This is a genomic window from Allobosea spartocytisi, assembly GCF_014764685.1.
GTDB classification, from domain to species: Bacteria; Pseudomonadota; Alphaproteobacteria; order Rhizobiales; family Beijerinckiaceae; genus Allobosea; species Allobosea spartocytisi.
Genome location: NZ_JACXWY010000027.1, coordinates 1 through 46,886 on the forward strand (window position 1 = coordinate 1; position 46,886 = coordinate 46,886).

45 protein-coding genes and 1 riboswitch are annotated in these 46,886 nt (G+C 67.4%); of the genes, 18 read left to right on the forward strand and 27 right to left on the reverse strand.

The genetic code is table 11. The annotated features are described in order from the left end of the window. Positions 1-85 precede the first annotated feature (85 nt). The 6 genes from IED13_RS25180 to coxB form a co-directional block, all read right to left on the reverse strand. Entirely contained in the window at positions 86-949 is an 864-nt protein-coding gene (locus IED13_RS25180; RefSeq protein ID WP_112762905.1) for a cytochrome c oxidase subunit 3, read from the reverse strand. 53 nt (positions 950-1,002) lie between these two features. Then, the gene (locus IED13_RS25185; RefSeq protein ID WP_112762904.1) at positions 1,003-1,623 is read right to left on the reverse strand and encodes a cytochrome c oxidase assembly protein; all 621 of its coding nucleotides are present in this window, start codon (positions 1,621-1,623) and stop codon (positions 1,003-1,005) included. Next, a complete protein-coding gene (locus IED13_RS25190) occupies positions 1,623-1,796 on the reverse strand; it encodes a hypothetical protein (protein WP_166652956.1) in 174 nt (57 codons plus the stop codon). The genes IED13_RS25185 and IED13_RS25190 overlap by 1 nt, the downstream gene beginning before the upstream one ends. Then, the gene (locus tag IED13_RS25195) at positions 1,793-2,737 is read right to left on the reverse strand and encodes a heme o synthase (RefSeq protein WP_142020148.1); all 945 of its coding nucleotides are present in this window, start codon (positions 2,735-2,737) and stop codon (positions 1,793-1,795) included. Before IED13_RS25195 ends, IED13_RS25190 begins: the two co-directional genes overlap by 4 nt. 150 nt (positions 2,738-2,887) lie before the next feature. After that, positions 2,888-4,516 carry a cytochrome c oxidase subunit I gene (ctaD, locus tag IED13_RS25200; protein WP_191125818.1) on the reverse strand — a complete coding sequence of 543 codons (1,629 nt, stop codon included), beginning with the start codon at positions 4,514-4,516 and terminating at the stop codon, positions 2,888-2,890. Positions 4,517-4,536: 20 nt separating this feature from the next. Continuing rightward, positions 4,537-5,418, reverse strand: a complete 882-nt coding sequence (coxB, locus tag IED13_RS25205; protein ID WP_038360930.1) for a cytochrome c oxidase subunit II — start codon at positions 5,416-5,418, stop codon at positions 4,537-4,539. Between the two features lie 352 nt (positions 5,419-5,770). On the opposite strand from coxB, the gene IED13_RS25210 reads away from it, so the two are divergent. The 7 genes from IED13_RS25210 (at position 5,771) to IED13_RS25240 (ending at position 13,221) form a co-directional block, all read left to right on the forward strand. Then, positions 5,771-6,280: an invasion associated locus B family protein gene (locus IED13_RS25210; protein ID WP_038360932.1), complete on the forward strand. Its 510-nt coding sequence runs from the start codon at positions 5,771-5,773 to the stop codon at positions 6,278-6,280. Beyond that, positions 6,277-6,879, forward strand: a complete 603-nt coding sequence (locus IED13_RS25215; RefSeq protein ID WP_051987687.1) for a hypothetical protein — start codon at positions 6,277-6,279, stop codon at positions 6,877-6,879. Before IED13_RS25210 ends, IED13_RS25215 begins: the two co-directional genes overlap by 4 nt. Before the next feature lie 76 nt (positions 6,880-6,955). Continuing rightward, a riboswitch (glycine riboswitch) is annotated at positions 6,956-7,053 on the forward strand. Between the two features lie 160 nt (positions 7,054-7,213). Next, positions 7,214-8,362: a glycine cleavage system aminomethyltransferase GcvT gene (gene gcvT / locus IED13_RS25220; protein WP_038360935.1), complete on the forward strand. Its 1,149-nt coding sequence runs from the start codon at positions 7,214-7,216 to the stop codon at positions 8,360-8,362. A 32-nt stretch (positions 8,363-8,394) separates the two neighbouring features. Continuing rightward, positions 8,395-8,769 (forward strand): glycine cleavage system protein GcvH, encoded by a 375-nt coding sequence (gene gcvH, locus IED13_RS25225; RefSeq protein ID WP_038360938.1) that lies wholly within the window; start codon positions 8,395-8,397, stop codon positions 8,767-8,769. 152 nt (positions 8,770-8,921) lie between these two features. Continuing rightward, on the forward strand, positions 8,922-10,262 hold the full coding sequence (gene gcvPA, locus IED13_RS25230; protein WP_191125819.1) for an aminomethyl-transferring glycine dehydrogenase subunit GcvPA: 1,341 nt from the start codon (positions 8,922-8,924) through the stop codon (positions 10,260-10,262). After that, positions 10,262-11,836: an aminomethyl-transferring glycine dehydrogenase subunit GcvPB gene (gene gcvPB, locus IED13_RS25235; RefSeq protein WP_191125820.1), complete on the forward strand. Its 1,575-nt coding sequence runs from the start codon at positions 10,262-10,264 to the stop codon at positions 11,834-11,836. The genes gcvPA and gcvPB overlap by 1 nt, the downstream gene beginning before the upstream one ends. Positions 11,837-11,961: 125 nt before the next feature. Then, on the forward strand, positions 11,962-13,221 hold the full coding sequence (locus tag IED13_RS25240) for a L,D-transpeptidase family protein (protein WP_191125821.1): 1,260 nt from the start codon (positions 11,962-11,964) through the stop codon (positions 13,219-13,221). A 149-nt stretch (positions 13,222-13,370) separates the two neighbouring features. On the opposite strand, the gene IED13_RS25245 is transcribed toward IED13_RS25240, so the two are convergent. From IED13_RS25245 to IED13_RS25285, 9 genes are all read right to left on the reverse strand, one after another. Continuing rightward, positions 13,371-14,177, reverse strand: coding sequence for a dienelactone hydrolase family protein (locus tag IED13_RS25245; protein ID WP_191125822.1), 807 nt, complete (start codon positions 14,175-14,177; stop codon positions 13,371-13,373). A 134-nt stretch (positions 14,178-14,311) separates the two neighbouring features. Then, complete coding sequence (locus IED13_RS25250) at positions 14,312-14,788, reverse strand: F0F1 ATP synthase subunit B family protein (RefSeq protein WP_038360948.1); 477 nt, start codon at positions 14,786-14,788, stop codon at positions 14,312-14,314. Positions 14,789-14,799: 11 nt separating this feature from the next. Next, positions 14,800-15,393, reverse strand: coding sequence for a F0F1 ATP synthase subunit B family protein (locus IED13_RS25255; RefSeq protein WP_260368177.1), 594 nt, complete (start codon positions 15,391-15,393; stop codon positions 14,800-14,802). A gap of 119 nt (positions 15,394-15,512) precedes the next feature. After that, a complete protein-coding gene (locus tag IED13_RS25260; protein WP_038360954.1) occupies positions 15,513-15,740 on the reverse strand; it encodes a F0F1 ATP synthase subunit C in 228 nt (75 codons plus the stop codon). Positions 15,741-15,801: 61 nt separating this feature from the next. Next, the gene (locus IED13_RS25265) at positions 15,802-16,572 is read right to left on the reverse strand and encodes a F0F1 ATP synthase subunit A (RefSeq protein WP_191125824.1); all 771 of its coding nucleotides are present in this window, start codon (positions 16,570-16,572) and stop codon (positions 15,802-15,804) included. 43 nt (positions 16,573-16,615) lie between these two features. Beyond that, the gene (locus tag IED13_RS25270; protein ID WP_191125825.1) at positions 16,616-16,966 is read right to left on the reverse strand and encodes an AtpZ/AtpI family protein; all 351 of its coding nucleotides are present in this window, start codon (positions 16,964-16,966) and stop codon (positions 16,616-16,618) included. A 245-nt stretch (positions 16,967-17,211) separates the two neighbouring features. After that, positions 17,212-20,667: a chromosome segregation SMC family protein gene (locus IED13_RS25275; RefSeq protein ID WP_191125826.1), complete on the reverse strand. Its 3,456-nt coding sequence runs from the start codon at positions 20,665-20,667 to the stop codon at positions 17,212-17,214. 207 nt (positions 20,668-20,874) lie between these two features. Further along, positions 20,875-21,510: a DsbA family protein gene (locus IED13_RS25280; protein WP_038360963.1), complete on the reverse strand. Its 636-nt coding sequence runs from the start codon at positions 21,508-21,510 to the stop codon at positions 20,875-20,877. A 107-nt stretch (positions 21,511-21,617) separates the two neighbouring features. Further along, entirely contained in the window at positions 21,618-22,115 is a 498-nt protein-coding gene (locus IED13_RS25285; protein ID WP_038360966.1) for a DUF721 domain-containing protein, read from the reverse strand. 332 nt (positions 22,116-22,447) lie between these two features. On the opposite strand from IED13_RS25285, the gene mutY reads away from it, so the two are divergent. Continuing rightward, positions 22,448-23,524 carry an A/G-specific adenine glycosylase gene (gene mutY, locus IED13_RS25290; protein WP_191125827.1) on the forward strand — a complete coding sequence of 359 codons (1,077 nt, stop codon included), beginning with the start codon at positions 22,448-22,450 and terminating at the stop codon, positions 23,522-23,524. Here mutY and IED13_RS25295 read toward each other — a convergent pair. The 4 genes from IED13_RS25295 to IED13_RS25310 form a co-directional block, all read right to left on the reverse strand. Further along, on the reverse strand, positions 23,514-24,143 hold the full coding sequence (locus tag IED13_RS25295) for a LysE family translocator (RefSeq protein WP_191125828.1): 630 nt from the start codon (positions 24,141-24,143) through the stop codon (positions 23,514-23,516). The genes mutY and IED13_RS25295 overlap by 11 nt on opposite strands. A gap of 55 nt (positions 24,144-24,198) precedes the next feature. Further along, positions 24,199-25,416 (reverse strand): site-specific DNA-methyltransferase, encoded by a 1,218-nt coding sequence (locus tag IED13_RS25300; RefSeq protein ID WP_191125829.1) that lies wholly within the window; start codon positions 25,414-25,416, stop codon positions 24,199-24,201. Positions 25,417-25,742: 326 nt separating this feature from the next. Beyond that, positions 25,743-26,354: a ribonuclease HII gene (locus IED13_RS25305; RefSeq protein ID WP_191125830.1), complete on the reverse strand. Its 612-nt coding sequence runs from the start codon at positions 26,352-26,354 to the stop codon at positions 25,743-25,745. 192 nt (positions 26,355-26,546) lie between these two features. Then, positions 26,547-27,710: a PA0069 family radical SAM protein gene (locus IED13_RS25310; RefSeq protein WP_081925276.1), complete on the reverse strand. Its 1,164-nt coding sequence runs from the start codon at positions 27,708-27,710 to the stop codon at positions 26,547-26,549. A 154-nt stretch (positions 27,711-27,864) separates the two neighbouring features. Here IED13_RS25310 and IED13_RS25315 point away from each other — a divergent pair, with 154 nt between their 5' ends. Then, positions 27,865-28,353, forward strand: a complete 489-nt coding sequence (locus IED13_RS25315; RefSeq protein WP_113253990.1) for a glycosyltransferase family A protein — start codon at positions 27,865-27,867, stop codon at positions 28,351-28,353. Between the two features lie 52 nt (positions 28,354-28,405). On the opposite strand, the gene IED13_RS25320 is transcribed toward IED13_RS25315, so the two are convergent. Then, positions 28,406-29,089, reverse strand: a complete 684-nt coding sequence (locus IED13_RS25320) for a FadR/GntR family transcriptional regulator (protein WP_038360976.1) — start codon at positions 29,087-29,089, stop codon at positions 28,406-28,408. Between the two features lie 172 nt (positions 29,090-29,261). Between IED13_RS25320 and IED13_RS25325 the strand changes: the two genes are divergently transcribed. Together IED13_RS25325 and IED13_RS25330 are read left to right on the forward strand one after the other, a co-directional pair. Then, a complete protein-coding gene (locus IED13_RS25325) occupies positions 29,262-30,602 on the forward strand; it encodes an MFS transporter (protein WP_133562219.1) in 1,341 nt (446 codons plus the stop codon). Next, positions 30,599-31,534, forward strand: a complete 936-nt coding sequence (locus tag IED13_RS25330) for a dihydrodipicolinate synthase family protein (protein ID WP_191125831.1) — start codon at positions 30,599-30,601, stop codon at positions 31,532-31,534. Before IED13_RS25325 ends, IED13_RS25330 begins: the two co-directional genes overlap by 4 nt. A gap of 82 nt (positions 31,535-31,616) precedes the next feature. Here the strand turns inward: IED13_RS25330 and ypfJ are convergent, their stop codons facing one another. Together ypfJ and IED13_RS25340 are read right to left on the reverse strand one after the other, a co-directional pair. Then, entirely contained in the window at positions 31,617-32,501 is an 885-nt protein-coding gene (ypfJ, locus tag IED13_RS25335) for a KPN_02809 family neutral zinc metallopeptidase (RefSeq protein WP_038360978.1), read from the reverse strand. 111 nt (positions 32,502-32,612) lie between these two features. After that, positions 32,613-33,446 (reverse strand): uracil-DNA glycosylase, encoded by an 834-nt coding sequence (locus IED13_RS25340; protein ID WP_191125832.1) that lies wholly within the window; start codon positions 33,444-33,446, stop codon positions 32,613-32,615. A gap of 171 nt (positions 33,447-33,617) precedes the next feature. Between IED13_RS25340 and IED13_RS25345 the strand changes: the two genes are divergently transcribed. From IED13_RS25345 to IED13_RS25355, 3 genes are all read left to right on the forward strand, one after another. Beyond that, positions 33,618-35,297: an electron transfer flavoprotein-ubiquinone oxidoreductase gene (locus IED13_RS25345; protein ID WP_248312765.1), complete on the forward strand. Its 1,680-nt coding sequence runs from the start codon at positions 33,618-33,620 to the stop codon at positions 35,295-35,297. 464 nt (positions 35,298-35,761) lie between these two features. Continuing rightward, positions 35,762-37,552 carry a tetratricopeptide repeat protein gene (locus tag IED13_RS25350; RefSeq protein ID WP_191125833.1) on the forward strand — a complete coding sequence of 597 codons (1,791 nt, stop codon included), beginning with the start codon at positions 35,762-35,764 and terminating at the stop codon, positions 37,550-37,552. 48 nt (positions 37,553-37,600) lie between these two features. Continuing rightward, positions 37,601-38,494, forward strand: a complete 894-nt coding sequence (locus IED13_RS25355; RefSeq protein ID WP_191125834.1) for a 4-(cytidine 5'-diphospho)-2-C-methyl-D-erythritol kinase — start codon at positions 37,601-37,603, stop codon at positions 38,492-38,494. Here the strand turns inward: IED13_RS25355 and tcuC are convergent. From tcuC to IED13_RS25370, 3 genes are all read right to left on the reverse strand, one after another. Next, positions 38,472-39,788, reverse strand: a complete 1,317-nt coding sequence (gene tcuC / locus IED13_RS25360; protein ID WP_166652955.1) for an MFS transporter — start codon at positions 39,786-39,788, stop codon at positions 38,472-38,474. The genes IED13_RS25355 and tcuC overlap by 23 nt on opposite strands. Before the next feature lie 99 nt (positions 39,789-39,887). After that, complete coding sequence (locus IED13_RS25365; RefSeq protein WP_081925277.1) at positions 39,888-40,478, reverse strand: NUDIX domain-containing protein; 591 nt, start codon at positions 40,476-40,478, stop codon at positions 39,888-39,890. Positions 40,479-40,498: 20 nt separating this feature from the next. After that, positions 40,499-41,515, reverse strand: coding sequence for a polyprenyl synthetase family protein (locus IED13_RS25370; protein ID WP_038360990.1), 1,017 nt, complete (start codon positions 41,513-41,515; stop codon positions 40,499-40,501). A 157-nt stretch (positions 41,516-41,672) separates the two neighbouring features. Here IED13_RS25370 and IED13_RS25375 point away from each other — a divergent pair, with 157 nt between their 5' ends. Both IED13_RS25375 and IED13_RS25380 read left to right on the forward strand, forming a co-directional pair. Beyond that, positions 41,673-41,897 carry a putative signal transducing protein gene (locus IED13_RS25375; protein WP_038362326.1) on the forward strand — a complete coding sequence of 75 codons (225 nt, stop codon included), beginning with the start codon at positions 41,673-41,675 and terminating at the stop codon, positions 41,895-41,897. Next, positions 41,890-42,663, forward strand: a complete 774-nt coding sequence (locus IED13_RS25380) for a tRNA1(Val) (adenine(37)-N6)-methyltransferase (protein ID WP_191125835.1) — start codon at positions 41,890-41,892, stop codon at positions 42,661-42,663. The genes IED13_RS25375 and IED13_RS25380 overlap by 8 nt, the downstream gene beginning before the upstream one ends. A gap of 2 nt (positions 42,664-42,665) precedes the next feature. Here IED13_RS25380 and IED13_RS25385 read toward each other — a convergent pair whose 3' ends face one another. Further along, positions 42,666-42,965: a hypothetical protein gene (locus IED13_RS25385; protein ID WP_038360993.1), complete on the reverse strand. Its 300-nt coding sequence runs from the start codon at positions 42,963-42,965 to the stop codon at positions 42,666-42,668. A 154-nt stretch (positions 42,966-43,119) separates the two neighbouring features. After that, on the reverse strand, positions 43,120-43,398 hold the full coding sequence (locus IED13_RS25390) for a hypothetical protein (RefSeq protein ID WP_038360996.1): 279 nt from the start codon (positions 43,396-43,398) through the stop codon (positions 43,120-43,122). A 217-nt stretch (positions 43,399-43,615) separates the two neighbouring features. Between IED13_RS25390 and IED13_RS25395 the strand changes: the two genes are divergently transcribed. Then, on the forward strand, positions 43,616-44,578 hold the full coding sequence (locus IED13_RS25395; RefSeq protein ID WP_404801910.1) for a glycine--tRNA ligase subunit alpha: 963 nt from the start codon (positions 43,616-43,618) through the stop codon (positions 44,576-44,578). Then, positions 44,578-46,716, forward strand: coding sequence for a glycine--tRNA ligase subunit beta (glyS, locus tag IED13_RS25400; RefSeq protein WP_191125836.1), 2,139 nt, complete (start codon positions 44,578-44,580; stop codon positions 46,714-46,716). The genes IED13_RS25395 and glyS overlap by 1 nt, the downstream gene beginning before the upstream one ends. Positions 46,717-46,886: the final 170 nt, after the last annotated feature.

The following is a 46,886-nucleotide window of genomic DNA, read 5'->3' on the forward strand; positions in this document are numbered from 1 at the left end:
GTTCGGCCATTGATGCCTCCTGAACGAAAAAGGCGGCCTCGCGGCCGCCTTCTGTCAGCGCGACCGCCGGGCGCGCGGCAGCCGGTCAGTGCCCGGCAGCGGTCTGTGCGCCAGCGCCCCAGACATAGATCGAGACGAACAGGAACAGCCAGACCACGTCGACGAAGTGCCAGTACCAGGCGGCGAACTCGAAGCCGAGATGCTGCTCCGGCTTGAAGTGGCCAAGATAGGCCCGGTAGAGGCACACCGCCAGGAAGATCGTGCCGATGATGACATGCGCGCCGTGGAAGCCGGTCGCCATGAAGAAGGTGGCGCCGTAGATGTTGCCGCTGAAGGCGAAGGCCGCATGCGAATATTCGTAGGCCTGGCACAGCGTGAACAGCAGGCCGAGGATCACGGTCAGCCACAGGCCCTGCTTCAGGCCGGCCCGGTCATTGTTGATCAGGGCGTAGTGCGCCCAGGTCACGGTGGTGCCGGAGGTCAGCAGGATCAGCGTGTTGAGCAGCGGCAGATGCCAGGGATCGAAGGTCTCGATGCCCTTCGGCGGCCAGACGCCGCCGGTGAAGTCGTGGCGCAGGAAATTGATCTGCTCGTAGGAGAACAGGCTCGCGTCGAAATAGGCCCAGAACCAGGCGACGAAGAACATCACCTCGGAGGCGATGAACATGATCATGCCGTAGCGGTGATGGAGCTGCACCACGCGGGTGTGATGGCCTTCCTTCTCCGCCTCGCGGATCACGTCCATCCACCAGGACAGCATGGTGTAGAGCACGCCGAGCATGCCGACGCCGAAGACCAGCGGGCCGATATGCAGGCCGCCGACCGGCAGGGCCTTCATCCACATCACGGCGCCGATCGCCATGATGGTCGCGCTGGTCGCGCCGATGAGCGGCCACGGGCTCGGATCGACGAGGTGGTAATCGTGGTGCTTCGTATGGGCCCCGGCCATCGTATTCGGTCTCCGCGTGCGACTTCTTGTCCGCGCTCTCTGTGAGCGCGCTTTTACAGTTTCGGATTCTTCGCGTCACCCTTGGCGGTGCCGGCCTGGTCCTCGGCGACCGGCTGCCCTGCCTTGGAGGCGAAGTAGGTGTAGGAAAGGGTGATGGCCTTGATGCCGTCGAGATCGCGATTCTGCGCGATTTCCGGGTCGATGTAGAACACCACCGGCGCCTCGAAGCTCTCGCCCGGCTTCAGCGTATGCTCGGTGAAGCAGAAGCACTGGATCTTCACGAAATAGGCCGCGCTCTGCTCGGGCGTGACATTGTAGGTCGCTATGCCCGTCACCGTGCGGTCGGAGCGATTCGTGACCTTGTAGAACACCGTCTGGGTGATGCCGACCTGCGCGCTGATCTCGGGGCTCTCGGCCTCGAACTTCCAGCCGAGGCCGGGCGCGACATTCGCGTCGAAACGCACGGAGATGAAGCGGTCCAGCACCTTGCCGGTCGCGGCGGTGCCGATCTGCGGCGTGCCGCCGAAGCCGGTGACCTTGCAGAACAGGTCGTAGAGCGGCACGGCCGCGAAGGACATGCCGAGCATGCCGAAGGCGACGCCGACGCAGATCAGCGCCGTGCGGGTCGATTTCGCGGAATGCGTCGCCACGCGGCTGTCGGAGGGCTTCGTCATCACAGCGGCCGGTTCATGATGGCCGGGCCGGTCTTCACCAGCGTCACCACGAAGAAGAAGACCACCAGCCCGGCCAGAACCAGCGCGAGCGCCAGGTTCCGACGCCGACGGCGCGCCATGTCCTCCGGAGAGAAGGGCGCCGGCGCGACCTTTCGGTTGTGATTCTCGCTCATCCGATCACCTTCGGCAGCGTCCACATCAGGCCGAAGACGTTCTCGACGAGCAGCACCGCGAAGAGCAGGAACAGATAGAGGATCGAGAAGCCGAACAGCGACCAGCAGGCCTTGATCGCGGCTTGTCCCTCGGTGCGGCGCCAGACCTGGATCGAAAGCCAGATCATCGCGAGCCCGGTCGTGACCGAAACCACGAGATAGATCAGCCCGCCGAAGCCCATCAGCGCGGGCAGCACCGCGACCGGCGCCATGACCAGCGAATAGAGCACGATCTGCCGGCGCGTCGCGGCCGGGCCGGCGACATTCGGCATCATCGGGATGCCGGCGCGCGCGTAATCGGCGGATTTGACCAGCGCCAGCGCCCAGAAATGCGGCGGCGTCCACAGGAAGATGATCGCGAACAGCACCAGCGAGTGCCAGCCGAACTGGCCGGTCACGACCGCCTCGCCGATCATCGGCGGGAAGGCGCCGGCGGCACCGCCGATGACGATGTTCTGCGGCGTCCAGCGCTTCAGCCACATCGAATAGACGACGGCATAGAAGAAGATGGTGAAGGCCAGCATCGCCGCCGCGAGCAGGTTGGCGACGAGCCCGAGCACCAGCACGGAGCCGACCGAGAGGGTCAGCCCGAAGGCGAGCGCCTCGGAGGGCAGGATCCGGCCTGACGGGATCGGGCGCTTGGCCGTGCGGCTCATCAGCGTGTCGATATCGGCGTCGTACCACATGTTGAGGCAGCCCGAGGCGCCGGCCCCGACCGCGATCGCCAGCAGCGCCGCCAGCGCCAGCACCGGGTGCACCGTGCCGGGCGCCGTCGCCATGCCGGTCAGCGCCGTCACCACGACGAGCGACATCACCCGCGGCTTCAGCAGCGCGAAGAAATCGCGCGCCTCGCCGGTGGAGGCGATGGTGCCTTCGGTGTGGGTTTCAAACGCGGCGGACATCGATCTGATCGTCTTCGTACTCTTTGGATCGGCACCGTTCAGGGGGCCGGGGCATTGCGAGCGGTTTGCGGTCGCCCGTCTCCGGAACGCCTCTCGGGAGGCGCTCGGGGGAAGGGCGGCGGCGGACCCTGGGGTCCGCCGCCGGTCGTCTCAATGGTCCGAGCCGGTGATGCGCGGCAGCGTCTCGAACTGGTGGAAGGGCGGCGGCGAGGACAGCGTCCACTCCAGCGTCGTCGCGCCTTCGCCCCACGGATTGTTGCCGGCGAGTTCCTTGCGGCTGAACGCGACCACGATGCCGTAGAGCCAGACAAGGAGGCCAGCCGCGAAGATGTAGGAGCCGATCGACGACCAGAAATGCCAGCCGGCGAAGGCGTCCGGATAGTCCACATAATGACGCGGCATGCCGGCGAGCCCGAGGAAGTGCTGCGGGAAGAACAGCAGGTTCGCGCCGATGAAGGCGATCCAGAAGTGCAGGCGGCCGATCCAGTCCGGCATGATGTAGCCGCTCATCTTCGGGAACCAGTAGTAGAAGCCCGCGAAGATGCCGAACACGGCGCCGAGCGACAGCACGTAGTGGAAGTGGGCCACGACGTAATAGGTCGCATGCAGCGAGCGATCGACGCCGGCATTGGCCAGCACCACGCCGGTGACGCCGCCGACGGTGAACAGGAAGATGAAGCCGATCGCCCAGACCATCGGCGCGGTGAAGCGGATCGAACCGCCCCACATCGTCGCGATCCAGGAGAAGATCTTGATGCCGGTCGGCACCGCGATGACCATCGTCGCGAACACGAAATAGCGCTGCGTGTTGAGCGAAAGGCCGGCGGTGTACATGTGGTGCGCCCACACGATGAAGCCGACGACGCCGATCGCGACCATCGCGTAGGCCATGCCGAGATAGCCGAAGATCGGCTTCTTCGAGAAGGTCGAGATGATGTGGCTGACGATGCCGAAGGCCGGCAGGATCATGATGTAGACTTCGGGGTGACCGAAGAACCAGAACAGGTGCTGGTACAGGATCGGGTCGCCGCCGCCGGCCGGGTCATAGAAGGTGGTGCCGAAGTTGCGGTCGGTCAGCAGCATGGTGATCGCGCCGGCGAGCACCGGCAGCGCCAGCAGCAGCAGGAAGGCGGTGACCAGCACGCCCCAGGCGAACAGCGGCATCTTGTGCATGGTCATGCCGGGCGCGCGCATGTTCAGGATCGTGGTGATGAAGTTGATCGCGCCCAGGATCGAGGCCGCGCCCGCCAGGTGCAGCGACAGGATGCCGAAATCGACCGACGGCCCGGGATGGCCCGCCGTCGAGAACGGCGGATAGATCGTCCAGCCCGTGCCGACGCCGTTGGCGCCGGGCGCGCCGGGCACGAAGAGCGAGATGACGAGCAGCACGAAGCCGGCCACCGTCAGCCAGAACGAGATGTTGTTCATGCGCGGGAAGGCCATGTCCGGCGCGCCGATCATCAGCGGCACGAACCAGTTGCCGAAGCCGCCGATGACGGCGGGCATGACCATGAAGAAGATCATGATCAGGCCGTGGCCGGTGACGAAGACGTTGTAGGTCTGGCCGCTCGAGAAGATCTGCAGGCCCGGATACATGAGCTCGATGCGCATCATGATCGACAGGAAGCCGCCGACCAGGCCCGCAATGATCGAGAAGATCAGGTAGAGGGTCCCGATGTCCTTGTGGTTGGTGGACAGAAGCCAGCGCCGCCACCCGGTCGGGTGGTCATGGGCTGCGTCGTGTTCGTGGTCGTGAGCGTGCGGTGCCGCGGTTGCCATGGTCTAGTCTCCTCGGCGAATTACTTCGAGGCCGCGGCGAGCTTGCGGCCCGCATCTTCGGCATTGGCGAATTTCTGCTTCGCCTCCGTCAGCCAGGCGGCATAGCGCTCCTGGCTGACGACGCGGAAGGCGATCGGCATGTAGGAGTGGTTCTGGCCGCAGATGAACGAGCACTGGCCGTAATAGATGCCCTCGCGCTCGGCCATGAACCAGGTCTCGTTCAGGCGGCCGGGGATGGCGTCGATCTTGATGCCGAAGGACGGCACCGTGAATTTGTGGATGACGTCGGCACCGGTGACCTGGACCCGGACGATCTTGCCGACCGGGACGACCGCCTCGTTGTCGACGGCGAGCAGGCGGGGCGCCTCGTCGGCGGCGATCTTCTTGGAGGCGATCGCCTCGGCGCGCTGCTTCTCGTCGAGCATCAGCGAATCGAAGCCGAAGGCGGCGGCGTTGTCCTGCGCGTATTCATAGGACCAGTACCACTGCTTGCCGGTGACCTTGATGGTCATGTCGGCCTTCGGCACCTCGAGCTGCAGCTTGAGCAGGCGGAAGGAGGGGATGGCGATCACGACCAGGATCAGGACCGGGATCACCGTCCAGGCCACTTCGAGCAAGGCGTTATGCGTGGTCTTGGAGGGGACCGGGTTGGCCTTCTCGTTGAAGCGGAAGATCACATAGACCAGCAGCGCGAGCACGAAGAGCGTGACCACGAAGATGATGATGTTCAGCCAGTCGTGGAACCAGTGGATGTAATCCGAGACGGGGGTCGCCGCGCCCTGCAGATTCATCTGCCAGGGAGTGGGCATGCCGGTGCCGGCGAAGGCCGGGACGGTCGCCAGCGCGATGGCTGCAAGGGCCGCGAGTGCGGCGGTTGCAAGGGTCCTGCTCAGAAATCGCATCGGTCCGACATAGCTCCTCAATCGACCTGCATGGGAGCCGGAGCTCGGGTCCATGCACGAAGGGGCGACCGTGAGGTCGCCCTGCTCTTCGGGATTGCGATAAATCAAAGATCACGCTTGCGCCAGAGGGACAATGCCGGCTGCGCCTCATGTCGTGCGGCATAAGCACGCGAGGTGGGGTTTGAAGTGCGGCATCGGGGCGCGGTCCGCCTTGACAGGACCGGGCCTGCATGGTCCGAACGCGTTTTATGTTGATGGCGGTGGGATTTCGTGGCGCGGCCGGGCTTTCGCCCGAATCCTGCGTTCCTGCTGTGGTTTGTGTCGCAAGATGCGATTTGGAAGGATGGCAGGGATGAAGAGGATCCTGGGGGCGCTTGGTGCGCTGGTGCTGGCGCTCATGGCGGCCGGCCTCGCCGCCGGTCCCGCTTATGCGCAGGGTACGGTGCGCTCGACACATGGCGACTGGCAGATGCGCTGCGAGGTGCCGCCCGGCGCCAAGGCCGAGCAATGCGCGCTCGTCCAGAACGTCGCCGCCGAGGATCGCCCGAATCTCACGCTCCTCGTCATCGTGCTGAAGACGGCCGACCAGAAGAGCCGGCTCCTGCGCGTCGTCGCTCCGCTCGGCGTGCTGCTGCCCTCGGGGCTCGGCCTCAAGATCGACGACAAGGACATCGGCCGCGCCGGCTTCGTGCGCTGCCTGACCACCGGCTGCGTCGCCGAGGTCGTCATGGACGATACGCTGCTCGGCCAGCTCAAGAGCGGCAAGAGCGCGACATTCATCGTATTCCAGACGCCGGAGGAGGGGGTGGGCGTGCCCGTTTCGCTCAACGGCTTCGGCCCTGGCGTGGAGGCTTTGCCGTGATCGATCGAACCCTTGACCGGAGCCGCTGGCTCGCTCTGCCGCTGCTCTGCCTGGGCCTTGCCGGCTGCGGCTCGCCCTCATCATCCTCCGCCGGCAGCACGGCGCTCAACATGCTGATGTTCCAGTCCGCCACCCCGCCGCCGGCGGACCAGCTGCCGAAGGACGAGGACGACATGACGGTCGTCTGTCCGGAGGTCATCGTCGCCGATGGCGGCGCCGCGATCCGGGCCCAGGCCGGGCAGGATTCGAGCGGCCTGCGCTACCAGATCTCGATCACCAACGTCGCGCGCGAATGCACGCCGACCGGCAATGGCGGCTTCCGCCTCAAGGTCGGCGTCGAGGGCCGCATCCTGCTCGGCCCGGCCGGCGGCGCGGGCAACTACGGCGCCACGCTGACCACGACGGTGACGCGCGGCACCGATGTCGTCGCACGTCGCGGCGCGCGCGTCGGCGGGACGATCCCGTCCGGGCAGGGCGGCGTCGACTTCACCCATGTCGAGGAGGGCATCACCGTGCCGCCCGGCAAGAGCGACGTCGAGATCATCGTCGGCCTGGGGCAGGGCGGCGCGGCGACGCCGGCCCGCCATCGCCGTCGATAACGGCAGGCATTGCCGTGAAAGAAGGCGCCGCCCGGATTGACTGGGCCGGCGCCTTCTGTATCTGTGCCCGAAGCCGCATATCCCCGCGGGAGAGACCGGGCCTGATCCGTCAGGGCCGGCGCCGAAGGCGCAACCGCCCCGGAAACGCTCAGGCAAAAGGACCGCTGGGGAGTTGGCGCTCTGGAAAGTGGCGGAAGCGATTCCGCCCACCGACGGGTGTAACCTGTCCGGCTGAGTTGGCCGGGGCGGGGAAATCTCTCAGGTTCCGAGACAGAGGGGGCGCGTTCCGGACAGTTCCGTCCGGGGCTTGCGCTCGACTCTGGAAGGGGCCGCCATGGCTGCCGAAGCCGCCGATGCCACGGATGCCGTGGTGCTCAAGACCCCGCTTCATGCGCGCCATGTCGCGCTCGGCGCCCGCATGGTGCCCTTCGCCGGCTATGACATGCCGGTGCAGTATCCGACGGGCATCCTGACCGAGCACAACTGGACGCGCGACAAGGCCGGGCTCTTCGACGTCTCGCATATGGGCCAGTGCTTCCTGATCGGCCCCGATCACGAGACCACGGCCAAGGCGCTGGAAGCGCTGATTCCCGCCGATATCGTCAATCTCGCCCCCGGCAAGCAGCGCTACTCGCAGCTCCTCAACGAGGAGGGCGGCATCCTCGACGACCTGATGATCACGCGCTCGATCGACCCCGATGAGGACGGCGCGCTCTATCTCGTCGTCAACGCCGCCTGCAAGGATGCCGACTACGCCCATATCGAGGCGCGCCTGCCGGCCAACGTGAAGCTCATCAAGGCCGAGCATCGCGGCCTGATCGCGCTGCAGGGGCCGGGCGCCGAAGCCGCGCTCGCGGCCATCGCGCCGGAAGCCGCCGAGATGGGCTTCATGACCTCGCGCACCATGAAGGTCGCCGGCATCAAGGCCAATGTCAGCCGCTCCGGCTATACCGGCGAGGACGGTTACGAGATTTCTGCCGCGGCGGCGAAGATCGGCGAGATCTGGGACACGCTGCTGCTCGATGCCAACGTCAAGCCGATCGGCCTCGGTGCCCGCGATTCGCTGCGGCTCGAAGCGGGCTTGTGCCTCTACGGCCACGACATCGACACCACGACCTCGCCGATCGAGGCCGCGCTCAACTGGTCGATCCAGAAGCGCCGCCGCGAGGAGGGCGGCTTCCCCGGCGCCGCGCGCATCCAGCGCGAACTGGCCGAGGGCACGTCCCGCATCCGCGTCGGCTTGCTGCCGGAAGGTCGCGCCCCGGCCCGCGAAGGCACGGAGATCGCGACGCCTGAGGGCGAGGTGATCGGCACCGTGACCTCGGGCGGCTTCGGCCCGACGCTGAACGGCCCGCTCGCCATGGGCTATGTCGCCAAGGCCCATTCCGCGCCGGGCACCAAGCTCAACCTCATCGTGCGTGGCAAGCCGCTGCCGGCTGTCGTGGCGCCGATGCCCTTCGTCCCCAACGGTTACAAGCGCTGATCCGATTTCCCGATTTTCGCCAGGAGGAAACCATGGCCGAGACCCGCTACACCAAGGACCATGAATATATCCGCATCGAGGGTGACACCGGCACGGTCGGCATCTCCGATTACGCCCAGTCCCAGCTCGGCGACGTCGTCTTCGTCGAGCTGCCGACGGTCGGCAAGGCGCTGAGCAAGGGCGGCGAGGCCGCGGTGGTCGAGAGCGTCAAGGCCGCTTCGGAAGTCTACGCCCCGGTTTCCGGCGAGGTCGTCGAGGTCAATGGCGAGCTCGAGGCCGCGCCGGGCACCGTCAACGAGGACCCGGCCGGCAAGGGCTGGTTCCTCAAGATCAAGCTCACGGACGCAGCCGAGCTCGACGCGCTGATGAGCGAGGACGAGTACCAGAATTACGTGAAGACGCTCTGATGTCGCTCCACCGTCATTCCGGGCAAGACGCGTAGCGGCGCAGACCCGGAATCCATCGTGGGGCACAGCGCTCTAAGATGGATTCCGGCTCTCCGTCTCGCTCTGGCCGGAATGACGGAGCGCTTTGAATCGAAAAGATACGGACGCACCCCATGCGCTATCTCCCCCTTACCGATACCGACCGCGAGGACATGCTCGCACGGATCGGCGTCTCCGACATCGACGCGCTGTTCAGCGACGTGCCGGCCGGCAAGCTGCTGAAGGCCCCGGTCGACCTGCCCCGCGCCAAGGGCGAGCTCGAGGTCGAGCGCATCCTCGGCAAGATGGCCGGCAAGAACACCGCCGCCTCGGCCGTTCCCTTCTTCGTCGGCGCCGGCGCCTACAAGCACCATGTCCCGGCGACGGTGGATCACCTGATCCAGCGCTCGGAATTCCTGACCAGCTACACGCCCTACCAGCCCGAGATCGCGCAGGGCACGCTGCAATATCTCTTCGAGTTCCAGACCCAGGTCGCCGCGCTGACCGGCATGGAGGTCGCCAACGCCTCGATGTATGATGGCTCGACCGGCACCGGCGAAGCCGTGCTGATGGCGCATCGCGTCACCAAGCGCCGCAAGGCGGTGCTCTCCGGCGGCCTGCACCCGCATTACACCGCGGTCGTCGAGACCCTCTCCGAGATGGCCAATGACGAGGTCGTGGTGCTGAAGCCCGACGTCTCGGCCAATGAGGACATCCTCTCCCAGATCGACGACAGCACCTCCTGCGTCGTCGTCCAGTCGCCGGACGTGTTCGGCAACCTGCGCGATCTCAAGCCGATCGCCGAGAAGGCTCATGCCCATGGCGCGCTGCTGATCGCGGTCTTCACCGAGGTCGTCTCGCTCGGCGCCGTCGTGCCGCCGGGCGCGCAGGATGCCGATATCGTCGTCGGCGAGGGCCAGTCGATCGGCAACGCGCTGAATTTCGGCGGCCCCTATGTCGGCCTCTTCGCCGCCAAGTCGAAATATATCCGCCAGATGCCGGGCCGGCTCTGTGGCGAGACGGTCGATTCGACCGGCCAGCGCGGCTTCGTGCTGACGCTCTCGACGCGCGAGCAGCATATCCGCAGGGACAAGGCGACCTCGAACATCTGCACCAATTCCGGCCTCTGCGTGCTGGCCTTCACCATCCACATGACGCTGCTGGGCCAGGCCGGCCTCGCGCGCCTTGCCGAGGTGAACCACGCCAACGCCGTGAAGCTCGCCGACGCGCTCGCGGGCGTCGAAGGCGTGAAGGTGCTCAACGACAGCTTCTTCAACGAGTTCACCGTGAAGCTGAAGAAGCCGGCCGCCGAGGTCGTCGAGGTGCTCGCCGCCAGGGGCATCCTGGCCGGCGTTCCCGTCTCGCGGCTCCTGCCCAAGGCTGGGCTCGACGACCTGCTGATCATCGCCTCGACCGAGGTGAATACCGATGAAGACCGGGCGGCCCTCGTGGCGGCGCTCGTGGAGGTGCTGTGATGTTGAACCGTCAGGGACGTCCCACCCAGGCCGGCGAGGCCTCGCATGAAGAGCACCTCACCTTCACCGGCAACAAGGCTCTCCAGCAGATCGAGCCGCTGATCTTCGAGATCGGCCATCGCGAGGCGACCGGCGTCGACATCGACAAGCCGGCGCCGTTCAAGTCGCGGCTGGGCAAGCATGCCCGCCAGGGCGAGATCGGCCTGCCCGGCCTCTCCGAGCCCGAGACGATGCGTCACTATGTGCGCCTCAGCCAGAAAAACTACGGCATCGACACCGGGCTCTTCCCGCTTGGTTCCTGCACGATGAAGCACAATGCCCGTCTCAACGAGAAGGTGGCGCGGCTTCCGGGCTTCTCCGACGTGCACCCGCTGCAGCCGATCTCGACGGTGCCCGGCGCGCTCGACCTGATGCTCGAGCTCGCCCGCTACCTGATGACGCTGACCGGCATGCCGGCGGTGGCCCTCTCTCCGAAGGCCGGTGCTCATGGCGAGGCTTGCGGCATGATGGCGATCAAGGCCGCCATCGCGGCGAAGGGCGAGGGCGCGACCCGCAATGTCGTGCTCGTCCCCGAATCGGCCCACGGCACCAACCCGGCGACGGCGGCCCTGATCGGCTTCTCGGTGAAGGCGGTTCCCGCTCGCCCGGACGGCACCGTCGCGGTCGAGGACGTCAAGGCCCTGCTCGGGCCGGACATCGCCGCGATCATGCTGACCAACCCGAACACCTGCGGCATCTTCGAGCCCCAGATCGTCGAGATCGCCGCGGCAATGCATGAGGCCGGCGCCTATTTCTACTGCGACGGCGCCAATTTCAACGCGATCGTCGGCAAGGCCCGTCCGGGCGATCTCGGCGTCGACGCCATGCATATCAACCTGCACAAGACCTTCTCGACGCCCCATGGCGGCGGCGGTCCCGGTGCCGGCCCGGTCGTGCTCTCCGAGCGTCTGGCGCCCTTCGCGCCGGTGCCCTTCATCCATGTCGAGAACGGCAAGCCGCACCTGATCGAGTCGCGTGGCGAGGCGCCGGCGGGCAACCATCCCTTCGGCCGCATGACCGCCTTCCACGGCCAGATGGGCATGTATGTCCGCGCGCTCGCCTACATGCTGAGCCACGGCTCGGACGGCATGCGCCAGGCTTCGGAGGACGCGGTTCTTAACGCGAACTACATCCGTGCCGGCCTCGCGGACCTGATGTCGCTGCCCTTCCCGGACCACCCCTCGATGCACGAGGTGCTGTTCGACGACGAATGGCTCAAGGGCACCGGCGTCTCGACGCTCGATTTCGCCAAGGCGATGATCGACGAGGGCTACCATCCGATGACGGTGTATTTCCCGCTCGTCGTCCATGGTGCCATGCTGATCGAGCCGACGGAGTCGGAATCGAAGGCGGCGCTCGACCTCTTCATCGCGACGCTGCGCGACCTCGCCATCGCGGCCAAGGGCAATGACAAGGAGCGCTTCACCAGCGCCCCGCATCACGCCCCGATCCGCCGCCTCGACGAGACCCGCGCCGCCCGTTCGCCGGTGCTGAAATGGACGGAGCCGGCTCCGGTCAAGGCCGCGGCGGAGTAAGGGGCGGCCCGCCCTGACGATATCCGTCAGCATGGTGAAGGGCGCCCGCCGATTCTTAAGCATTCCTTGACCATGTCGGGGAATGATCGCCTCCGTGCCGCCTTGTGTGGCTCGGGGGTAGTTCGATGTTCCTGCGTAACGCCATCCTCGCTACGGCGGCTGTTGCCGCCCTTGCGGCGCTACCCGCGCGCGCCAACGAGGCGAGCTATGGCCCCAACACCTATGACCGCACGCTGGAAGCGCTGATCGCGCATGAGGACGTCGCCGCGCGCGGCGGCTGGCCGAAGGTGCCGGCAGGCGCCACAGCCCTCAAGCCCGATTCGCGGGGGCCGGACGTCGTTGCGCTGAAACAGCGTCTCGTCGCGGGCGGCGACCTTTCGGCCGAGGCCCTGCCGGGCGACGTCTACGATGCGGCCGTCGTCGAGGCGGTGAAGCGCTTTCAGCGCCGCCACGGTCTCTCGGATCTCGGCACGGTCGGCCGCCTCACCCTCAAGGCGATGAACATGCCGGTCGAGATGCGCCTCAACCAGCTCACCGCCACGCTGGAGCGGCTCAAGGGCAACGGCTTCAACTTCGCCAGCCGCTATGTCGTGGTGAACATCCCCGGCGCCAGCGTCGAGGCGGTGGAGAACGGCGAGGTGAAGGAGCGCCATCTCGCCATTGTCGGGCGGCCGGACCGGCCTTCGCCGGTGATCCAGGCCAACATCACCTCGGTCAATCTGAACCCCTATTGGACTGTGCCGATGTCGATCGTGAAGGCCGACATCATCCCGCATATGCGCAAGGATCCGACGTTCATCGCCAAGTCGAACATGAAATTGCTCGGAGCCGAGAACAAGGAGATCGATCCGGCGAGCGTCAAATGGGCGACCCTGACCAATCCGTATTTCTACGTCCGGCAGGAGCCCGGCCCGACCAATTCGCTGGGCCAGCTCAAGATCGACATGCCCAACAGCGATGCGGTCTACATGCACGACACGCCGAAGAAGACGCTGTTCCGCAACGATGTGCGCTTCAACTCCTCGGGCTGCGCCCGCATCGAGGGTGTCCGCGACCTTGCCGCCTGGCTGCTCGAAGGCTCCGAATGGAGCCGACAGGCGATCGAGGACGAGATCGCCAAGGGCGAGCGCAAGAACATCCCGCTGAAGAAGGCGGTGCCGGTGGCCTGGGTCTATCTCACCGGGTGGCAGGGCGCCGACGGGCAGGTCCAGTTCCGCGACGACATCTACGGCCTCGACACGCCGCAAGGCATCGTCACCTCGACGATCCAGCCACGCAAGCCCAAGCCGAAAGCCACCGCCGCGGTTCCCCCAGTGAGGCCGGCTGCTGCGCCGAAGACCGCCTCGGGCAATCCGCCGGCGGTGCAGGCGACCGCCAGCAACTGAGGCGTTCTCGATCTCAAGCCCTCATCCTGAGGAGCCGCGTCAGCGGCGTCTCGAAGGATGATCCAGCCATCTCCAGAGCCTCCTGGAGCATCCTTCGGGACGCAGCCTATGGCTGCGCCTCAGGATGAGGGCTCGAATATTGGAAGAATCTAGGGCGTCTTCAGGATCGCCATCACGGCGTCGATCGCCTCAGCGCGCGCTTTCGGGTCGCTGCCGATCGTGACCATGCCGTCGGGCCGCTGGGAATAAGCCGCCTTGCGCTCGCGCAAGGGCAGGCCCGGATGGTCGAAATCGTGATAGGCGCCGGGAAAGCCGACGAAGCGCGCTCCGCCGCGCTGCGCGAGTTCCTCGCAAGGTGCAGCTGGCGTCCAGTCATCGGCCAGTCCCTGGAAGATCGCCGTGTCCGTCCGCGCGCGCCAGTCACGCTTCAGCATGACGCGGCAGCCGGGATAGAAGGCGATGACGTGGCGCAGGCGTTTGGCCTCGGGGCTGTCTGCGACGCGTAGCGCCGTGGAGCCGCCATTCGACCAGCCGATCAGGCTGATGCGCTGGCTTGCGGCGAAGCTCTGCCTGTTCAGCCAGTCGACGGCGGCGAAGGCGTCGCGGGCGCGGCCGGCGGGCGTCAGCGATCGTTCACGCTCGGTGCAGAGCGCCTTGATGCCGCGCGGACCGAAGCTGTCGACCAGCAGCACGGCGTAGCCTGCCTGCGTCAGCCGCTGCGACCAGTCGTTCTCGCGGGCACCGATCTCGCCCGAGCGTGCATAGAGTCCGGCGCAGCCATGCAGGCCGATGACAAAGGGGAAGGGGCCGGCCCCCTCCGGACGCGCCAGCCAGCCGATGAGGTCCAGCGCGTCACGTGACGGAAAGCTCACCTTTTCGAAAGCGCGGGCTCCACCGAGCGTGGCGGCGAGAAGCAGTGGGGCGAGCTGGAGCACGCGAAGAAGGTTGCCGATCACCGCGTCTGTCCTCCGATCCGGGGCACCGCCATGGTCAAGCTATCCCAGAGCATGATCTCGGCGGAAGCCGGGCAAAGAAAAACGCCGCGCTCCGAAGAGCGCGGCGTCGAATGTTCGAACGATCCGGCCAGGGCTCAGTTGAGCTTGGCCTTGACCTCGGTGAGCCCCGCGGCGAAGGCGGCCTCGCCAGCCTTGCCGGCCATCTGGCCGCGCAGGATGGTCTCGGCGGCCTTGCTGGCGGCCTCGGCAGCCGCGGCGCGAACCTCGGCCTCGGCCTGGCTCTCGGCCTGGGCGATCTTCTCCTCGGCCGTCTTGGTCCGGCGGGCGACGAAGTCCGCGAGCTTGGCCTCGGCCTCGGCCGCGAGGCGCTTGGCCTCCTCGGTGGCGGAGGAGATGATCTCGGCGGCCTCGGCCTCGGCGGCCTTGCGCTTGGCGTCGTATTCGCCAAGCAGCTTCTCGGCCTCCACGCGCAGGCGGCGAGCCTCCGCCAGCTCATGGGCGACCTTTTCGCCGCGGGCGTCGAGGCCCTTCACGATCATCTTCGGCACGCCGAACTTGACCAGGATCGCAAGGAAGATGACGAGCGCGACGCCAACCCAGAAAGTATCCATCAAAACTCTCCTCAGCCGCGCGACAGCGCCTGGTCGACCGCTTCCGAAGCCTCGGAGGCGGTCGGGGCCTGGCCCGTCAGCTTGGTGACGATCGCGACCGCGACGTCGCTGCCGAGGCCGCGCACATTGCCCATCGCTTCGGTCTTGGTCTTGGCGATGGTCGCCTCGGCCTGGGCCAGCTTGGCGGCAAGCTCGGCCTCGGTCGCATGACGCTGGGCGTCGCTCGCCTTGGCACCGGTGTCGCGCGCCGTCTGGGCGATGCCCTGGGCGTTCTTGCGCGCCTCGGCGAGGGCCTTCTCATAGGCCTGCGCCATGTCCTCGGCCTTGGCCTGCATCTCGGCCGCCTGGTCGAGGTCGCGGCCGATCGTGTTGGCGCGCTCCTCGAGAATCTCGCCGATGCGCGGCAGCGCTACCTTCGACATCAGCCAGTAGAGCGCGGCGAAGGTGATGGCGAGCCAGAACAGGTTGCTGGCGAAATGGGCCGGGTCGAAAGGCGGAAAGGATGCTCCCTCGCCGCTCTCGCCGTGTTTTTGCTCGGCAGCCTGCGCCGCGCCAGCCAGCAGAGTGGCGAACGAGGCGACAGCCAGCGGCCATCCTTGTCGCACGAACCCTGAAGATCGAACCGGCATGGGGTGCCTTTCAGCGCAAAGGATAGGAAGAAGGTCGCGCCCGCGGCCGAAAGCGGCCAGCGCGCGCGACTTGTGTCGTGCGGTCGACGAAAACGTCAGACCACGAAGAGCAGAACGAGCGCGACGACGAACGCGAAGATGCCCAGACCTTCGGCGAGCGCCGCGCCGATGAAGGCGCGCGGGAACTGGCCGTCGGCGGCCGACGGGTTGCGCAGCGCGCCGGACAGGAAGTTGCCGAAGATGGTGCCGACGCCGATGGCGGCGAGGCCCATGCCGAGCGAGGCGAGGCCGGCGCCGATGAACTTGGCTGCAACAGGATCCATGATGTTTCTCCAGTGGGAAGGCTAAAGGGCTGGTTGAACTCTTAACGGCGCTTGCAGGGCCTCAGTGGCCGGGATGCAGCGCGTCGTTGAGATAGACGCAGGTCAGGATCGCGAAGACATAGGCCTGCAGAACCGCGACGAGGACTTCGAGCGCCGTCAGCGCGACCGCCAGCAGCAGCGGCAGCGGCGCGATGGCGTATGTGAACAAGCCGGCGGCGGCACTGGTGGTCAGCGCGACGACGAAGCCGCCGAAGACCTTGAGCGCGATGTGGCCGGCGAGCATGTTGCCGAACAGGCGGAGCGAGAGCGAAACCGGGCGCGACACGAAGGAGACGACCTCGATCAGCACCACGAAGGGCAGGAGCCAGCCGGGCACGCCCGACGGCACGAACAGGCCGAAGAAATGGGTGCCATGCTTGGCGATGCCGTAGATCAGCACGACGCTCATCACGAGCACGGCCAGGGCCGCGGTGACGATGATCTGGCTGGTGACGGTGAAGGAGCCGGGAAGCAGGCCGAGCAGGTTGGACGCCAGCACGAACATGAACAGCGAGAACACGAAGGGGAAGAACTTCATGCCGTCCTTGTTCATCACCCCGGTGAGGGTGGAGGCGACGAATTCGTACATCATCTCGGCGAGCGACTGCAGCCGGCCGGGAACGACCGAACGCTGGCTCGAGCCATAGATCATGATTGCCGAGACGACCGCGGTCACGATCACCATCCACAGCGAGGTGTTGGTGAAGGACAGGTTGAGGCCGAACGGCTTCAGCTCCACGATCGGGTTGATGTGGAATTGGTGGATCGGATCGATTCCGCCGCCAGCCGCCATGATCTCGTCCCTCGTCGTGCGGCTTTATGGGCCGCCCCTTCGGTCAATCTCTCTTCGGATCGCTCTTCGACACGGAGGTCGGGCGCGAACCGAGCCGATAGACGGATCTGAAGCCCGCGATGGTTCCGATCACCAGGAAGGCGATCAGCAGGAACGGAGACGTTCCAAGCCACCGGTCGCCGAGGTACCCGATCAGGGCGCCTGCGATGATGCCGCCTGCGAGATCCGTCGCGGCGCGAAAGCCGGAGGACATCGCGCCCGCAAGGGCCTTGTCCTCTCCAGCCGGACTCGCGCCCGGCTTTTCGTTCTCCTCCGCCCGCTTGATCGCGGACTTCAGGGAACCCAGTCTTGCGCGCAACTCCGAGTCTGAGGCGTTGGGGTCAGGTTCGGTCATGGTCCCGGGTCTCCCGTCTTGATCGTGAAATCGCCACGATCCGGCGAAAAACCAGTATAACCCTGTCCAAACCCGCGCATCGAGCCGTCGTCAGCACGGCCTCCTTTATTGGCAGCCCCCCGCGCTGTCAAGGCAGGTGGATAATAGCTAACGCATTGGAATATCTATAAATTCGGGCTAAGTGCGACATTCTCGCCGCATTGCGGCGGCGATTGTGGCATTTTTTCAGCGGCTCCAGGCGCGCTTCAGCCGGCCTCGCGGATGTGCTCGGCCGTCGCCAGATCGACCGAAACCATCTGGCTCACGCCGCGCTCGGCCATGGTGACGCCGAAGAGCCGTTCCATCCGCGCCATGGTAATCGGATTATGGGTGATCAGGATGAAGCGCGTCTGCGTGTTCCGCGCCATTTCGGTGAGCAGGTCGCAGTAGCGCTCGACATTGGCGTCGTCGAGCGGGGCGTCGACCTCGTCGAGCACGCAGATCGGCGAGGGGTTGGTCAGGAAGACGGCGAAGATCAGCGCCGTCGCCGTCAGCGCCTGCTCGCCGCCCGAGAGCAGCGTCATCACCTGCGGCTTCTTGCCGGGCGGCCGGGCGAAGATCTCGAGCCCGGCTTCGAGCGGATCATCCGAATCCACCAGCTTGAGCTCCGCCTCGCCGCCGCCGAACAGCACGCCGAAAAGCTGCTGGAAATGGCCGTTGACGATCTCGAAGGCGGCGGTCAGGCGCTCGCGGCCTTCGCGGTTGAGCGCGCCGATCGCCTGCCGCAACCGCCGGATCGCCTCGGTCAGGTCGTCGCGTTCGGATGAAAGCCCCTCGCGCTTGCCCTTCACCTCGGTGAGCTCGTCCTCGGCCCGCAGATTGACGGCGCCGAGCCGCTCGCGCTCTGCCTTGAGATTCGTAAGGCGCCGTTCGACCGCCTCCGTCTCGGGCAGCGGGTCGCCGGCCTTGTGCCCCGCGATGGCCTGCAGCCCGTCGAGCCCGGTCTCCAACCCGTCCTCGATCTGGCGCGCGATATCGGCGACACGCTGGCGCGCGGCGTCGCGCCGGGCTTCGGCCGAGGCTCTCCGCTCGCGGGCGCCGGACAATCCCTCCAGCGCGATGCGCGCCTGCCGGTCGGCATCCGCCAGCGCGGCCTCGCCATTGGCCAGCCTGTCGGCGCTCTCGCGCCGCGCTGCCTCCGCCTGCTCGATCTCGGCGACGAGGCGCCTGCGCTCGGTCAGGAAGGTGTCGGGAGCTTCGAGCAGCGCCTGCCGCTCGGCGGTGGCCGTCGCGATGCGCTGCCGGCTCTCCCCGGCGCTCTGGCTGCTGGCGTTCGCGCGCTTGCGCCAGGCTTCGATATCGGCGGCGATGGCGGCGCGGCGGCGCGTCCGCAGTTCCGCCTCGCGCGCCAGGGTCTGCAGCCGCGCGCGGGCGTCGGAGGCGGTGGCCCGTCTTTCGCCCAGCGTGGCCCGTGCCTTGAGCAGGCTGTTTTCGAGCTCCACCGAAACGGGCAGCGCGGCTAGGGCTCTCTCCTGCTCGCTCGCCTGCGCGCCGGCCTCCGCCGCGCTCTGGCCGAGCCGGCTGATCGCCTCCGTCAGGCCCGAGAGCCGTGCCGCCATCTCCGCCGCCTTGCGTTCGGCGCCGGCGAGTTGCTCGCGGCTCTGGTCCAGCAGGCGCCGCGCCTGCCGTGTCGCCTCGATCGCTGCGGTCTCGGCCTGCGCAGCGGCGCGCGTTTCCGCGATGACCGCTTCCAGCGCCCCGCGCGCGACTTCGGCCGCCTCGCGGGCGGCGATGGCCTCGCGCTGGAGGTCGTCGAGCCGGTTCTTTTCGGCCAGCCGCCGCGCGGCGGGGGAGGGCGCCTCGGCGGCGCTGGTGAAGCCGTCCCAGCGCCAGACATCGCCTTCGCGCGAGACGAGGATCTGTCCAGGCGTGAGCAGCGCGCGCAGACGCTCGCCATCCGCCCGCGCGACCACGCCGATCTGGGCGAGGCGACGGCCGAGCGCGGGCGGCCCCTTCACATGGCGCGCCAGCGCCTCCGCGCCATCGGGCAGCGCCGGGTCGCCTGCGCCGGAGCCGGTCTCGCGCCAATGCGCTGGCGCGGCCGTGTCGGAGGCGGCGTCGAGATCGTCGCCGAGCGCCGCGCCCAGCGCGACCTCGAAACCCTTGGCGACCCTGATCGCCTCGACGATGGCGGGCCAGCGGCCGTCTGTGGCGGGGGCCAGCAGCTTGCGCAGCGTCCCTATCTCGGTTTCGAGCCGTTGCGCCTTGCGGTCGGCTTCGGCCAGCGGCCCGCGCGACTGATTCTCCCGCTCGCGTGCCGCCGCGAGCGCCGTGCGCGCGGCGACGGCCTGCGCATCCGCCGCCCGCATCGCCGCCTCGCCGGCAGCGAGAGCCTCGCGCAAGCCGTCGAGCGGCGCGCCGGTGCTGGCGGCTTCGATCGAGGCCTGGTCGCGCTGGAGCCTGTCGCGTTCCGCCGAGGCCCGCGCCTCGCGCTCGCGGGCTTCGCGCAGCGCGCGTTCCAGGGCGCCGCGGCGGGCGGCGAGTTCGGAGAGCGCGGCCTGCGCCGCGGTCTGCTCGGCCTCGGCGGCGGCCAGCGCCGCTTCGGCCTCTTCCTGCGCGGCCGTGGCGGCTTCGGTGCTGCCGCCGGAGCCTTCGCTTTCCCGAACGAGCGCGGCGTCCTCCTCGGCGAGCCGGGCGAGGCTCTCGGTAGCGTCGCGGCCGATGCTCTCCTGCCGCGCCAGATCGGTCTGTAATTCGGCCAGCCGCTTGCCGAGTTCTTCCGCTCGTTGCTTCGCCCGGCGGTTCTCGGCCTCGAGCTCGTCGAGCCCCCGCTTCAGCCGGACGAGAGCCGCGGCGGCCGCTGCCTCGCCTTCGCGCAGCGCCGGCATCTCATGGGCGGCGATGGCCTGCCTTTTCGCGGCCTCGGCCTGGATGCCGGTCTGCTCCGCGACGGCGCGCACGGCTTCTTCCAGAACGTGCTCGGCCTGCGCCTCCTGCACGCGGCCATCATGCAGGGCGATCAGCGCCAGCATGGCCTCGGCCCGGCGGATATCGGCGGCGAGGCTGCGATAGCGTCCCGCCTGTCGGGCTTGCCGCTGCAACGCCTCGATCTGCCCGTCGATCTCGCCGAGCACATCCTCGAGCCGGGTCAGGTTCTCCTCGGCGCCCTTCAGCCTGAGCTCCGCCTCGTGGCGCCGGCTGTGCAGGCCGGCGATGCCGGCGGCGTCCTCCAGGATGCGCCGGCGCGATTGCGGCTTGGCCGAGATGATCTCGCTGATCTGCCCCTGGCGGACGAGCGCCGGCGAGCGGGCGCCGGTCGCGGCATCGGCGAAGAGGAGCTGTACGTCCTTCGCCCGCACCTCCTTGCCGTTGATGCGGTAGGTCGAGCCTTCCTCGCGCTCGATCCGGCGCGTGATCTCGAGGACATCGGCCTCGTTGAAGGCGGCGGGCGCCTTGCGGTCGCTATTGTCGAGGGTGAGCGCGACCTCGGCCATGTTGCGGGCCGGGCGCTCGTTCGAGCCGCCGAAGATGACGTCGTCCATCCCCGAGCCGCGCATGTTCTTGAACGAGCTCTCGCCCATCACCCAGCGCAGGGCTTCGACGAGATTGGATTTGCCGCAGCCATTCGGCCCGACGATGCCGGTCAGCCCCGGCTCGATCTGGAATTCCGTCGGCTCGACGAAGGTCTTGAAGCCGGTGAGCTTGAGGCGCGTCAGATGCATCGGCGCGCCTCTTCCTTCTCCCACCAATCCCGGGCCTGCCCGAGATTGGAGCTTTTAAGCGCATGTCGGAAACATCCGACATGCGCGGGGAGAAGGTGTCTGCGAAGCAGACGGATGAGGGTTGTCAGCGCTGGGCTACCCTCATCGGTCAGCGCTTCGCGCTGCCACCTTCTCCCCCGAGGGGAGAAGGATACGCGGCCGCCCCGCTCACTTCGCGAGCAGCGGCTCCAGCACCTTGTCGAACTCGGCGATCGAGACTGCACCGGAGAGTTTCTGCCCGTTGACGAAGAAGGTCGGGGTGGCGTCCACGCCCGCCTTGGCGCCGCCATCCTTCACCGTGGTAATGGCGTCATAGATGTCCTGCCTTTTCAAGCAGGCTTCAAAGGATTCCTGCGAGAATCCGGCCTGTTTCACCAGCGCCGAAAGCGCATCGACCGGCTTGTCGACGAAGGCCCAGTTCTTCTGCTGCGAGAACAGCAGGTCGGTCATCGGGTAGAATTTGTCGTTGCCGTTGCAGCGGGCGAGCATGAAGCCGGCCGTCGCGAGCGGGTCGAGCGGGAATTCGCGCAGTGTGAAGCGGATCTTGCCGGTGTCGATGTACTTCTTCTTCAGCTCCGGCCAGGTCGTCTCGTGGAAATGGGCGCAGTGCGAGCAGGTCATCGAGGCATATTCGATAACGGTGACCTTGGCGTCCGCCGGGCCGAGCCAGACATCGCCGAGCGGGCCGGCATCCGGCAGCTTGGTCTGGGCACGGGCGGCGGTGATGCCCGTGAATTCGGCGCCCGCGAGCGCGGCGGCGGCGATCCCGGCTGCGCCGGTCAGGAGCTGTCGCCTGTTGGTCATCGTGAGGGGTCCTCGAAGGGTCAAAGATCGAAATCGGGAGCTATAGAGGCCGGTGCATTGTGGCAAGAGCCCATCGGCGCCTGCGGCCTCATGCTCACGAAGCCGTGTCATTTGTGATCGGGATCGCCCTGCCGTGCTTTCTGCGACACCGCGCGGCCGAGCCGGGCCAGCGCATCGCGCAAGCCCTCATCCGCGACCGAAGCGACCTGATCGTCGATCCGCGCGGCGGCTGCGGGGTCGAGTGGCGGCGCCGGCCGGGCGGGGACGTGCAACGGCGCCACCGGGCCCTGCTTCAGCACGAGCTTGCCGACCGCGCGCCAGCCGAGATGGGTGTTGACGCGCTCGACCACCAGCGGGCCGAGCTGCTGCATCTCCAGCGCGAAGGCGCTCTCGACGCGCACGACCATCGTCGCCGGCTCCGTCGCCTCGCCCGGCGCCGGGCGCCGCTTGGGCCAGTCGATCTTGAGCGGCCGCGTGCGCTGGCTGAGCCGCTCGCCGACGATCTCCGGCCAGAGCGAGACGATGGCCCGCCCCGCGAAACCCTGCGCGGCGAGCGCCGGCGCGATGCAGTCGTCGATCAGCTCTGCGAGGGATTTGGCGGCCATGGCTTATTCTGCGCGTGGGGCTGGGGGCGTGGCAAGGCGGTGGGGAGGTGGAGTTGCTGCTTTCGGCCCGTTGCAGTCCTCAACGCCGACACTATCCTCGCGGCATGATAACTGAAACCGACACGTGGCAAGCTTTCACACAGCGTGCAGCGGAGACGCTATCCAAGTTCCAAGACAACGAAATTAGCATGGCTGAGGCATTTCGCTTCTTCGAAGCCAATTCCGCGTCACTGCGGGCGATCTCGCCCGCTGTCCACAGCAGGCAATTGTTGATGTGACAGTGCCGTCGCACGCCTCTTCGCAGCCTCGTCGCCACGCGCTAAACCGGCTGGATGGACGCCTCAGTTCCGATGCCCCGCGCCGCCGATCTGCTCGCCTGGTACGACCGGCATCGCCGCGCCTTGCCCTGGCGCGCGGAGGCGGGCGAGCGGCCCGATCCCTACCGCGTCTGGGCCTCCGAGATCATGCTGCAGCAGACAACGGTTACGGCGGTGAAGCCCTATTACGAGCGCTTCATGGCGCGGTTTCCGACCGTGCAGGCTCTGGCTCGGGCGCCCTCGGAAGAGGTCATGCAGGCCTGGGCGGGGCTCGGCTATTATTCCCGCGCCCGCAATCTCCATGCCTGCGCGAAGGCGGTGATGGAGAATCACGCCGGCCGTTTCCCGGACACGGAGGAGGGCTTGCGCGCGCTGCCCGGCATCGGCGCCTATACGGCCGGCGCCGTCGCGGCGATCGCCTTCGACCGGCCGGCGGCGGCCGTGGACGGCAATGTCGAACGGGTGATCACCCGGCTTTTCGCCATCGCGGACGAATTGCCGGGCGCGCGGCCATTGATCCGCGAAAAGGTGCTGGCGCTGTTGCCGGCCGGCCGGCCCGGCGATTTCGCGCAGGCCCTGATGGATCTCGGCGCCACCATCTGCACCCCGCGCAATCCGGCCTGCGGCCTCTGCCCCTGGCGCGAGCCCTGCCGGGCGCGGATCGAAGGCACGCAGGAGAGTTTTCCGCGCAAGGCGAAGAAGAAGGCGGGGCAGACGCGCTATGGCGCCGCCTTCGTGCTGACCCGCGCCGATGGTGCGATCCTTTTGCGCACGCGACCGGCCAAGGGCCTGCTCGGCGGCATGGCCGAAGTGCCGACAAGCGAATGGCGTGCCGATTACGAGCTCGACGGGGCCGCGCAGGACGCCCCGCTGCCGCTGCGCTGGACGGAAGTGCCGCAGCCCGTCCGGCACGTCTTCACGCATTTTCCGCTGGAGCTGACGGTCTTCACCGGGGCCGTGCCGGCGAAGACCCCGGCGCCTGCGGGCATGCGCTTCACGCCGCTGGGCCGGCTCGCCGAAGAGCCTCTGTCGGGCGTGATGGTTAAGGTGCTGGCCGCGGCCGGCGTGAAGCCCACCGGCCTCAGCGCGTGACGGCCACCACGGCGCCGGTGCCGATCATCACGCCGCCTGCGGCGCGGTTCATCCTTTTCACGGCGGCCGGGGTGCGCAGCCAGCGCCGCGCCCGGCCGGCGAGCAGGACATGTCCACCGATCACCACCGCCTCGACCAGCAGGATGACGCCGGCCAGCACCGCCACCTGCGAGAGCGTTAGCTGCGGGCCGACCACATGCGGCAACAGTGCCAGATAGAACAGCGGCATCTTGGGGTTGCCGAGATTGAGCGCGACCCCCGTCAGGAAGACCGGCACGAGCCCGCGCCGCTCCGTCTCCCCGCCGGAACCCGGCAGGACCGGATCGGCGCGCCAGAGCATGATTCCCATCACCACGAGATAGGCCGCTCCGACATAGCGAAGGACCGTCATCGCAGTGCCCATCTCGGCAGCCAGCAGCGACAGGCCGAAGGCGGCGAGGATCAGGAAGATCAGGATTCCGGCCACGGTGCCCAGACCATAGGCGATGCCCGAAGCCGCTCCATGCGAGAGCGTGCGCGCCACGATCGTCATGTTGTCGGGGCCCGGGCTTGCCGCGAAGACGAAGAACGCCGCGGCGAAGGCCGCGAGAGTGGCGAGGTCGAGTGTGACGGGGGCCATGAGCGGTCTCCTGCCGGTAGGGCAGGGATAAGCATGAACCGTGCCGGCGATCGGCTCAGGCCGCCGCCATCTGCGCCCTGATCTCGCCGCGCAGCATGTCGAGCAGCATCAGCTTGCCCTCCCGCTCGACATGCCAGAAGGTCCAGCCATTGCAGCTCGGCAGGCCCTGCACCAGCGCGCCGACCTTGTGGATCGAGCCGATGGCGGGGCCGACCGACAGCGTGCCGTCGGCGCGGATGACGGCGCTGTGGCGGCGTTTGTCGTCGATGACGGTCTCGCCCGCCTTGACCAGCCCGGCCTCGACCAGGCTGAGGAAGGGCACGCGCGGCTCGCTGCGCTTCGACGGCGCGGTGGCGAAGGCTTCAGGCGGCAGCGGCTTCACCGCCGCGATCCGCTCGCGCGCAGCCTTCGCATAGACGGCTTCGCGCTCGAGCCCGATGAAATGGCGGCCCAGCGCCTTGGCGACGGCACCCGTCGTGCCCGTTCCGAAGAAGGGGTCGAGGATCACGTCGCCGGGATTGGAGGCCGAGAGCAGCACGCGGGCAAGCAGCGCCTCGGGCTTCTGCGTCGGATGCACCTTGGCGCCGTCGGCGCCCTTCAGGCGCTCATCGCCGGTGCAGAGCGGCAGATACCAGTCCGAGCGCATCTGAAGGTCGTCATTGCCGCCCTTCAGCGCCTCATAGTGGAAGGTGTATTTCGATTGCTCGCCGCGAGCCGCCCAGATCAGCGTCTCATGCGCGTTGGTGAAGCGCCGGCCGCGGAAATTCGGCATCGGGTTGGCCTTGCGCCAGACGATGTCGTTCAGCATCCAGAAGCCGAGATCCTGCAGGATCGCGCCAACGCGGAAGATGTTGTGATAGCTGCCGATGACCCAGAGCGCGCCATCGGGCTTCAGCACCCGCCGCGCCGCCGCGAGCCAGGCTTTCGTGAAGGCGTCGTATTCGGCGAAGGAGGCGAACTTGTCCCAGTCGTCGTCGACGGCGTCGACGAGGCTGTCGTCGGGCCGGCGCAGATCGCCGCCGAGCTGGAGATTATAGGGCGGATCGGCGAAGATGAGATCGACGCTCCCCGGCGGCAGGGCATTCATCGCCGCGACGCAGTCGCCGACGATGACCTGGTCCAGCGGCAATGCCGCAGGAATGCCGCCCTGTTCGAGGAGGTTATGATCGTGAAGGCCCTTGGCCTTCATCCGAGCCCCCAGCGCTGGCCGTCCGGTACGCGAAACCTGAATCCGGACGGGAGCGCTGGCGGTCCCGGTACGCGAGATACCCATGACGCCAAGACCGTTACGCAACTTCAACGAGGGCGATACTGGCGAGTCAGGGTAAAGGCCGGGTTTCCGGTTTGAAAAAAATGCGTCCCATTCTGGGGCTGCAGTTTTTGCCTAGGCCATTGGCAAGAAAGAGAAATTCGTAAACGCACGTTAACCTGCGGACCTCCCGTTGGGGCAGGGGGTGGCGGCTTCGATGGGCTTGCGGCCTGCGGCCAACGTCATGCCCGGGCCTGAACCGGGCATCTCCTGCCGAAGGAGGTTCTGGCGCCTTTTTTGCCTGAGATTCTCGGGTCTGCGCTTCGCCTGAGGATGACGCTTGGCGATCCCTACCGGAACCAGACGCCCTTCACGGGCGCGAAGGAATAACGGTGTTCGGGGCAGGGGCCGTGCTCGGCGATCGCCTTGCGGTGCTGCGGCGTCGCGTAGCCGACATGTCCGGAGAAGCCATAGGCCGGATAACGCCGGCACAGCCGCGCCATCATCCGGTCCCGCGTCACCTTGGCGACGATCGAGGCAGCCGCGATGGAAGCCACCGCCCCGTCGCCCTGAATGATCGCCTCGCAGGAACAGGCCAGCACCGGCGGATCGTTGCCGTCGACCAGGACATGCAGCGGCGCCAGCGGCAGCGCCGCCACGGCCCGGCGCATCGCGAGCAGCGTCGCCTGCCGGATGTTGACGGCGTCGATCTCGACCGCGGTGGCGCTGGCGACGGAAACCGCGAGCGCCCGCTCCATGATCTCCGCGAAGAGTTCCTCGCGCAGCGGCGCTGGCAGCTTCTTCGAATCGTCGAGCCCGGCCGGCACGCGCTTGGGATCGAGAATCACCGCAGCCGCCACCACCGGCCCGGCGAGCGGCCCGCGCCCGACCTCGTCGATGCCGGCCAGCGGCCAGCGTCCGTCGGCGATGGCAAGCGTTTCGCGGGTGAAGTCTGCGGGCATGGCGGGCTTATGCAACAGAGTCCGATTCGGAGCCAGAGCGACGTGAGCGCACGCCCTCCGTCATGCTCGGGCGCAACCCGAGCATCTCTCGCAGGGGGCTCTGGAATCCTCTCGGGCGAGAGATTCTCGGGTCGGCGCTTCGCTTCGCCCGAGAAGGAGGGCTTCATTCAGTAGGCCGGCACTGCTCGCGCGTCAGAACAAGCTCAACTGCGCCTTCTCCTTCTCCGGCTTGACGAACAAATCCGTACGCAGCCGCCTGCGCGCCGTGTTGAAGCCGATGCGCTCGGCCGCCATCTCGAAGCGCCGGCCGATCATCCAGGCATAGGGGCCGGAACCGACCATGCGCTGGCCCCATTGCGAATCGTAATCCTTGCCGCCGCGCGTCGAGCGGATCAGCGACATCACATGGCGCAGCTTGTCCGGGTGATGGGTGAGCAGCCACTCCTGCACGATGTCGCGCACCTCCAGCGGCAACCTGAGCAGCACATAGCCCGCCTCCTGCGCGCCTGCGGCCTTGGCGGCATCGAGGATGCGTTCGATCTCGTGCTCGTTGATCGCCGGGACGATCGGCGCCACCAGCACCGTGACCGGAATGCCGGCCTCCGAGAGCTTGCGGATCGTCTCCAGCCGCTTCGGCGGCGAGGCGGCGCGCGGCTCCATCCCGCGCGCGACCTTCGGATCGAGCGTCGTCACCGAAAGCGCGACCTTGACGAGCCCCTTCGCCGCCATCGGCGCGAGGATGTCGATGTCGCGCTGCACCAGCGCCGATTTGGTGACGATCCCGACGGGATGGTTGAACTTGGCCAGAACCTCCAGCACCTGGCGCATGATGCGCAGCTTCTTCTCGATCGGCTGGTAAGGGTCGGTGTTGGTGCCGATGGCGATGGTGCGCGGCTGGTAGGAGGGAGCGGAGAGCTCCTTCTCCAGCAATTGCGCCGCATCGAGCTTGGCCGTCAGCTTGCTCTCGAAGTCGAGCCCTGGCGAAAGGCCGAGATAGGCATGGGTCGGCCGGGCGAAGCAGTAGACGCAGCCATGCTCGCAGCCGCGATAGGGATTGATCGAACGGTCGAAGGAGATGTCCGGCGAATCGTTGCGCGTGATGATGCTGCGCGCCTTCTCATAGGCGATCTCGGTCTTGAACGCCGGCAAGTCGCCGAGCGAGCCCCAGCCGTCATCCTCCGCGACGCGCTGTTCGGCCTCGTAGCGCCCGCCCGGATTGATCGTGGCGCCGCGCCCGCGCCGCCGCTCGGGATCGATGCTGCTGCCGACATGGGCGAGCGGATCGACAGGCGCGATTCGCACGGAGGCGGACACCGGCTCGCTATCCTGCCGCCGCAGCGGCAGGGCCGTCGGCATCGGCCGGGAAGTCGGTCTGGCCTGGGGCATGGCTGTTCCATCCTGCCGAACGCCGGGAATCGGCGTCCATCATTGGTCGTGAATGTGAACATAACAGGAACAAAAGGCAAGTGACAGGATTGCGACGTGTTGCGCTGCGCCATACACATTGCAGATGCTCACAGCCGTGATCCGTGCGCCCGGCTCGGCGCAAGCCATCGCCGCGACCTTCGCCGTGCTGATCCCGGCGGTGGCTGAGGGATTCCTTGGCCATGCCGTCGTCGTCGACACCGTCGGCGCGGACGGTCTCGCGCGCATCGCCGATGCGACGGGTGCGAGCTATCTGCGCGCGGGCAACGCCGAAGGCTGGCATCTTGGCGCCAAGGAAGCGCGCGGCGACTGGCTCCTGCTGCTCGATGCCGGCGACGTGCCGCAGCTCAATTGGGCGCAGGCGGTCGAGCGGCATCTCCTGCTCGCGCCCGATGCGCCGGCGCTGCTGCCGCTGCGCGGCTTCGCCGCCTCCTTGCGCGAGCGCGCCGCGATCTCCTTCGGCGGCCGGCGGCTGCGTGCGGGCCTGATCGCGCCCAAGGGCGCGGTGCTCGCCGGCCGGCTCGGCCATGCGCCGCGGCGGCTGCAGACGGGGCGGGAGCGCGTGAGCGGATAGCTGGCTCGGGGCGAATGGCCCGGCAAGGCGGCTGCGCAGGAGCGCGAACGCATCAGCGATGTTCGAGATAGTCGCCCGTATAGTTCAGCAGGGCGCGCATGGCCTGGCGCGCGGCATCGGCGTCTTCGCGCTGGATGGCGGCGGCGACGGCGCCGTGATTGTCGAGGTTTCCCTCGAACACGGTCACGGTGAAATCGAAGATTGCGCTGAGCAGCGCGTCGATCGCGCCGTGAAGGCTTTGCAGGACGGGATTATGCGTGGCGTCCAGAACCGCCAGGTGAAAGGCCTTGTCGGCTGAGATCGCGCGGGCGGGATCGTGGCGGTCGCGGACCATGGCCGCATAGGCTGCGCTGATCGCGTCGCGCTGCACGTTGGTCGCGCGCGTGGCGGCGAGCGCGGCCGCTTCCGGCTCGATGATGCGGCGCGCCTCGGCGAAGGCGAGGAGATCGGCGCGGCTGATTCCGCTGGCGGCGATCCAGCCGATCAGGTCGCGGTCGAGCCAGCTCCATTCATGGCGCGGGCGCACATGCGTGCCGTGGCGCTGGCGCACGCTGACCAGCCCCTTTGCCGCGAGGATCCGAACGGCTTCCCGCACGACGCCCCGGCTGACCTGGAAGCGCGCTTCGAGGGCAGGTTCGGCGGCCAGCGCACCGCCCGGCGGCGGATTGCCGCCGACGATCTCGATGCCGAGGCTTTCGACCACGCTGCTGGTCCGGGCGGGCTTGCGGTTGGTCATGAGCCTCGAGCGATGTGGTTCGGAGGCTTCTTAGCCGCCGCCGTCCTGCGTCACAAGCAAGCGGGCTTCGTGTCCCACATGCTTGCGGTCAAACATCATATGTTTTACATCAGATGTTTGAAGGGCCGCGGCGAGAAGATCGCGGTCACCAACACTCGGGAGGAGTTGGGCCATGGCCACCGTCGAAGGGACTGTGAATCGAGCGGAAACGATGCGGCGGGTCGGCTGGCGCCTGCTGCCGTTCCTGATGCTGCTTTATCTGATCGCCTATATCGACCGTTCGAACATTTCGGTGGCGGCGCTTCAGATGAATGCCGAGCTCGGCCTCACCGCCGAGATGTATGGCCGGGCGGCCGGCATCTTCTTCGCGACCTACATCCTGTTCGAAATTCCCAGCAACATGGTGCTGGCCCGTGTCGGTGCTCGCCGCTGGATCGCCCGGATCATGCTGAGCTGGGGCGTCATTGCCGCCGGCATGGCCTTCGTCACCAGCGCCAACCAGCTCTACGGCATGCGCCTGCTGCTCGGTGCGGCGGAAGCCGGCTTCACCCCCGGCGTGATCTATTACCTGGCGCGCTGGTTCCCGTCGCGCGAGCGCGCCAATGCCATGTCGTTCTTCTATATCGGTGCGGCGCTCGCCTCGGTGATCGGCCTGCCATTGTCGGGGTTGCTCCTCGGCCTCGACGGCTGGCACGGCATGGGGGGCTGGCGCTGGCTTTTCCTGATCGAAGGCATCCCGGCGGTGTTGCTGGCCTTCGTCACGCTCAAAGTCCTGACCGACCGGCCCGCGGATGCGGCCTGGCTCGCGCCGGCCGAGCGGGACTGGCTCGAAAAGACGCTGGCGCAGGAGCAGTCCGCCACCCCGGTGTCGCATACGGCCGGGTGGCGTCAGGCCTTCACCAGCGGCAGGGTCTGGCTGCTGGCGCTGTTCTGGCTGCTGCAGGCCTTCGGCACCATCGGCATCACGCTGTTCCTGCCGCTGATCGTGAAGTCGGTATCGGGCCAGAGCAACATGACGGTCGGCCTGCTCTCGGCCGTGCCGTTTCTCGTCGCCTGCATCTTCATGTTCTTCAACGGGCGCCATTCGGATGCGAGCGGCGAGCGGGCGCTCCATCTTGGCTTGCCGCTGGTCCTGGCCGGTCTGGTTCTGGCGGTCGCCGTCCAGCTCGCGGGCCAGCCGACAGTGGCCTTTCTGCTGCTGGCCCTGTCGATCGGTCTCAACTGGGCCGCCATCCCCGTCTTCTGGGCGGTCACGACCGAGTACGTCTCCGGCATCGCTGCCGCCGTCTCGATCGCGCTGATCAATGCGGTGGCGAACCTGGCCGGGCTGGGTCTCCCGCCGGTCATCGGCTGGATCAAGGACGCAACCGGCAATTTCAACGTCGCGCTCCTGGTCGTCGCCATCGCTTTGGTGATCGGCGGATTGCTGGGCATCGTCCTGGCTCCGCGCCGTCGGATGATCGATGCCGTGCAGGACGATGGGCTCGCACGGGCGGGACGGGGCACCCCATGATCCCGGCCGGCAAGACCGCAGCGCTGCATGGCATCCATGCCATCGCCTATGCGCTGTTCGACGAGAACGAGGCGCTGGATCGCGCCGCCATGAGGCGGCAGACGGAGCTGTGCCTCGCAGCCGGGGTCCATGGGATGGCGGCGCTCGGTCTGGCGACGGAGGTCGCCAAGCTCTCGGAGGGCGAGCGTCGCACCGTCATGGACTGGGTGGCGGAGGATACTGGCGGGCAGGTTCCCCTGGCCTTCACGATCTCAGGCAATTCGGTCGCCGAGCAGGTTGCCCAATTGCGCCATGCGGAAAATGTGGGAGCCGACTGGGTCATCCTGCAGCCGCCGGCGGTCGGGAGCTTCCCGGCCGGCGAATACATCCGCTTCTTCGGCCGCGTGGCCGAGAAGAGCACGATCCCCGTGGCGATCCAGAACGCGCCCGCCTTTCTCGGGCGCGGCCTGACGGCCGAGGATATCCGCGTGCTGACCCGCGAATATCCGAACATCAGCCTGCTCAAGGGCGAGGGATCGGCCGTCGAGATCGAGCGCGTCATTCAGCTCACGGAAGGGCAGGTGCCCGTTTTCAACGGTCGCGCCGGCCTGGAACTGATCGAGAGCCTGCGGGCCGGGTGCGCCGGCTTCATCCTGGCACCCGACTGCATCGATCATGCCGTGCGCATCTATGAGCGCTTCCGCGCCGGAGAGGAGGCGCAGGCCGAGGAGATGTACGCGCAGGTGCTGCCGGCTATCACCTTCGTGATGCAGGGGCTCGAGCACCTGATCTGCTATGGCAAGCGCCTCTTCGCGGCCCGCACAGGCCTCCCGGTCTTCGACCGGGCACCGGCCCTGCGGCCGACCGCGTTCGGGCTTTCGCTGGTCGAGGCCCACGCGAAGCGGCTGGGCGCCTTCGCGGCCCCGAATCACGCGGGGAAGAAGCCGGTCTAGCCGGAGCGCTCATATCCGGCGCCCCGGATCGGGGGCCCTTCAGGAGCACAAGCCGGCCATCGGGCTTGCGCTCCTGTCTCTGTCAGATTTGATTCCTGAACGTATCGCAGCTCTGCAACGAGCCCGACTGGAAGCCGGTGTTGAACCATTTGGTCCGCTGCGCCGAGGAGCCATGCGTGAAGGAATCCGGCACGACCACGCCTTGCGCCGCCTTCTGCAGCTTGTCGTCGCCGATGGCCGACGCTGTGCGGATCGCCTCCTCGATATCGCCCTGGTCGAGCCGGCCCATCGCCTGGATGTTGTGGGCCCAGACGCCGGCGAAGCAGTCCGCCTGCAATTCGATCCTGACCGAGATCGCATTGGCATCGCGCTCGGAGGAACGCTCGCGGAGCTGATTCGCTTTCGGCAGAATGCCGATCAGGTTCTGGACATGGTGCCCGACCTCGTGGGCGATGACATAGGCATAGGCGAAGTCGCCGCCACCGCCGAGCTTGCGCTGCATTTCCTGGAAGAAGGAGGTGTCGAGATAGACCTTGCGGTCGTTGGGGCAATAGAACGGCCCCATCGCCGACTGCGCCACGCCGCAGCCGGAGCGGTTGACGCCGGAGAACAGCACGAGCTGCGGCGCCTGGTAGCGGGTGTTGGCCTGCTGCGGCAGCAGCTTGGTCCAGACGTCCTCGTTCTGCGCCAGCACGGCCGAGACGAAGCGGCCCATCTGGTCCTGCGGCGGGCCGGAGGACTGGCGCGTCTGCGGCGTCTGCTCGCGCCCGCCGATGCCGCCGATCATCTCGGCCCCGCCGATCAGCAGGCGCGGGTCGATACCCAGCGCCCAGCCGAGCAGGCCGAGCACCACCATCGTGCCGATGCCGATGCCGCCGCGACCGCCGGGCATGCCGGCGAAGCCGCCACCGCCACCTCCCCGCCTGTCCTCGAGATTGTCGGACTGGCGGTAATCTTCCCACTGCATGGTCAGGTCCCCGACGAAACTCTTCGCAATCTCGCCAAGAGAGACGGCGAACTCAAGCTGTCTTTGCGGGCGATGGCTGAACGCGAGGTGACTGCGGCGGTTTACAACCGCTCAGGTCTCCGCCTCAAGCGCCGTCTTGAGTGCGCGCAGGTCGCGCCAGACCAGGCGCTTCTGCAGAGGCTGGCGCAGGAGATAGGCCGGGTGCAGCGTCGCCATGGCGCGGATGCGGCGCGAGCCGGTGTCGTACTCGACCCATTTGCCGCGCGAGGCCAGGATGCCCTTGAAGCCGAGCAGGCCCTGCGCCGAGGGGCCGCCGATGCAGACCAGGATCTCGGGGTTGGCGAGCTCGATCTGACGCTGGATGAAGGGCAGGCAGATCGCGACCTCCTGCGGCGTCGGCGTGCGGTTGCCGGGCGGGCGCCAGGGCAGCAGGTTGGCGATATAGACGTCGTCCTTCCGCGTGAGGCCGATCGCCGCCAGCATGCGGTCGAGGAGCTGGCCGGACCGGCCGACGAAGGGAAGGCCGAGCCTGTCCTCATCGGCCCCCGGCGCCTCGCCGACCATCATCACGCGGCCTTCCGGATTGCCGTCGGCGAAGACGAGGTTCTTGGCCGTGGCCTTGAGCGCGCAGCCCTCGAACGTCGCCAGCGCCGCTCTCAGCTCGTCGAGCGTATGCGCCTCGCGCGCCAGGGCGCGGGCCGTCAGCGTCGCATCGTCGGGAGCGGTGGCGGCGGCCGCGATCGGCCGGCTCGCCGGTGGCGGGGCGCCTCCGGGAGCGCGCCCGGCCAGGGTGGCGAACGGACGCTGCGCGGGCGGCGGCGCGGACGCGGAGAAATGGTCGTGCGGTTCCTCGTCGAGCGCCTCGGTCACGCCCATCTCGGCGTACCAGCTCAGGAGCTCGTAGGGACCCGGCTCGTCGGGAGAGACTGCATCGGAGAAGCTCATGGCTCATCCTATACCCTGTCGAGCCGCTTCGCGAGCGTTCGCGGTTGCAAAATGGAGCATAGGCTTGGATAGAGGGTTTCCAGACTGATCAGCGCCCGTCGTTGAACGAACGGGCAAAACAGTTTACATATAAACTATCTGGGCAGCGCGTTTTCGCGTGCGGAGGACGGGATGGATCTGAAGGAAGCGCAGAGCGAACCGCGCGAGAGCATGGACTATGACGTCGTCATCGTCGGCGCTGGCCCTGCGGGCCTGGCCGCTGCGATCCGGCTGAAGCAGCTCGACGAATCCGTCTCCGTCGTCGTCGTCGAGAAGGGCGCCGAGGTCGGCGCCCATATCCTCTCCGGCGCCGTCATCGACCCGATCGGCCTCGACCGGCTGGTGCCGGACTGGCGCGACGATCCGGAGCGTCCGCTGACCACCGAGGTCAAGGAAGACGTCTTCTATTTCCTGACCGAGCCCAGCGGCATCCGCCTGCCGAATTTCGCCATGCCGTCGCTGATGAACAATCACGGCAATTTCGTCGGCTCGCTCGGGCTGGTGACGAAGTTCCTGGCCGCCCGTGCCGAGGCGCTCGGCGTCGAGATCTATCCCGGCTTCGCCGCCGCCGAGCTGCTCTATAACGAGGACGGCTCGGTCGCCGGCATCGCCACCGGCGACATGGGCATCGCCAAGGACGGCACGGTTTCCGAGCGCTTCACCCGCGGCATGGAACTGCGCGGCCGCTACACGCTCTTGGGCGAGGGCGCGCGCGGCTCGCTCTCCAAGATCGCGATCAGGAAATTCGCGCTGGACGAGGGGCGCGAGCCCCAGAAATACGGCATCGGCCTGAAGGAGCTCTGGCAGGTCAAGCCGGAGAAGTTCCACAAGGGCCGCGTCCAGCATTCCTTCGGCTGGCCGCTCGACAACGGCACCGGCGGCGGCTCCTTCCTCTATCATTTCGACGACAATCTCGTCACCGTCGGCTTCGTCGTGCATCTGAACTACCAGAACCCGACGCTCTCGCCCTTCGACGAGTTCCAGCGCTTCAAGACCCATCCGATGATCCGCGACGTCTTCGAGGGCGCCAAGCGCCTCTCCTATGGCTCGCGCGCCATCACCGAGGGCGGCTACCAGTCGGTGCCGAAGCTGACCTTCCCGGGCGGAGCGCTGATCGGCTGCGCCGCCGGCTTCGTCAACGTTCCCCGCATCAAGGGCAGCCACAACGCCATCCTGTCGGGCATGCTCGCGGCGGACAAGCTGGTGCCGGCGCTGCAGGCGGGCCGCAAGCATGACGAGGTCGTCGAGATCGAGACGAGCTGGCGCGACAGCGCCATCGGCAAGGATCTGAAGCCGGTCCGCAACGTCAAGCCGCTCTGGTCGAAGTTCGGCACGCTCATCGGCATCGGGCTCGGCGGCGTCGACATGTGGCTGAACCAGCTCTTCGGCTGGTCGCCTTTCGGCACGCTGAAGCACGGCAAGCCGGACTTCGCCACGCTGAAGCCGCTCGCCGAGGTCAAGCCGATCAGCTATCCGAAGCCGGACGGCAAGATCTCCTTCGACAAGCTCTCCTCGGTCTTCCTCTCCTCGACCAATCACGAGGAGGACCAGCCGGCCCATCTGAAGCTCACCGATCTGTCGGTGCCGATCACGCAGAACCTTCCGCTCTATGGCGAACCGGCGCGGCTCTATTGCCCGGCCGGCGTCTACGAGGTCGTCTATGAGAACGCGGAGACGAAGAGCAATCCGCGCTTCGTGATCAACGCGCAGAACTGCGTCCACTGCAAGACCTGCGACATCAAGGACCCCGCCCAGAACATCACCTGGACGGTGCCCGAGGGCGGCGGCGGGCCGGGCTACGCGAATATGTGATCGCTCGGCGAGGCTGCTTGTCGGCCTTCCCCAACTGAAAAGGGCGCGCCTCGCGGCGCGCCCTTTGTTTTACGCGAGGGGCGATCAGCCCTTGCGCACGACCTTCGGGGCTTCCTTCACCTCGGTGGTGGCGCAGCCGGCGACGAAGCCGGCGAGAAGAGCGACGGCGGCAAAGCTCAGAACAATCTTTTTCATTGGAATGACCCCCAATAGAGCGCCCGCCGGATCTGCGGGTCGCAGGAATATAGCCCGGATATCCCGCGCCGAAGACTGGCGATTGCTTCATGGCTCCTTTTGGGGAGCGGGTTTTCGGCAACTGTTGCGCGGTCGCTACGAAAGTGCCGCATTCGCGCCGGGCCCGGCTTGCCCGCTCGCCCGGAAACCGCCATCTTGACCCCCTACGCGAGCGATCACGGTCCGCTGGAAGAGCGCCCCGGAACAGCGGGGCGGCGGACCGAGGGAGAATGGCAGTCGTGACATTTTTGAAGAAGGTGCGTGCCTCCGGCACGGCTGCTGCATTGTCTTTGGTCCTGGCCTTGCCGGTGGCCGCCGCTGCGCAGGGCGCGACGCCACGGTCCGCCGAATCGCTTGAGCCCGCCGACAGCCTCGAAGGCAATTACCTCGCGGCGATCGTGGCCGGCGCCTCGCGTGATCTGGGTGCGGCTTCCGTCTATCTGCGCGAGGCGGTCAAGGAAGATCCGCAGAACAACGATCTCTTGGAACGCGCCTTCGTCGCCTTCCTGGCCGACGGCTCGATGCCGGACGCCTTCCGCGCCGCCGACCGCCTGATCCAGGTCGATCCGAGCAATGGCCTCGCCCAGCTCGTCGTCGGCATCCGCGCGATCAAGCAGAAGAGCTACCAGACCGCGCGCAACCATCTGCAGCGCGGCGGGCGCGGTCGCGCCGCCGACATCACCGCGACGCTGCTGTCCGCCTGGTCCTATCTCGGCTCGGGCAATTCGAAGCGCGCCGTCGAGACGCTGGAGCGCCTGAAGGGCGAGCCCTCCTACAATCTCTTCCGCGACTATCACGCCGGCTTGATCCTCGATGCGGCCGGGCGCCGGAAGGAGGCCGAGAGGCGCCTGAAGAGCGCCTACGACGCCGAGAAGACGACCTTGCGCCTCGTCGATCTCTGGGCCCGTTTCCAGGCCCGCAACGGCGATTTCGACGATGCCATCGCAACCTATGCCGATTTCGACCGGCTGCTGCCGAACCACCCGATCATCCGCGAGGGCATGGCCCTCGTCGCGAAGAAGGAAGCTCCGCCGCGCCAGATCGCGACGCCGCAGCAGGGTGCGGCCGAGGTGCTCTATGGCCTCGCCAGCGCCGGCAACCGCCAGGGCGACGAGGCGGCGGCGCTGCTCTATCTGCGCATGGCGATCTTTCTCGATCCGAGCCACGACCTCGCCATCCTGACGCTTGGCGACATCCTCGAGCGCTCGCGTCAGCCGGAAGATGCGGTCGCGGTCTACGACAAGATGCCGATGACCTCGCCGCTGCGGCCCAATGCCGAGATCCAGGCCGGGCTCGCGCTGGAGAACCTCGGCAAGCACGACGATGCCGTGAAGCATCTCGACAGGGTCATCAGCGAGCGGCCCGACGACGTCGATGCGCTCGCCGCGCTCGGCAACATCTATCGCTCGCGCAAGCAGTTCGCCGAGGCTGCCGACACCTATGACAAGGCGATCGCCAAGCTCGCCGTACCCGGCCGCGCCAACTGGGATCTGTTCTATTTCCGCGGCATCGCGCGCGAGCGCATCAACCGCTGGCCCGATGCCGAGGCCGATCTGCGCAAGGCGCTGGAACTGCTGCCCGATCCGCTCGGCCGCGAGCGGGCGCTGGTGCTGAACTATCTCGGCTACTCGCTGGTCGACAAGCATCTGAAGCTCGACGAGGGGCTCGACATGCTGCGCCGGGCCGTCGAATTGCGCCCGCGCGACGGCTACATCATCGATTCGCTCGGCTGGGCCTATTATCGCCTCGGCCGCTACGAGGACGCCTCGCGGGAGATCGAGCGCGCCGCCGAATTGCGCCCCTCCGACCCGGTCATCAACGACCATCTCGGCGACGTCTACTGGAAGACCGGCCGCAAGCTCGAGGCGAAGTTCCAGTGGAACCACGCCCGCGACCTCAAGCCCGAGCCAGAAGATCTGCCGAACATCCTGCGCAAGATCGAGCGCGGGATGGAGGATACGCCATCGGCGAATGCGGGCGAGCAGGTTAGCCCCGCCGAGCAGAAGAAGGACGGCGGCTGACGCCTGCCCCGCGCGATGGAGCCGGGAGCGGAGAGCAGGGGCCTCGCCATGGCCGCCTCTGCCGGCGGTGCGCTGCCCTTGCGGACGCGTGCCCGCGCCAAGGTCAATCTCGACCTGCGCGTGCTCGGCCGGCGTCCGGACGGCTATCACGAGCTTGAAAGCCTCGTCGCCTTCGCCGGCATCGGCGACGAGCTTGCGCTCGACCCCGGCCCGTCGCTCTCGCTGACGATCGCCGGCCCGCGCGCCGCCGGGCTGGAAGCCGATGATCGCAACCTCGTCCTGCGGGCGGCACGCGCTTTCGGTCAGGCCTTTCCGGGTACGCATGCGGGCGCATTTCATCTCACCAAGCGATTGCCGGTGGCTTCGGGCATCGGTGGCGGCTCGGCCGATGCGGCCGCGGCGCTGCGCCTGCTCGCACGGCTGAACGGCATTGCCCTGTCGGACCCGACTCTGCGTGAGGTTGCTGCGGGCGTGGGGGCCGACGTTCCCGTCTGCCTGGAATCGCGGGCGCGGCTGATGGCCGGCATCGGAGACAGGCTGGGGCCGGCGCTGCGGCTGCCTTCCTTGTTTGCCGTACTGGTCAATCCGGGCGTGCCGGTCGAGACCGTCGGGGTTTTTCGCGCGCTGGGGCTGGCGGCCGGCGATCGACTTTTGGCCGCTGGCGGGGGCTTGCCCGCGCTGCCCACCTCTGCGGCTGAGTTGCGCGCCGTGCTGGCACGCTCCGGCAACGACCTTGCCGTCCCGGCGCAACGCATCGCACCCGAAATCGGCGAGGTTCTGGAGCGGCTGGCGGCGCTGCCCGGAAGCCGCCTTGTCCGCATGTCCGGCTCCGGCGCGACCTGCTTCGCCCTGTTCGACGATTGCGTTGCCAGTGCCGCAGCCGCGAAGGCGCTGGCGAGGCAGCGCCCCGAATGGTGGGTCAGGGCGACGCTGCTGCGCTGACCACGGAGGTCGGCACGCTGCGCCGGCGATAGGCGATGAGCGTGGCGACGAAGCCGCAGGCCGCCGCGAACATCAGCCAGAGGCCCGCCACGGCCCGGTTGCCGGTCGCCTCGATCAGATAGGTGCTGACCGCCGGGGTGAAGCCGCCGAACAACGCGGTCGCGAGGCTGTAAGCGACCGAGAAGCCGGTCGTGCGCAATTCGACCGGAATGATCTCGGTCAGTGCCACCACCATCGCGCCGTTATAGCTGGCATAGATGAAGGAGAGCCACAGCTCGACCATCAGCAGCCGCGCGAAGGAGGGCTGCGAAACCAGCCAGGACAGGGCCGGATAGGCGCTGACGAAGAGCAGGGCGGTGAAGGCGATGAGAAGCGGCTTGCGGCCGACCCGGTCGGATAGCGCCCCCATCACCGGCAGCCAGAACAGGTTGGAGATGCCGACGCAGAGCGTCACCAGCAGGCTGTCGATGCTGGAGAGCTTCAGCACCTCCTTGCCGAAGGTCGGGGTGTAGGCGGTGATGAAGTAGAAGGACACCGTCGTCATCGTCACCAGCAGCATGCCGACCAGCACGGTCTGCCAATGCGTCGCCAGCATCCGGATGATCTGGCCGGGCGTCGGATGGCTCGCGCTGCGCTTGCGCTCGGCGAATTCCTCGGTCTCCTGCATCGAGCGGCGCAGCAGGAAGATCAACGGCACGATCAGGCAGCCGACCAGGAACGGGATGCGCCAGCCCCATTCCGTCATGGTCTCGGGCGGCAGGATGGTGGCGAGCCAGACGCCGAGCAGCGCCACGAAGATCACCGCGACCTGCTGGCTGCCCGACTGCCAGCTCACATAGAAGCCCTTGTTGCCGGGCGTCGCGATCTCCGAGAGATAGACCGAGACGCCGCCGAGCTCGACGCCGGCCGAGAAGCCCTGCACCAGCCGCCCGATCACGACGATGATCGGCGCCAGGATGCCGATGGAGGCGTAGGTCGGCGCGAGCGCGATGGTGAGAGTGCCGAAGGCCATCAGCATCAGGGTGAGGAGCAGCCCGGCGCGGCGGCCGTGATGATCGATATAGCTGCCGAGCACGATGGCGCCGAGCGGGCGCATCAGGAAGCCCGCGCCGAAGGTCATGAACGCCGCCATGAGCTGTGCGAACTCGCTGCCGGACGGGAAGAACGCCTTGCCGATCGCCGCGGCGTAATAGCCGAAGACGAAGAAGTCGTACATTTCGAGGAAGTTGCCACTCGAGACGCGGACGACGGACCAGATCTGCGACTGGCGTTGCGACGATGCCGACATGGCCATTCTCCGGCCTAAGCGTTTCCCACAGCCATCACGCTATGCCTGCGCATGGCCAGAGGGAAGCCCCGGATTAGAGAAACAGGCGCCCCTTTTGGCTTCGGTTCAGTCGGTACCGCCGCTGCCTTGCGGGAACAAACCTTTCATCATCATGAGACCGATCGCGGCGACGGTCGTCGCATCCCTGATCCGACCGCTCTCGATCATCGCGACGACTTCGCTGGCTGTGAAGCGGCGGCAAACGAGGCCTTGCTCTTCGAGATCGAGATCGCTGCCTTCGTAGCGGAGCCGGCGGGCGAGAAAGAGATGACAGCCCTGATTGGAATAGCCATAGCATTCGAACAGATAGCCGAGCTTGACCATGTCTTCGGCGTGGAGGCCGGTTTCCTCGCGCAGTTCGCCGCGAGCGACACTCACGGGATCTGCCTGCGGACTCAGCTCCCAGGAGCCTTGCGGTAGCTCCCAAAAGCGCGCGCCGACGGGGTAGCGATACTGCTCGACCAGGTGAATGCTGCCATCCGGTTCGACCGGGATGATGGCGACAAAATCAACTTTCTCGACGACGCCATAGATGCCGTGCGACCCATCCTGCCGCTGGATGGCATCCTCGCGAACCGTCATCCAACGGTTTGCGTAGACGACTCTCGACGATAGGGTCGCGATTTCCGGTTTCGCGTCGGACGCCGGATCTGCCATCGATGGCTCGACCCGCGGCTTCAATGCGCCCGTGCGATGCAGAAATCGACGGCGTCATTGAGCGCCTGCTTCATCGGCGAGGCCGGGAAGAGGCCGAGCGCATCCTTCGCCATCTTGGCATAGTGGCGCGCGCGCTCGATCGTGTCCTCCAGCGCCTTGTGCTTGCGCATCAGCGTCTGCGCCTGCTCGAGATCGCCGTCCTCGATCGCGCCGTCCTGCAGGGTGCGCTTCCAGAAGGCGCGCTCCTCGCTGCTGCCGCGGCGGAAGGAGAGCACCACAGGCAGCGTGATCTTGCCCTCGCGGAAATCGTCGCCGGTGTTCTTGCCGAGCTTGGCGGCGACCCCGCCATAGTCCAGCGCGTCGTCGATGAGCTGGAAGGCGATGCCAAGATTGAGCCCGTAGCTGCGGCAGGCCGCCTCGTTCGCCTTGGAGGAGCCCGCGATCACCGGCCCGACCTCGCAGGCAGCGGCGAAGAGCTCGGCGGTCTTGCCGCGAATCACGGAGAGATATTCGTCCTCCGTCGTCTCGGTGTTCTTGGCGACGGAAAGCTGCAGCACCTCGCCCTCGGCGATCACGGCGGCCGCCGTCGAGAGAATGTCGAGCGCGCGCAACGAGCCGACCTCGACCATCATCTTGAAGGCCTGGCCGAGCAGGAAGTCGCCGACCAACACGCTCGCCTCGTTGCCCCAGAGCATGCGGGCGGCGAGCTTGCCGCGGCGCATGTCGCTCTCGTCGACGACGTCGTCATGCAGCAGCGTGGCCGTGTGCATGAACTCGACGGAGGCCGCGAGCTTGACCTGGCCTTCGCCCTGGTAGCCGCAGAGATCGGCCATCGCCAGCGTCAGCATCGGCCGCAGGCGCTTGCCGCCGGAGGAGATCAGATGGTTGGCGACCTCCGGGATCATCGTCACGTCCGAGCCGGTCCGCGACAGGATCATCGCGTTGACGCGCTCCATGTCCTCACGCGTCAACGCCACCAGCGGCTCGATGCCGCGCTGGCCCGATTCCCGTTCCTCGAAGGATACGACGACACCCAATGGACTGAACTCCAGCCAAACCACTCGCGCCGGGCGGCGCGCCCGGAGCCATGCCACAACCGTTGCATGGGACGCCAGCCCCCGCAATTGCACCGCGTCGCCGCAGTGGGGCCACAGGGTGCTTGCGCCGGACCCGGCGCTTCGGCTCCATGGCGGCATGCATGAACTCGTCCGCACCAATGATCTGATCCTGCTCGGCGCCCTCGAAGCGCTCCTGAGCGCGGCCAATCTCGATTGCCTGATCGCCGACCAGCACATCAGCGCGCTGGAAGGCATGATCGGCGCCTTCCCGCGCCGGCTGCTGGTGCGCGACCAGGATCGCAGGCGCGCTCGCGCATTGTTGATCGATGCGGGCTATGGCGCCGAGCTGCGCGATGAGTGAGGCGAAAGCGCCCGCCGGCCTCGGCGAGATCGTCGAGGATCGCCTGCTCGACGGGCGGCTCCTTCTGCGCCAGCCGCGCAAGGGGCATCGCGCCGGCAGCGACGCGGTGCTGCTCGCGGCCGTCCTGCCGGAGCTTGGGGCGGGCCGGCTCCTCGACATCGGAGCAGGCGTCGGGACGGTGGGGCTCGCTGCGGCGCTGGCGCAGCCGGAGCTTGGCGTCACGCTGCTGGAGCGCGACCCGGAACTGGCGGGGCTGGCGGCCGGCAACGCGGCGCTGAACGGCATGGAGGGCAGGATCTCTGTCGTCGCGGCCGATGTCGGCGCTCCGGCGGGGAAACTCACCGGGCTCGGCCTCGCGTCAGGGTCATACGATGCTGTCGCGATGAACCCGCCCTTCTATCCACCCGGCGGTACGCGGGCGTCGCCGGTGCCGAATCGCAAGGCCGCCCATGTCGCCGAGGGCGATCTGGCAATCTGGCTGCGCACCGCCAGGCGCCTGCTGAAGCCGGGCGGGCTGATCGCGATCATCCATCGCGCCGAGGCCTTGCCGGAATTGCTCGCCGGCCTCGAAATCGGCTTCGGCGCGCTCGCCATCCGGCCGGTCCATGCCTTCGCCGAGCGCCCGGCGATTCGCGTCATCGTCACGGCTGTCCTGAACAGCAGAAAGCCGGCAGAGTTGCTGCCGGCTTTCGTCATCAATGGTCCGGATGGGCGGCTAACCGCGCTGAGCGACGCCGTCCATCGCGGGCGGGCTAAGCTGGGCTGACGCTACCAGTAACGTGGGCCGTAGAAATAGCGCGGCCCGTAGACCGGCGGCGCGAAGAGCGGCGGCGCATAGTAGCGCGGGCCATAATACCGGCGCGGCCCGTAATAGCGCGGTCCATAGTAGCGGCGCGGGCCGTAATAGCGGCGCGGTCCGTAATAGTACTGCGCCTGCTGGACCATCCCGCCGGTCGCATCGACCAGCGGCGCGGCGGCGACGGGCGCGGCGGAGGCCGGGGCGGCGCTCAGAGCGGCCAGGCCCAGCGTGCCTGCCGCCATCGCGGAAAGAAGCATGGTTCTGAACATGAAATCCTCCGTGAGACGGTGTCGGCCGGGTGAACTTGCGAAAGCTGGCACCGATCTTGGACTGAAACTTAACCCTTGAAACCTGAACGGCGCGAAACCGCGCCGTTCATCCTGCCTTCATTCAGCGGCTGATTATGGCCGCATTGCGTCGGTCTCAGCGGCAGACGCGCACCGGCCGGATGACCCAGCGCCAGCCGTTCCAGACGCGACGGTTCGCCCAGAAGCAGCGCGGGCGATAATAGGGGCGGCCGTAATAGCGGCGCGGACCATAATACTGCGCCTGCTGCAGCAGATCGCCTGCCGGTGCGGCCTGGAGCGGCGCGGCGGCGACGGGGGAGGCAACCGGCGCGGCCGAGGCCGGAACAGCGGCGAAAGCGGAAGCGGCGAGGGTGAGAGCGCCGAAGGTGGCGGCAACGATACGATGGGTCAGCATTGTAGAACTCCTGCTGTCTATAGCCCGCCGGCCCGGCTCAAACGCTCACCCCGAACGCCGCGGACCGTGCGGATGGCCCAAGTCATAATCCTCCGCATATGAACGAAAGCTGTCCGGCGCCGGTTCCGGTCCCGTTTGGTCGCTTTGGCTTGACCGCGCCGGGCGCGAACCCCTAATCACGCCGCACTCATCCGCGTTTTCGGAAGGCTTTTCGCCCTTGTCCGCCCTCGCCCAGCATTCGCCCGCCGCGCCGTCCCCGGCGCTGGACCCGACCCGCTCCTTCCAGGGGCTGCTGCTGACGCTGCAGCGCTTCTGGGCCGAGCGAGGTTGCGTGGTGCTGCAGCCCTACGACATGGAGGTCGGCGCCGGCACCTTCCATCCGGCGACGACCCTGCGCGCGCTCGGGCCGAAGCCGTGGAAGGCGGCTTACGTCCAGCCTTCGCGCCGCCCCAAGGATGGCCGCTATGGCGAGAACCCCAACCGCTTGCAGCATTACTACCAGTTCCAGGTCATCCTGAAGCCGTCGCCGCCGGATCTGCAGCAGCTCTATCTCGACTCGCTGCGCGCCATTGGCGTCGATCTCGGCCTGCATGACGTGCGCTTCGTCGAGGACGATTGGGAGAGCCCGACCTTGGGCGCCTGGGGCCTCGGCTGGGAATGCTGGTGCGACGGCATGGAAGTCAGCCAGTTCACCTATTTCCAGCAGGTCGCGGGCGTTGAATGCGCCCCGGTCGCGGGTGAATTGACCTACGGGCTCGAACGGCTGGCGATGTATGTCCAGGGCGTCGAAAACGTCTACGATCTCAACTTCAACGGCCTCGATGGCGAGGATCGCATCTCCTATGGCGACGTCTTCCTGCAAGCCGAGCAGGAATACTCCCGGCACAATTTCGAGCATGCCAATACCGAGATGCTGTTCCGGCACTTCTCGGATGCGGAGGCCGAATGCAAGGCCCTGCTCGCCGCCGGTGAGCCGGCTGCCGGCGCCAACCAGCCCCGCCATGAACTTGCTCTGCCGGCCTATGACCAGTGCATCAAGGCCAGCCACATCTTCAACCTGCTCGATGCGCGCGGCGTGATCTCGGTCACCGAGCGTCAGAGCTACATCCTGCGCGTGCGCGAGCTCGCCAAGGCCTGCGGCGCGGCCTGGCTGAAGACCGCCGGCGGGGGAGCGAACTGATGCCCGATCTTCTGCTTGAACTGTTCTCGGAAGAAATCCCCGCGCGCATGCAGCGCAAGGCGGCTGACGACCTGAAGAAGCTCGTCACCGATGCGCTTGTCGAGCGCGGCCTGCTCTATGAGGGCGCGAAGGCCTTCGTCACGCCGAGGCGTCTCACGCTGCATGTCGCCGGCCTGCCGGTGCGCGGCCGCGATGTGCGCGAGGAGCGGAAAGGTCCGCGCGTCGGCGCGCCCGACGCCGCCGTGCAGGGCTTCCTCAAGGCTGCCGGGCTGGCCTCGCTCGATCAGGCCACCATCGTCAGCGATCCGAAGAAGGGCGATTCCTACGTCGCCATCATCGAGAAGCCCGGCCAGGAAACGCTTGCGGCCATCGCCGAGATCGTCCCGGCCGTGATCCGCGCCTTCCCCTGGCCGAAATCGATGCGCTGGGGCAAGGCCTCGGCCGCCGGCGCCAGCCTGCGCTGGGTACGCCCGCTGCATTCGATCCTCTGCACCTTCGGCGCCGAGACCGAGGACACCGAGATCGTGCCCTTCGAAGTCGACGGCATCGTCTCGGGCAACGTCACCCATGGCCATCGCTTCCTCGCGCCCGGTCCGATCACGGTGCGGCGCCTGGACGACTACGTCTCTTCGCTTGAGAAAGCCAAGGTCGTGCTCGATGCCGACCGCCGCAAGGAGATCATCCTCACCGATGCCAAGAACCTCGCCTTCGCGCAGGGGCTGGAGCTGATCGAGGATGAGGGGTTGCTGGAGGAGGTTGCGGGCCTCGTCGAATGGCCGGTGGTGCTGATGGGCTCCTTCGAGGAGCGTTTCCTCGACATCCCCGGCGAAGCGATCCGCGCCACCATCCGCGCGAACCAGAAATGCTTCGTGCTGCGCGATCCCGCGACGGGCAACCTCGCCAACCGCTTCATCCTGGTCTCGAACCTCGTCGCCAGCGATGGCGGCGTGGCGATCACCGCCGGCAATGGCCGCGTCGTGCGCGCCCGCCTCTCCGACGCCGCCTATTTCTGGCAGACCGATCGCGGCTCGCTGCCGGACCTCGATACGCTCAAGGAGAGCGCCGAGAAGTTCGGCCTCGATCTCGCAAAACCGCTCGACCAGCGCATGGCCAAGCTCGACAAGCTCGGCGTCGTCTTCCACGCCAAGCTCGGCACGCAAGGCGAGCGCGTCCAGCGCATCGCCGCGCTGGCGAAGGAGCTGGCCCCGATCGTCGGCGCCGATCCCGAAAAGGCCGAGCGCGCCGCCAAGCTCGCCAAGGCCGATCTGCCGACCGAGATGGTCGGCGAGTTCCCGGAATTGCAGGGCCTGATGGGCCGGAAATATGCCGAGCTGCAGGGCGAGGACGCCTCGGTCGCCGCGGCGGTCGAGGAGCACTACAAGCCGCTCGGGCCCTCGGATCGCGTGCCGAGCGACCCGGTTTCGGCGGCGGTGGCGCTGGCCGACAAGCTCGACACCCTCGTCGGCTTCTGGGCCATCGACGAGAAGCCGACCGGCAGCAAGGACCCCTATGCGCTGCGCCGTGCGGCGCTGGGTGTAATCCGGCTGGTGGTTGAGAATGGGGTGAGGCTGCCGCTGATTAAGGTCGTCAAGGATGCCGACCTCCTCTCCTTCTTCCACGACCGCCTGAAGGTCATGCTTCGCGATCAGGGCGCGCGGCATGATCTCGTCGATGCTGTGCTAGGCGAGGGCGCTTCGGCCAATGACGACCTCCTCCTCATCACCCTGCGTGTCGCCGCACTCGGCCGCTTCCTCGACACCGAGGACGGCCGGAACCTGCTCGCGGGCTACAAGCGCGCCGCCAACATCCTCAAGGCCGAGGAGAAGAAGGACGGGGAGGGTGCTTTCGCCGGCGCTGCCGATCTTCAGCTCATCGCCGATGCCGGCCTGATCGAGGAGAAGGCGCTCGCCGTCGCGCTGGCGCAGGCGACGCCGAAGGCCGAAGCCGCCGTCGCCGCCGAGGATTACGAGGGCGCCATGGCCGCGCTCGCCGAATTGCGTCCGGCGGTCGATGCCTTCTTCGACAAGGTCACGGTGAACGATCCCGATCCGGCCCAGCGTGCCAACCGCCTGAAGCTGCTCAACCAGCTTCGCCAGGCGACGCGCGCGGTCGCGGATTTCGATCGCATCGCGGGATAAAGGAGGGGCGCGGGGAACCCCTCTCCCGGATGGGAGAGGGGCAGGGGTGAGGGCCTGCCGGCGATCACCCTTACTCTGCGCTCTCCGCTGCTGCGGTTACTGTTGCGAGGAGCGGGTTTTCCGTCCTTCCCTCACCCCTACCCCTCTCCCATCCGGGAGAGGGGTTTCTG

Coding starts and splice junctions, on each gene's coding strand:
- IED13_RS25180 (WP_112762905.1), bottom strand. CDS start 949: ATGGCCGGGGCCCATACGAAGCACCACGATTACCACCTCGTCGATCCG.
- IED13_RS25185 (WP_112762904.1), bottom strand. CDS start 1,623: ATGACGAAGCCCTCCGACAGCCGCGTGGCGACGCATTCCGCGAAATCG.
- IED13_RS25190 (WP_166652956.1), bottom strand. CDS start 1,796: ATGAGCGAGAATCACAACCGAAAGGTCGCGCCGGCGCCCTTCTCTCCG.
- IED13_RS25195 (WP_142020148.1), bottom strand. CDS start 2,737: ATGTCCGCCGCGTTTGAAACCCACACCGAAGGCACCATCGCCTCCACC.
- ctaD (WP_191125818.1), bottom strand. CDS start 4,516: ATGGCAACCGCGGCACCGCACGCTCACGACCACGAACACGACGCAGCC.
- coxB (WP_038360930.1), bottom strand. CDS start 5,418: ATGCGATTTCTGAGCAGGACCCTTGCAACCGCCGCACTCGCGGCCCTT.
- IED13_RS25210 (WP_038360932.1), top strand. CDS start 5,771: ATGAAGAGGATCCTGGGGGCGCTTGGTGCGCTGGTGCTGGCGCTCATG.
- gcvT (WP_038360935.1), top strand. CDS start 7,214: ATGGCTGCCGAAGCCGCCGATGCCACGGATGCCGTGGTGCTCAAGACC.
- gcvH (WP_038360938.1), top strand. CDS start 8,395: ATGGCCGAGACCCGCTACACCAAGGACCATGAATATATCCGCATCGAG.
- gcvPA (WP_191125819.1), top strand. CDS start 8,922: ATGCGCTATCTCCCCCTTACCGATACCGACCGCGAGGACATGCTCGCA.
- gcvPB (WP_191125820.1), top strand. CDS start 10,262: ATGTTGAACCGTCAGGGACGTCCCACCCAGGCCGGCGAGGCCTCGCAT.
- IED13_RS25240 (WP_191125821.1), top strand. CDS start 11,962: ATGTTCCTGCGTAACGCCATCCTCGCTACGGCGGCTGTTGCCGCCCTT.
- IED13_RS25250 (WP_038360948.1), bottom strand. CDS start 14,788: ATGGATACTTTCTGGGTTGGCGTCGCGCTCGTCATCTTCCTTGCGATC.
- IED13_RS25260 (WP_038360954.1), bottom strand. CDS start 15,740: ATGGATCCTGTTGCAGCCAAGTTCATCGGCGCCGGCCTCGCCTCGCTC.
- IED13_RS25265 (WP_191125824.1), bottom strand. CDS start 16,572: ATGGCGGCTGGCGGCGGAATCGATCCGATCCACCAATTCCACATCAAC.
- IED13_RS25270 (WP_191125825.1), bottom strand. CDS start 16,966: ATGACCGAACCTGACCCCAACGCCTCAGACTCGGAGTTGCGCGCAAGA.
- IED13_RS25275 (WP_191125826.1), bottom strand. CDS start 20,667: ATGCATCTGACGCGCCTCAAGCTCACCGGCTTCAAGACCTTCGTCGAG.
- IED13_RS25280 (WP_038360963.1), bottom strand. CDS start 21,510: ATGACCAACAGGCGACAGCTCCTGACCGGCGCAGCCGGGATCGCCGCC.
- IED13_RS25285 (WP_038360966.1), bottom strand. CDS start 22,115: ATGGCCGCCAAATCCCTCGCAGAGCTGATCGACGACTGCATCGCGCCG.
- mutY (WP_191125827.1), top strand. CDS start 22,448: ATGGACGCCTCAGTTCCGATGCCCCGCGCCGCCGATCTGCTCGCCTGG.
- IED13_RS25295 (WP_191125828.1), bottom strand. CDS start 24,143: ATGGCCCCCGTCACACTCGACCTCGCCACTCTCGCGGCCTTCGCCGCG.
- IED13_RS25300 (WP_191125829.1), bottom strand. CDS start 25,416: ATGGGTATCTCGCGTACCGGGACCGCCAGCGCTCCCGTCCGGATTCAG.
- IED13_RS25305 (WP_191125830.1), bottom strand. CDS start 26,354: ATGCCCGCAGACTTCACCCGCGAAACGCTTGCCATCGCCGACGGACGC.
- IED13_RS25310 (WP_081925276.1), bottom strand. CDS start 27,710: ATGCCGACGGCCCTGCCGCTGCGGCGGCAGGATAGCGAGCCGGTGTCC.
- IED13_RS25315 (WP_113253990.1), top strand. CDS start 27,865: ATGCTCACAGCCGTGATCCGTGCGCCCGGCTCGGCGCAAGCCATCGCC.
- IED13_RS25320 (WP_038360976.1), bottom strand. CDS start 29,089: ATGACCAACCGCAAGCCCGCCCGGACCAGCAGCGTGGTCGAAAGCCTC.
- IED13_RS25325 (WP_133562219.1), top strand. CDS start 29,262: ATGGCCACCGTCGAAGGGACTGTGAATCGAGCGGAAACGATGCGGCGG.
- IED13_RS25330 (WP_191125831.1), top strand. CDS start 30,599: ATGATCCCGGCCGGCAAGACCGCAGCGCTGCATGGCATCCATGCCATC.
- ypfJ (WP_038360978.1), bottom strand. CDS start 32,501: ATGCAGTGGGAAGATTACCGCCAGTCCGACAATCTCGAGGACAGGCGG.
- IED13_RS25340 (WP_191125832.1), bottom strand. CDS start 33,446: ATGAGCTTCTCCGATGCAGTCTCTCCCGACGAGCCGGGTCCCTACGAG.
- IED13_RS25345 (WP_248312765.1), top strand. CDS start 33,618: ATGGATCTGAAGGAAGCGCAGAGCGAACCGCGCGAGAGCATGGACTAT.
- IED13_RS25350 (WP_191125833.1), top strand. CDS start 35,762: ATGGCAGTCGTGACATTTTTGAAGAAGGTGCGTGCCTCCGGCACGGCT.
- IED13_RS25355 (WP_191125834.1), top strand. CDS start 37,601: ATGGCCGCCTCTGCCGGCGGTGCGCTGCCCTTGCGGACGCGTGCCCGC.
- tcuC (WP_166652955.1), bottom strand. CDS start 39,788: ATGGCCATGTCGGCATCGTCGCAACGCCAGTCGCAGATCTGGTCCGTC.
- IED13_RS25365 (WP_081925277.1), bottom strand. CDS start 40,478: ATGGCAGATCCGGCGTCCGACGCGAAACCGGAAATCGCGACCCTATCG.
- IED13_RS25375 (WP_038362326.1), top strand. CDS start 41,673: ATGCATGAACTCGTCCGCACCAATGATCTGATCCTGCTCGGCGCCCTC.
- IED13_RS25380 (WP_191125835.1), top strand. CDS start 41,890: ATGAGTGAGGCGAAAGCGCCCGCCGGCCTCGGCGAGATCGTCGAGGAT.
- IED13_RS25385 (WP_038360993.1), bottom strand. CDS start 42,965: ATGTTCAGAACCATGCTTCTTTCCGCGATGGCGGCAGGCACGCTGGGC.
- IED13_RS25390 (WP_038360996.1), bottom strand. CDS start 43,398: ATGCTGACCCATCGTATCGTTGCCGCCACCTTCGGCGCTCTCACCCTC.
- glyS (WP_191125836.1), top strand. CDS start 44,578: ATGCCCGATCTTCTGCTTGAACTGTTCTCGGAAGAAATCCCCGCGCGC.